At 35.6% G+C, this 57,671-nt stretch carries 54 protein-coding genes and 3 pseudogenes (2 of these 57 cut by a window edge); 5 read left to right on the top strand and 52 right to left on the bottom strand.

Going from position 1 to position 57,671, the window contains the following annotated elements; all coding sequences use genetic code 11:
• The 49 genes and pseudogenes from HMPREF2876_RS01595 to HMPREF2876_RS01355 all read right to left on the bottom strand — a co-directional run.
• Window positions 1-139 carry the 5' end (the start) of a GNAT family N-acetyltransferase gene (locus HMPREF2876_RS01595; protein ID WP_224783676.1) on the bottom strand. The gene continues 380 nt to the left of window position 1, outside the view, so the window shows 139 of its 519 coding nt (coding positions 1-139); it begins with the start codon at window positions 137-139; the stop codon falls past the left edge of the window.
• A gap of 762 nt (window positions 140-901) precedes the next feature.
• Window positions 902-2,209, bottom strand: coding sequence for an ISLre2 family transposase (locus tag HMPREF2876_RS01590; protein WP_024052214.1), 1,308 nt, complete (start codon window positions 2,207-2,209; stop codon window positions 902-904).
• Window positions 2,210-2,354: 145 nt separating this feature from the next.
• Window positions 2,355-2,681 carry a hypothetical protein gene (locus HMPREF2876_RS01585; RefSeq protein ID WP_024052215.1) on the bottom strand — a complete coding sequence of 109 codons (327 nt, stop codon included), beginning with the start codon at window positions 2,679-2,681 and terminating at the stop codon, window positions 2,355-2,357.
• Window positions 2,682-2,696: 15 nt separating this feature from the next.
• Window positions 2,697-2,948: a hypothetical protein gene (locus HMPREF2876_RS01580; RefSeq protein WP_024052216.1), complete on the bottom strand. Its 252-nt coding sequence runs from the start codon at window positions 2,946-2,948 to the stop codon at window positions 2,697-2,699.
• A 67-nt stretch (window positions 2,949-3,015) separates the two neighbouring features.
• On the bottom strand, window positions 3,016-3,834 hold the full coding sequence (locus HMPREF2876_RS01575) for a ParA family protein (protein WP_070584028.1): 819 nt from the start codon (window positions 3,832-3,834) through the stop codon (window positions 3,016-3,018).
• 192 nt (window positions 3,835-4,026) lie between these two features.
• Window positions 4,027-4,611, bottom strand: a complete 585-nt coding sequence (locus HMPREF2876_RS01570; protein WP_070584026.1) for a hypothetical protein — start codon at window positions 4,609-4,611, stop codon at window positions 4,027-4,029.
• A 23-nt stretch (window positions 4,612-4,634) separates the two neighbouring features.
• Complete coding sequence (locus HMPREF2876_RS01565; RefSeq protein ID WP_024052219.1) at window positions 4,635-5,963, bottom strand: glucosaminidase domain-containing protein; 1,329 nt, start codon at window positions 5,961-5,963, stop codon at window positions 4,635-4,637.
• Between the two features lie 15 nt (window positions 5,964-5,978).
• Window positions 5,979-6,257 (bottom strand): hypothetical protein, encoded by a 279-nt coding sequence (locus HMPREF2876_RS01560; protein WP_024052220.1) that lies wholly within the window; start codon window positions 6,255-6,257, stop codon window positions 5,979-5,981.
• A 19-nt stretch (window positions 6,258-6,276) separates the two neighbouring features.
• Window positions 6,277-6,834 carry a hypothetical protein gene (locus HMPREF2876_RS01555; RefSeq protein WP_024052221.1) on the bottom strand — a complete coding sequence of 186 codons (558 nt, stop codon included), beginning with the start codon at window positions 6,832-6,834 and terminating at the stop codon, window positions 6,277-6,279.
• Window positions 6,835-6,850: 16 nt separating this feature from the next.
• Window positions 6,851-8,800, bottom strand: a complete 1,950-nt coding sequence (locus HMPREF2876_RS01550; RefSeq protein ID WP_070584020.1) for a virulence factor — start codon at window positions 8,798-8,800, stop codon at window positions 6,851-6,853.
• Window positions 8,801-8,811: 11 nt separating this feature from the next.
• A complete protein-coding gene (locus tag HMPREF2876_RS01545) occupies window positions 8,812-9,462 on the bottom strand; it encodes a hypothetical protein (protein WP_024052223.1) in 651 nt (216 codons plus the stop codon).
• Window positions 9,462-9,770, bottom strand: a complete 309-nt coding sequence (locus HMPREF2876_RS01540; RefSeq protein ID WP_024052224.1) for a DUF5592 family protein — start codon at window positions 9,768-9,770, stop codon at window positions 9,462-9,464. The genes HMPREF2876_RS01545 and HMPREF2876_RS01540 overlap by 1 nt, the downstream gene beginning before the upstream one ends.
• 163 nt (window positions 9,771-9,933) lie before the next feature.
• Entirely contained in the window at window positions 9,934-10,215 is a 282-nt protein-coding gene (locus tag HMPREF2876_RS01535) for a BRCT domain-containing protein (RefSeq protein ID WP_070584018.1), read from the bottom strand.
• Between the two features lie 4 nt (window positions 10,216-10,219).
• Window positions 10,220-12,265 (bottom strand): pLS20_p028 family conjugation system transmembrane protein, encoded by a 2,046-nt coding sequence (locus HMPREF2876_RS01530; protein WP_070584016.1) that lies wholly within the window; start codon window positions 12,263-12,265, stop codon window positions 10,220-10,222.
• Window positions 12,266-12,383: 118 nt separating this feature from the next.
• Entirely contained in the window at window positions 12,384-12,866 is a 483-nt protein-coding gene (locus HMPREF2876_RS01525) for a lipoprotein (protein ID WP_070584014.1), read from the bottom strand.
• A 134-nt stretch (window positions 12,867-13,000) separates the two neighbouring features.
• On the bottom strand, window positions 13,001-16,150 hold the full coding sequence (locus HMPREF2876_RS01520; protein WP_024052228.1) for a VirD4-like conjugal transfer protein, CD1115 family: 3,150 nt from the start codon (window positions 16,148-16,150) through the stop codon (window positions 13,001-13,003).
• Window positions 16,134-16,397 (bottom strand): hypothetical protein, encoded by a 264-nt coding sequence (locus tag HMPREF2876_RS01515; RefSeq protein ID WP_003030093.1) that lies wholly within the window; start codon window positions 16,395-16,397, stop codon window positions 16,134-16,136. Before HMPREF2876_RS01515 ends, HMPREF2876_RS01520 begins: the two co-directional genes overlap by 17 nt.
• Before the next feature lie 261 nt (window positions 16,398-16,658).
• On the bottom strand, window positions 16,659-17,081 hold the full coding sequence (locus HMPREF2876_RS01510) for a single-stranded DNA-binding protein (protein WP_003030094.1): 423 nt from the start codon (window positions 17,079-17,081) through the stop codon (window positions 16,659-16,661).
• Window position 17,082: 1 nt separating this feature from the next.
• A complete protein-coding gene (locus HMPREF2876_RS01505; RefSeq protein WP_070584012.1) occupies window positions 17,083-19,638 on the bottom strand; it encodes an SEC10/PgrA surface exclusion domain-containing protein in 2,556 nt (851 codons plus the stop codon).
• A gap of 62 nt (window positions 19,639-19,700) precedes the next feature.
• Window positions 19,701-19,886: a helix-turn-helix domain-containing protein gene (locus tag HMPREF2876_RS01500; RefSeq protein ID WP_024052230.1), complete on the bottom strand. Its 186-nt coding sequence runs from the start codon at window positions 19,884-19,886 to the stop codon at window positions 19,701-19,703.
• Between the two features lie 149 nt (window positions 19,887-20,035).
• Complete coding sequence (locus HMPREF2876_RS01495; RefSeq protein ID WP_070584010.1) at window positions 20,036-23,833, bottom strand: SspB-related isopeptide-forming adhesin; 3,798 nt, start codon at window positions 23,831-23,833, stop codon at window positions 20,036-20,038.
• A 24-nt stretch (window positions 23,834-23,857) separates the two neighbouring features.
• Window positions 23,858-24,592 (bottom strand): peptidase, encoded by a 735-nt coding sequence (locus HMPREF2876_RS01490; protein ID WP_070584008.1) that lies wholly within the window; start codon window positions 24,590-24,592, stop codon window positions 23,858-23,860.
• Window positions 24,593-24,610: 18 nt separating this feature from the next.
• The gene (locus tag HMPREF2876_RS01485) at window positions 24,611-25,669 is read right to left on the bottom strand and encodes a hypothetical protein (protein ID WP_070584005.1); all 1,059 of its coding nucleotides are present in this window, start codon (window positions 25,667-25,669) and stop codon (window positions 24,611-24,613) included.
• Window positions 25,670-25,682: 13 nt separating this feature from the next.
• The gene (locus HMPREF2876_RS01480) at window positions 25,683-26,030 is read right to left on the bottom strand and encodes a TrbC/VirB2 family protein (protein ID WP_024052234.1); all 348 of its coding nucleotides are present in this window, start codon (window positions 26,028-26,030) and stop codon (window positions 25,683-25,685) included.
• A gap of 88 nt (window positions 26,031-26,118) precedes the next feature.
• Window positions 26,119-27,954, bottom strand: coding sequence for an AAA family ATPase (locus HMPREF2876_RS01475; RefSeq protein ID WP_024052235.1), 1,836 nt, complete (start codon window positions 27,952-27,954; stop codon window positions 26,119-26,121).
• Window positions 27,951-29,705, bottom strand: coding sequence for a type IA DNA topoisomerase (locus HMPREF2876_RS01470; protein WP_070584003.1), 1,755 nt, complete (start codon window positions 29,703-29,705; stop codon window positions 27,951-27,953). The genes HMPREF2876_RS01475 and HMPREF2876_RS01470 overlap by 4 nt, the downstream gene beginning before the upstream one ends.
• A gap of 364 nt (window positions 29,706-30,069) precedes the next feature.
• The gene (locus HMPREF2876_RS01465) at window positions 30,070-36,084 is read right to left on the bottom strand and encodes a PBECR4 domain-containing protein (RefSeq protein ID WP_261674192.1); all 6,015 of its coding nucleotides are present in this window, start codon (window positions 36,082-36,084) and stop codon (window positions 30,070-30,072) included.
• A 20-nt stretch (window positions 36,085-36,104) separates the two neighbouring features.
• Complete coding sequence (locus HMPREF2876_RS01460; protein WP_024052239.1) at window positions 36,105-36,365, bottom strand: hypothetical protein; 261 nt, start codon at window positions 36,363-36,365, stop codon at window positions 36,105-36,107.
• A 262-nt stretch (window positions 36,366-36,627) separates the two neighbouring features.
• Window positions 36,628-38,982, bottom strand: coding sequence for a MobP2 family relaxase (mobP2, locus tag HMPREF2876_RS01455; protein WP_070583998.1), 2,355 nt, complete (start codon window positions 38,980-38,982; stop codon window positions 36,628-36,630).
• Between the two features lie 11 nt (window positions 38,983-38,993).
• Window positions 38,994-39,452, bottom strand: a complete 459-nt coding sequence (locus HMPREF2876_RS01450) for a hypothetical protein (protein ID WP_070583996.1) — start codon at window positions 39,450-39,452, stop codon at window positions 38,994-38,996.
• A gap of 21 nt (window positions 39,453-39,473) precedes the next feature.
• Window positions 39,474-40,259 (bottom strand): DNA/RNA non-specific endonuclease, encoded by a 786-nt coding sequence (locus HMPREF2876_RS01445; protein WP_070583994.1) that lies wholly within the window; start codon window positions 40,257-40,259, stop codon window positions 39,474-39,476.
• 15 nt (window positions 40,260-40,274) lie between these two features.
• The gene (locus tag HMPREF2876_RS01440; protein ID WP_003030124.1) at window positions 40,275-40,607 is read right to left on the bottom strand and encodes a hypothetical protein; all 333 of its coding nucleotides are present in this window, start codon (window positions 40,605-40,607) and stop codon (window positions 40,275-40,277) included.
• Window positions 40,600-40,917 carry a hypothetical protein gene (locus HMPREF2876_RS01435; RefSeq protein WP_070583991.1) on the bottom strand — a complete coding sequence of 106 codons (318 nt, stop codon included), beginning with the start codon at window positions 40,915-40,917 and terminating at the stop codon, window positions 40,600-40,602. Before HMPREF2876_RS01435 ends, HMPREF2876_RS01440 begins: the two co-directional genes overlap by 8 nt.
• A 443-nt stretch (window positions 40,918-41,360) precedes the next feature.
• The gene (locus tag HMPREF2876_RS01430; RefSeq protein ID WP_070583989.1) at window positions 41,361-41,675 is read right to left on the bottom strand and encodes a hypothetical protein; all 315 of its coding nucleotides are present in this window, start codon (window positions 41,673-41,675) and stop codon (window positions 41,361-41,363) included.
• 176 nt (window positions 41,676-41,851) lie between these two features.
• A pseudogene (locus tag HMPREF2876_RS10795) lies at window positions 41,852-42,079 on the bottom strand (hypothetical protein); the annotation flags it as partial.
• Window positions 42,080-43,093, bottom strand: a complete 1,014-nt coding sequence (locus HMPREF2876_RS01420; protein ID WP_070583987.1) for a hypothetical protein — start codon at window positions 43,091-43,093, stop codon at window positions 42,080-42,082.
• Entirely contained in the window at window positions 43,090-43,299 is a 210-nt protein-coding gene (locus HMPREF2876_RS01415; RefSeq protein WP_024052247.1) for a hypothetical protein, read from the bottom strand. Before HMPREF2876_RS01415 ends, HMPREF2876_RS01420 begins: the two co-directional genes overlap by 4 nt.
• Window positions 43,292-43,717: a thioredoxin domain-containing protein gene (locus HMPREF2876_RS01410; RefSeq protein WP_024052248.1), complete on the bottom strand. Its 426-nt coding sequence runs from the start codon at window positions 43,715-43,717 to the stop codon at window positions 43,292-43,294. The genes HMPREF2876_RS01415 and HMPREF2876_RS01410 overlap by 8 nt, the downstream gene beginning before the upstream one ends.
• Window positions 43,704-44,135, bottom strand: a complete 432-nt coding sequence (locus tag HMPREF2876_RS01405; RefSeq protein WP_024052249.1) for a hypothetical protein — start codon at window positions 44,133-44,135, stop codon at window positions 43,704-43,706. Before HMPREF2876_RS01405 ends, HMPREF2876_RS01410 begins: the two co-directional genes overlap by 14 nt.
• 15 nt (window positions 44,136-44,150) lie before the next feature.
• Window positions 44,151-44,354, bottom strand: a complete 204-nt coding sequence (locus HMPREF2876_RS01400; RefSeq protein WP_003030137.1) for a hypothetical protein — start codon at window positions 44,352-44,354, stop codon at window positions 44,151-44,153.
• Window positions 44,351-44,902 carry a hypothetical protein gene (locus tag HMPREF2876_RS01395; RefSeq protein WP_070583985.1) on the bottom strand — a complete coding sequence of 184 codons (552 nt, stop codon included), beginning with the start codon at window positions 44,900-44,902 and terminating at the stop codon, window positions 44,351-44,353. The genes HMPREF2876_RS01400 and HMPREF2876_RS01395 overlap by 4 nt, the downstream gene beginning before the upstream one ends.
• Before the next feature lie 15 nt (window positions 44,903-44,917).
• The gene (locus HMPREF2876_RS01390) at window positions 44,918-46,042 is read right to left on the bottom strand and encodes a DNA cytosine methyltransferase (RefSeq protein WP_024052251.1); all 1,125 of its coding nucleotides are present in this window, start codon (window positions 46,040-46,042) and stop codon (window positions 44,918-44,920) included.
• A gap of 8 nt (window positions 46,043-46,050) precedes the next feature.
• Window positions 46,051-46,830: pseudogene (locus tag HMPREF2876_RS01385) on the bottom strand (DNA adenine methylase).
• Window positions 46,831-46,838: 8 nt separating this feature from the next.
• The gene (locus HMPREF2876_RS01380; protein WP_070583983.1) at window positions 46,839-47,027 is read right to left on the bottom strand and encodes a hypothetical protein; all 189 of its coding nucleotides are present in this window, start codon (window positions 47,025-47,027) and stop codon (window positions 46,839-46,841) included.
• Window positions 47,028-47,137: 110 nt separating this feature from the next.
• Window positions 47,138-48,634, bottom strand: coding sequence for a primase C-terminal domain-containing protein (locus tag HMPREF2876_RS01375; RefSeq protein WP_024052253.1), 1,497 nt, complete (start codon window positions 48,632-48,634; stop codon window positions 47,138-47,140).
• A 2-nt stretch (window positions 48,635-48,636) separates the two neighbouring features.
• On the bottom strand, window positions 48,637-49,134 hold the full coding sequence (locus HMPREF2876_RS01370) for a modification methylase Sau96I (RefSeq protein WP_070583981.1): 498 nt from the start codon (window positions 49,132-49,134) through the stop codon (window positions 48,637-48,639).
• A 218-nt stretch (window positions 49,135-49,352) separates the two neighbouring features.
• A complete protein-coding gene (locus HMPREF2876_RS01365) occupies window positions 49,353-49,607 on the bottom strand; it encodes a DUF1912 family protein (protein WP_070583979.1) in 255 nt (84 codons plus the stop codon).
• Window positions 49,608-49,617: 10 nt separating this feature from the next.
• The gene (locus tag HMPREF2876_RS01360; protein ID WP_024052095.1) at window positions 49,618-50,982 is read right to left on the bottom strand and encodes a DUF438 domain-containing protein; all 1,365 of its coding nucleotides are present in this window, start codon (window positions 50,980-50,982) and stop codon (window positions 49,618-49,620) included.
• Entirely contained in the window at window positions 50,982-51,215 is a 234-nt protein-coding gene (locus tag HMPREF2876_RS01355; RefSeq protein ID WP_003025778.1) for a DUF1858 domain-containing protein, read from the bottom strand. The genes HMPREF2876_RS01360 and HMPREF2876_RS01355 overlap by 1 nt, the downstream gene beginning before the upstream one ends.
• Window positions 51,216-51,527: 312 nt before the next feature.
• On the opposite strand from HMPREF2876_RS01355, the gene HMPREF2876_RS01350 reads away from it, so the two are divergent.
• On the top strand, window positions 51,528-52,460 hold the full coding sequence (locus HMPREF2876_RS01350) for a nitronate monooxygenase (RefSeq protein ID WP_070241556.1): 933 nt from the start codon (window positions 51,528-51,530) through the stop codon (window positions 52,458-52,460).
• Window positions 52,461-52,750: 290 nt separating this feature from the next.
• Here the strand turns inward: HMPREF2876_RS01350 and HMPREF2876_RS01345 are convergent.
• Both HMPREF2876_RS01345 and rlmD read right to left on the bottom strand, forming a co-directional pair.
• Window positions 52,751-53,181, bottom strand: a pseudogene (locus HMPREF2876_RS01345) (cytidine deaminase family protein).
• Window position 53,182: 1 nt separating this feature from the next.
• On the bottom strand, window positions 53,183-54,541 hold the full coding sequence (gene rlmD / locus HMPREF2876_RS01340; RefSeq protein ID WP_024052098.1) for a 23S rRNA (uracil(1939)-C(5))-methyltransferase RlmD: 1,359 nt from the start codon (window positions 54,539-54,541) through the stop codon (window positions 53,183-53,185).
• Between the two features lie 56 nt (window positions 54,542-54,597).
• Between rlmD and HMPREF2876_RS01335 the strand changes: the two genes are divergently transcribed.
• From HMPREF2876_RS01335 to HMPREF2876_RS01320, 4 genes are all read left to right on the top strand, one after another.
• Window positions 54,598-55,374 (top strand): aminoglycoside 3'-phosphotransferase, encoded by a 777-nt coding sequence (locus tag HMPREF2876_RS01335; RefSeq protein WP_070583976.1) that lies wholly within the window; start codon window positions 54,598-54,600, stop codon window positions 55,372-55,374.
• A gap of 63 nt (window positions 55,375-55,437) precedes the next feature.
• Window positions 55,438-56,223 (top strand): recombination regulator RecX, encoded by a 786-nt coding sequence (recX, locus tag HMPREF2876_RS01330; protein ID WP_042754014.1) that lies wholly within the window; start codon window positions 55,438-55,440, stop codon window positions 56,221-56,223.
• A 77-nt stretch (window positions 56,224-56,300) separates the two neighbouring features.
• Window positions 56,301-56,834, top strand: coding sequence for a nucleoside tri-diphosphate phosphatase (locus tag HMPREF2876_RS01325; RefSeq protein WP_024052101.1), 534 nt, complete (start codon window positions 56,301-56,303; stop codon window positions 56,832-56,834).
• 119 nt (window positions 56,835-56,953) lie between these two features.
• Window positions 56,954-57,271, top strand: coding sequence for a DUF960 domain-containing protein (locus HMPREF2876_RS01320; protein ID WP_024052102.1), 318 nt, complete (start codon window positions 56,954-56,956; stop codon window positions 57,269-57,271).
• A gap of 133 nt (window positions 57,272-57,404) precedes the next feature.
• Here HMPREF2876_RS01320 and HMPREF2876_RS01315 read toward each other — a convergent pair whose 3' ends face one another.
• Window positions 57,405-57,671 carry the 3' portion of a S1 RNA-binding domain-containing protein gene (locus HMPREF2876_RS01315; protein ID WP_024052103.1) on the bottom strand. 105 nt of this gene lie beyond the right edge of the window, so 267 of the gene's 372 nt are visible here — the last part of the coding sequence; the start codon falls outside the window, past its right edge — the gene reads right to left on this strand; the stop codon is at window positions 57,405-57,407.

Genomic DNA, 57,671 nt, shown 5'->3' with positions numbered 1-57,671 from the left:
GCATAATGTTTTCGAGATAATTTTCCTCTTCTTCCACGCTTTCTGCAGGTGGAAAACCAGCTGGCCAAGTTACTTCTGGCAAGCTTGCATAAGCAAAAATATCCTCAGCATCTGAGACTAGACGTTGGCGCAAATACAGCCGTTATGTCTCAATATCAGGAAGTTTATTGTCTTCAATTTGACCTAAAATATTTATCATAATCTCTCCCTGTTACGATTATAAAAATTCGTCCCTGCCATACATGACAGGGACGAATCACTCCGCGGTACCACCCAATTTCGGGCAGACGCCCGCAACTCTGGTCTTCTTGTTTATCTTTTATTACGTTGTTAGCTCGCTTAGACGTACGCCAGTGCAACCCGCAACTTGTGGCTTGTGGCTTAGTCCTAAAAGTAAACAAAAAAACACCATTATTTCAATTTTAGCCTTAGCAACCAGTTTTGACATTTGTGCGGATTTCTCAGCAGTGCCGCTTTCTGTGACAAATGGGATTCAAAACACCTCTAATGTATTTAGTTTAACATGTTTTCTAGAGAAAATCAATAATTTCTCTGCCCAAGAATGTGGTAAACTTTTGTAGAAAAAACAATATTTAAGTTAAAGGAGAGTTGATTTTTAGCAAATTTTTTAAAAAAAGACTGAACAATTACTTGCTCAGCCCTTGACAATGATTTAATTATCCTTTATCATAGTCATATATACTGAGTAAGCAAGTGTGGATTGCTAAACTCGGTGGTCGTATGTGTTGGACGCACGTACGACCTTTTTTTATTCGTTTAAATTAAGTTAATTTTAACATACTTTAACACACAAGACAAGTATTTTGAGCGATTTTTTAAAAAATTGCACACTCAAAAAGACCTAGTAATACTAGATTTTTTTAATATGTGCCAAATCTTCTTACCATCTTTTTTTCAAGCTGTAAAATTGATAATCCTTTTTGATATGATTCTGTCGAACCTTGATTGTTGCAGCAGTCAACTCTTCTGCTGCTTTATATTCCTGATACTCTTTTTGCCACTCACCAAAGAATAATTTTCTTAATTGACCGGATTTTGATAATAGAATCATATTAGTCATCGATTCCGCTCCTGTTTGACTCCATATCATTCCTCTCTTTTTCATCCGATAAGTAATCTTTCTATGCTGAGATTCCATAATGCCTATTGGTAAATACCGAAAGCCCCTCAATTCAAGCGGTTTTGTATATTGAAAATTTCTTAAGAACTTTTTAGAGAATTTTGAAAAATTTTCTTCTTCAGCGGAAGTCAATAGCGATTCTGTTGTATCCAATACTGTTCGTAACAATTTTTTATCATGCGTTTGAATAGATTGATATAGTTTATTCTTTAAATCATCCGGATAACCTTTATACATTTGGTCAATTTCTTTATAAACATGGAACTCATCCCAAAAGTGTTCATGACGTTTTATTCCTAATACTTTGGCAAATTCTTTAAATACATAAGGTGTATAACCGTGACCACCATCAGAATTTGTAATTAAAATTGTATTTTCGGTAATTTCAAAATTTTGATAAAGATAATCCAAGACCATCTCTCTAGCATGTCGATTACTGATTGACATAATACTCTTTTTATTTTCCAATTTCCAACGATTCTTTTCAATTTTTTTACTACCTGTATGAATCACAAAATGAGCAAAGTCTCTATAACCAGCTTTGTTTTCTTCGTCTAAAATTCGTAAGAATACCCCGTCTCCTTCCACAAAAATAATATCAGCTTTAATTTTATCTTTCTTTTTCACTTCTTCCTGATAATATTGGTATTCTTCGTACTGGTTTCTCAATTGATACGCAAACTTTACTGTCTTAATGACTGTTGGTTTTGTAATTTTAACATGATACATCATTTGCACAACTTTAACAACATGGTCATAAGACATCATTGTAGATAATTCTGCAATTTGATAAATCAGTTCTTTAGAATAACGACTGTTTTTATCTAACCCCAGCCATTCATCAACCGGTGAATACCACTCTGATCCACGTTTCCATTTCCTCCTACTGAAGCAGAACTCACCAAATGTAAACGCAACAGTCCTTTCAGCTGAACGAATACAAGTATAACCTCTTGCTTTCATTACAGGGATCATTGATTCATCATATTTTTTAATGTTCCGATAAAAGTCTTTCTCAGTTCCTACTATAAATTTGTCTTTCAACTTACGTTCATCTATTACTTTCACAAACCTTCTCCCTCATGAAAATGATTTATGAAAATTGTAATTTTTTTCTTATAGCTCTTCAAATTTATTTTTTTTCTGACAAAAAAAGCTGCTCAAACGAACAACTTTTTACAATTAAATTTTACTTTTCATTTATCTTTCTATTTTATTTCTTTTTATATCTACGAATTTTACTTTGGCAAGATTCTACAAACGGAAATAAAAGTCCTGCCATTACAATAGACAACGGAAGTCCGATAAAAATAAATTGAATAATGTCTGCAACAAATGAAAAACCATTATTCAAATAAACGAATAGAGAGATAATTATAATAGGAATAACTGCTGCTGGAAAAAATTTTAAAGCAAGTAAACCTACAATTAGTAACACAAGCATTGAAAATCCAAACTGATTATAAAATATTTGAAGTCCTGCAATGGCAATTGCCGCAAATATCAAATACCACAAACGCTTAAAACTAAATATAAACATGCGTTTTTCTCCTTTTTATGATTGAATACGCTGCCACTCCTGATTGATCATTTCTTCTAAATAAGCAGAAGCAGACTTATAAGAATAGTAGTCAACAATGTCATCTAACTTACTCCTGATAGAAGGGGTCATAGCAAATGTAACCTGCTTCTTTTTTTCATATCCTACTGGAGAAAGCTGTTTCTTAGGTAAGGGTTGAACAGGAGCTGTTTGAGGCTCCTCATTAAACATTTTCATAAAATCAGCTTGATTTTCTTTCTTCGCCATTTCAAAAACTCCTTATGTAATTTCTTATTTATTTTCTTATTTATCTTATTATATCACAAATAATGTATTATTCAATTGGGAGAGTAAAGATTTTATCAAACAACTCCCAAGTATTTTTGAAAAATTGGCGATAAGAGGGCGTTTGATGAGTCTCTTCTAATGAAGTCAAGGGTTGTCTAGTTGTTTTTGTTTTACCAAATAAACTCCGTCCTTCAAAATAGCCTAGAAATTGCTTATCTCTTTTCATCATCGCTTCAAAAGCTCGCTTGAACGCCTGAGAATCACTTGTATTTTTGACTACCTTATTTCCAACTTTAATCAATCTTGTATTGACAAAGCTTTGATTGGTCATAGGATTGATAAAGTCTTTTGTTAATTGAGCAATTTGTCGTTCTTCTAGTTTTAATTTTTCAATAGCATCTTCATCTATGTCCGCAATAGCTAATACCACGTCTGACACAGCAATCGCATTATTGGTGAAAATGCTGAAATCATTATGCGTATCAATTAAAATATAATCATAATTTGCTTCAATAAAATCTAATTGACTGTAATACCAGGATAGTAGGTAGCCTCTTCCTTTTCCTGCTTCTACTTCTTTTGTCAATTCATTAAGATGATCGTATCCTGCAATAATAGATAAATGATCAGTTAATCGAAGAGGAACTGGAACAACATCTGAGAATAAAGCTTTTACAGTAGAAATTTCTGGAATTGGTTCTTCGTAATAGTCAATAAAACGCTTTGTCAAATTGCAAGAATCATCTAAATCTATGAGTAAAACTCGTTTGTTTTTCTTGACAGCCAAATAAAATGCGCCATTAAATGTTATAGTTGTTTTTCCAACTCCACCCTTTTTTATATTTGTTGTATAAATCTTTGTCATTTTTCTTCTCCTATATATCTTTATACACACTTTGTTATTTAACAACTTGTTTTTGTTATTAAGTATTATATTAAATAACTTTATATTTATTATATCACATTCAACTACTTTGTCAAGAAAAAATACATAAAAAATTAAATAACTTTTTATGTATTTACTTAAAATTCTTATCATTTATCTTTATAAACTATTTTACCCGTAAGTTCCTCCAATACGTCCACCGATATAAGATGTTAATTGTATCTGCTTAACAGTTGTATTAAAATTTGCGATAAAGTAGCATTTCTCTTCTCCTTCTTTAACTAAAGGAATAATGACTTGAACAACATCATCATTATCCGATTTCATGACCTCTAACTGAGAAGACTGATATTGATACCGATTTACTAATATAGCCATCGCAAAAGTTTGAATCATTCCACCTTGACTCATAGCTAAATGATTCTCATAGGTTGCCTTCACTTCTGATAAACTCTTAGCTTTGATAATAGCATCTACTGCAGCATTAACAGATTCAATCACTGATTGTTTTGCTTCTTGAGAGGCTTCTGTATAAGGATGCTCTAGCTTTAATTTTGCTTTACGATAATTGCGTTGATCGGGTGTTTCCTCCTCTAATGTCGAAGAATTCTTCGTCTTAGAGGAAGAGCTAGATTGTGTTGTTTTCGGCTCTTTTCGTGAAGAATGAGAGACTTGTACAATTCGTAGCCCTGCAAAGAAAAGAAGTAATAAAACTAATATCACCCAAACCCAATGTTCTTTTGATTTTTCTAACATAAACTTCCTCTTCTTTTTATACATTATTTTGTCAATTTTGGCGCTTTGTTATCCGGATATGCAAACGTCCATTGTTCTGCCTTTTGTGTTTCTGGGCGGACAATTCGATAATTCCATGTATAAGCCTTATGATAAGAATCCCAACCGCTTATTGGGGTATTCTGCTCACAAATCAAGACCGATCCATCTTGGAAGACATGGCAGACAATTCCTGTATGCCCGTATTGGGGAATAGAGGAATTAGAAAAGATTGCACCTTTTTTTGGTTTTTTCTTGACCGAATTTCCAAATATCCTTGCCCAAGCACCTGCTTGATCAACCCCATTTCCTAAAACATTTCCAGAATGTCCGTACATGCTATTTGCCATACTGATCGTTAAATTTACACATTGACCATCTAAGGATGGACCACTGCCTGTTAAATTCCAGCCTTGCGTTCCTCCGTAGTTCATTCCAAGACTTTTAGGATCAATAATGTAAGGCTTTAAGCTAGCTGGTAGATTGTCTGGCTGATAACCCCAAGCGGTTGCATCAGCTGGGACTGTTCCCGTTCCGTCAGCTACACTTCCACTGTCTGAAGAATCTTCACAGGGATTTTCTTCTTCAGCTGAAAAAATAGAGGTTGATGACGAATTAGATGTATTGGTAGAGGATTCAGTTAAGTTTACAGGTTTTTGCCCGTATTTTGAAATGGCTTTTTCATCTAACCATTTGTATTTACTTCCTAAATTCTGATAAATTTGATTAAGAGTTGTCTTATAATTTGGATCAGTCGCCCAGCCACCATCTGCAATTGCATTTAATGTCCCAACTCCATCTGTGTTATTGATAGCTGCCTTGTAAAGGCTTTGACGACTCATGAACTCTGCTTTTCCAACAATTCCAACATCAAAATCTTTAAACCAAGTATAACCACCACCAGTATTATCTCCAACAGTCGTTCCTGAACCACTACCTGAAACAGCATTAGAGCCAAATAATTCAATAGTCTTGGGATAAGTTGCCGCTGAAGTCCATTTGACACCGCCCATATTGTGCGCTGAAGCGAAAGAAGGCACATTCATAGAAAAAGAAGTTTCAGCCATTGTTTGAGCAATGGAAGCCGAAGGTAAGAAGCCCCCAACTCTCCATGATTCTATATAAGCATTCTCATGTTCCTTTACAAAAGAATCAATAGAGGCATTTCCTGAACTTGTTGGACTGGAAGTAATGGTTGTTTCAGTAGTAGAACAGTCATCCTGCTTACTGGATATAGCTCCCAAAATACTTGTCAGCAGCATCAGAAAGACCACAATAGATGTAATGATAGAGCCAAGAAAAAGAACAATTTTAAAATTGAACCACTTTTTCAATTCCTCACCTCTGTTCTACCAAAGCCCTAAGATTGTTCTTAAAATAGCGTAAAAAACAAGAAAAAGAATGACTCCGATTCCAATCTTCTTTAACCCTTGTACAAAGACTTTGTCTCGTTCTCGTTGGGCTGCTAATCGTTCGGGATCAGACTCTCCTTCGGAAGCAAAATAATCTCTCACTTCCTTTGATCTTTCTTTCCGAACAGCTACATAGTGATCAATCGCTCTTTTTCTACGAGCAAAGAAACCCAGTTTTTCTGATTTGTCCTCTTGTATATTTTTAGGCATTTTCATTTATCCCTTCTATTATTTTTTAAAACAATCCTTCTTTTCTCAAACTTGCATATTCCTTTAAAAAGCTATACAATTCCTCAGGCTCAATTTGAAATTCTTTTAACCAGGGACCGGATTGTGAGATGTGAAGCTCTTTTTGTTCATCTAAAAATTGCATGGGGACTAATAAGATAATCGGGTCTTGCAATTCTAAACCACATTCTTTTTCTAAAAAAGCCACAATAAAATCTTGCTCCCCTTTAGTCCTAAACTGCCAATATGTCGAGCTGCCATTTTTATTTTTGTGCAACGAACTATATTTCACATCAATTGTCAATCCATCGAACCAAAAGTCATAGACCGGATTATTTTTCTTGAAATACTTATTCGCATCTACTGCATCTGGAACATACTTCTGAAATAATTCTTCAGCCATACCACCAAGCTTAGCGGTTCGTGAACCGTATTGAATCTTATCTTGGATTTTTAGACAACCACTTTGTAATAATTTTAGATGAGCCACGTGAATAGGAAGACCAGAACGTTCAACTGCTTTATGAAAGTCTCCACATTCCATATAAATATCAACAATATCCATTTCATTTCCTCATTTGTTATTGAATCCCACCATAGCGTTGAACTTCTGACTGAAGCAACTGCTGGTTGAATACCAGGTTCCCAACTCCTGCAATATTCATGAATAATTGTCCCTTACTAAGTCGGGGGAGCGTTTCTAATTCCGACTGATTCATAGAGCTCGTTAAAGCATTGGCAAGTAATGGTACGCTTGTTTCATCTGTTTGTGCAAAGACACGGTATTGCATCAGCTCAAAAATGCGTTTTACAGCAATTACATACGGATCTTTATGATTTCCAGAACCTGCTTCAAAAAGAATACCTTGTAATGAATTTACGGAAAGGACAACTCCTGCAAAGTTCTCTCCCATCGAATCAATGACATCTGCTAATAATTTAACACTTGTTTCATAGCGTGGATTGATGAGAGTTTGTGCCTCACTAATATTAACGATATAGTGTTCTAAATCCATTTCAGATAACTTAGGATTTTCTTTTAAGAGCCGCTTGCAGCGTTTACCATTATTGACAATGTCCGCTGATACAAGAGACAAAACAGAAAAGATTTGAACATTTAATAAGTTCGGCATATTTTTCAATCCTGATAAATCAAACGTTACAACTTGCTCAGTTGAAATATCCTGAAACTCCGTTATGCCTTCAAACATGGAAGTGTTAGATGTCATTATCTCATTAAACGTATTATAAATGCGTTTGACGGATTTCAGTTCTTCTTCATCTTTTTGTCTCTTTTGAGTTAATCGGCGTTTGTAGTCATCCAAATAGAGAAGAAAATCGGATAGAATTGGATAATCTTCATTCTCTAACTGCGTAGCTCTTAGTTCGTCTTTATGTATAGTTGGATTCACAAACCATAAGTTTTCTGCAATGTAAAACTCATTTAAAATTTTTCCGAAAGTAATGAGATCATCTCCTGTGACTTGATCGTTCAATAACTTCAGGATATTTTTCAACTTTTCAATATGCAGTTTATAGGATTGTTGTTCATCCACTTCTGTCCCCTCTGCATTGGTAGCAGTCGGGAAAATCTGGAAAATGTTAATACGATTGACTTCTCCTGATAAATCTAAAATTAAGCCATGTTGTTTTTGAGTTAATTCTGTAAACGTCCCATTCGCATCAAAATTTCGGATATAATTGCCTTTTGCATACAAGCCGTCTGTATGCTTCAATAAAAAGGATTTTTGCCCCATTTTAGGATTTCCGGACAGAATCATAAAGGAACGAGTCCGCTTTTCATTTCTCTCAAGAAAGTTAAAGTTGACAGCTCCTTTCGTAGGAGTCCAGCCTAGATAAAAACCTCTTTGGTCTTCTAACTTGGTATGGTTGAAGAAGTAACCACCAGCTAAATCGTGGGCTCTAACGGATCTCCCTTTTCGATTATTTGGCAAGTCAACTTGATATTTAGCAGGAATAAAGGGAGAATGATATTCAAAGTCTAATTCTCCTGATAAAATCGTTGATTTATAATTTGAGGTTTTATCTTTAATTTCCTCTACTTTTTTAAAGAGTTCTTCCTTTGTAGTAGCTGAAGCAAAGACACGAACATACATTCCTAACATCGCTATATTTTTCTTAGTAATCTCACGATTCAGCTGTTGTAAATCTCGGATTTCATCTAATTCTTGCTGGTTATCTGTTAGTTTGCTATTCCCCGTGATTCGAGTTGACTTTTCTTCAATCGAATCCGTTATATCTTTTTTAAGCTCTGTATTGTTTTCTCGATAAAGAGAAAGAAAAGAACGAGTTCCAGAAATTTGCATTAAATCTGTCAACCAAAATTGATCTAAATCCTCTGAAGGATATTCGTAATAATGAAGGACAGTATGACAACCATCTCCACTTACCCAATAGCGGTCATGCTTTTTGAAGTCAATATTTCCTTGAGGTTGCACTTGACTGATAAATTCCAAGTCATAGCCATCAGCTTGTAACTTTCGTTGTTTCCGTTTTGAAATCTTTGGCATGAAAATCCTCCTTACAATTTTTCATTCATATTGTTATATTGTGTAATAATTTGAACCTTTTTCAGGTGAGTGATCTCCTGAGGCACAAAATCATTATTTCCGTAGCTTTTGGCTTTACGAACTAACTCATCTAATTCACTAGTTGTTGAAGCAAATAGCCACAAAATAAACTCTGTGTTATAGATTTCTTTTTGAATACTTTCTTCTACCTGAATTTGTTCCTGTAGTAGTTTTTCTCGATCTTCTAATTGTAAGTAGCGCTTAGAATTCGGAGATAACTGACTCTTTTCTTGCCTTACCTTACTGAGCCAGTGACGTTGATGCATCCGTTGTGCATCAGTATTGGTAGGAAGAGTCGTTACTTCAAATTGAATATCTGTATTAAACTCAGATAACCACTTTTCAAAATTTTGGATGGTTCGATTTACTTCAATATAACTTAAAGAGCCTAAGTCTTTTCCAGGTATTTCCATAAATTGAAGATAACCAAAGTCCACTAGTTTAATGTACTCCTGTGGATTCTTCATAATCGCTTTAACATCTAGCAAATCAATACAAGAATGAATATCAAAATATTCTTGTTTGTATTCTTTTTTACTTCTATGCGCCCCTCCTAACGGTTGCTTTTCTTGAATAGACGCTGCTTGTCGTTGAATCGCCATTATCTTTCTCCTGTTCTTTTTTGGTAATCTAAACTAATATATCGTCTTCTCCGCCGGCGGAAGAATAGATAAAGTGTATTCCAATTTTTCTTGCCGCCATTAGCTGGAAACACAAGATACAAAGACAGCAGCATACTTAATACAATAAATAGAATCATTTGAAACCATTGTTCAGTAGGAAAAATTTTGGTCGCATATCGTAAAGCAATGATTCCTGATAAGCCAACAAAACTAATGTCTGCCATAAACAAACCAATCATTTTCATTCGAGCTTTAATGTCTCTGGGGATACCATATTTTTCATTCATAGTTCTTTTTCCTTTCTAACTATTCCATCATGATAAGAGCAGTATAAAGGATAATGATTTTTTTGTTTTTAATGGGACATTTCAGAATCAGTTTATCCTATCACTTAATAAATTAGATAATTAGTTATTTAATTTATTAAACATTTCAGCGAAAAAAGAAGCCTCATAATTGAGACTTCTTAACGATCTGAAAGAATTCTTCTTCAGATAAAAGCGTAATAGTTTGTCCTTCTGCAATTCGAGAAAGAGCAGCCTCATGCTTTTTGGAACGCTTATCTATTTGAAAGAGATCCAACTGCTTATGACCAACGATGAGAATATCGGTTTGATCTGATATAAACCCTTGTACCGTAGCTCCCTGCTCCTTTAAGAAAAGAATAACTTCTTCTCTTGTCATCGGTCTTAAACTCCCTGTAATCACAATCTTTTTATCAGAAAGCTTCATGTTATCACCTATCTTCCTCATCTTCTATTTCAGCTCCCTTTATATGACTCTGTCCTTGCATATATTGACCGGCTTGTTGAGCTTGTTGTTGCATTCGATTCATTTGATAAAGGGATTGATTCAAATTATTTCTAGCTGAAGAAGGTGAATTTTGTTTAGAAGATGGTGTTTTTGGAGCTTGGGAAGCAACTGGATTAGTTGGATCACTAACTCCACCGTCTGCCATGGAAGGATCCTCAAAAAGTGGTTCTCCGCCATACATGCCTGAAGGATTCAAGGTATATTCAGGTTCGTTATTATCACCAGATCTAAAACGAGCTTGATCCGGAATATCATCATTCTTCAAAGCATTGTAAGTTGAATATAATCCTGTTTGGGCTTTATCATCCAGGTTATCCATGACACCTCCAGCATAATCCGCTGCTTTTTGCCCCATCACTTCCGCTAAATCAACCGCATTACTGATCCCACCTTTTACGGTATTTCCTATTCCTTGGTCTTTGACTGCATTAAAAATACCTTGAATACCTCCACCTGTTGTAGCAAGGCTATTTCCAACATGTTTACTTGCGTTCTTAACTGCTCCAGGTGTTTTCATTGCCATATTTCCAGCGCCTTGTGCCAATGCGAAACCACCTTTACCAATCGCACCAGCACCTGTCGCAAAGGCATTCCCCATCATCATTGCACCGAGCAGTTGTTGAGCTGTCTCGCTATGTCCTGTTGAGACACCTAGCCAACGTTCAATCATGGTCACTCCCTGCATAGCTGCCAAGAAGACACCAATATAAACAATGCTTGCAGCCAGACATTGTTCCCACATGTTCAATCCATCGTAGAATCCACCGGAAAGTTTTGTGATAGCGGTCACGGATAAAGTTGGTAAATCTCGACAAATTTCTAAGGTCATTCGCATAATAACCACTTCAAATATAATACCAGCAAATGCCCCTCCTATCGTTCGTAGGAGTTCCTTGTACTTCTTGCTAGAAGAAAGGGAAGTATAGCCTTGAATTGGGGAAATAACAGCTTCCATGATAATATCAAAGACCGATTTGACAAACTTGATAGACATACTCATCAGCAAAACAATCAAAATAATATACTGCATAAACATGCCAATCCAGTTGACTTTATAGCGAAGATATACTGCTTCAAAAGCATTTAATCCATCAACAATTCTATGTGTCGTGATAGTTTCCACACCATCATGATTAGAATTTAACTTATGTAAAAAGAGACCTTTAATTCCTGCTTTTTTCTTTTCCCAATATTTAAGTTGTTCCTCATTAGATGCTCCGTATTTTGCAGCAAAATCAATTTTAGTCGCAAAATCTGGTGTATCTCGCTTGTCCTTACTATCTGTAATCTTATTTAGTGCTGTAGATCCTGCTTTGACGGGTTTAATATAACCATAATCATCCATTGGGAATAATTCTGTATTAAAATCATGATCAACTAAAACTTTTAAATCTACCACATTATTTTTCATAGGTTGAATAGCAAGAGAGGAATATTCTGTCCCCTTATCTCCCGAAATCGTTTGAATCGTTTGAGCATCTTGTGCTAGAGCAGTCGCAATCGTTGTAAGAGATAGAGGCATAACCGAGGTAACAAAAGTAACCAACAGAAAATTAACAATCACATTCTTGTACTTTGTCGGCTTTGTGAAGACACCTGTGATAGCACTTGCCACTAAAAGCAATGTGAAAATCGTGACTCCTACAATTTGAAACCAATAAAAGAATTGTCCGATAATGGTTTTCTGATCACCTAAATAGCCAAAGAGACCAAAGAGCTTAAACATATTGTTAAAAACATGTTCTAAGCTAGCGGTTATTTGGTATAAGGCTTTTCCAATTCCTCCTGGAATAGCCATAAAATAAGTCAGGAAAGCTGGAGTCGGATCTAGATAATTTCCCCAGTAATTATAGAATTGAGCAAATTTAGTAGCATTATCTCCAGTAATATTTCCATTTGTGGGTCCATTCATATCAAAAAAATCTTTACTTAGATCTTTTACTAAATCTGAATATGTTTGATAATTCAATAAAGATACCTTCTTTCTTTAAAAGTATCTTTACTTTAAAGGATAATAGTTTTCTTTGTGTTAATGGGACATTTCAGAAAAAGAGCAAAAGAAAAAGTCTCAATTGAGACTTTTTACTCTATTCAGATTCACCACTAAAATCATAATAACCACCTTCAGCTGCATAATCTCTTCGCAATTCAATTACACGAATTTTCTTACCCCCAGCTGATAAAGCAATTTGATAGGTTGCTTCTGCCTGTTTCTTAGTAGGATGTTTTTCTCTGCTAATAATAATTGTGAAATTTTCAGTATCTTTTAATTCAGATTTTAAGCTAGTAACCACGCCTTTAGTTGCTGGCGGAAGATCTTTTTCAGGAATTACAGAAAAATAAGTTTTATCACCTTTGCTGTTAGTAATACTATTTTCTTTCTTATCAAAAATTAACTGATCCCCACCAGCTATAAAAGGATATTCATATCCTGATAATTTAGAATACCCAGTATATTTATCCTTCAGAATATTTGGTACACCATTTTTATTTACTTTAGACCCACAAGCAGCTAATACCACTAACATGACGATTAAAGTAAGCAGGCTAAACAACGATTTCTTCTTCATGTGTTTTTCTCCCTCTATAATTCCTATACATGTTCATTATAACAGAATGATTGAGTTATTTCAATAGTTAAATATCTTTTTATGTATTATATTATATAATTATTTACACAATTTACTATATAAGATAGACAAGGCTAAGAAACATCATCCACAAATAAATCTGAATAATCATTGTTGTAGTCTTCATCTCCAAAAATCGTTTCTTGAGCTAAAGCATGATAGAGTTCTTCTTCAGTTGAATAGACTTTTTGAGTGATAGTCGGTTTCTTTCTATAGCGAGTAGCTAGTTTTGGATTGACTTCACCAGCACCAATTCGACTGTTCAAGCGTTCTCGCCAATCAATTAGATTATTTAAAGCTGTTGAAGCATCTACGGCAATTTCTTGCAGATCTAACCCTCGATGAGGACAATCAACTGGAATATCAGCTAGTTTCAAGCTACGGTCAAATTCTTCCTGAAGGAACATATAACGATAAGGAAAAGCAGTTTTATCATGTGCAAAAATAGGATCTGCAGTTGTTTTATAACCAGTCTTATCCCGATTTTTGATATACCGGAAAATAACAACTTCTCCTTCTTGCAACTTAGCCAGTTGCGTAGGTGTAAGAAGAGGTTGGTTCTCAGTTCGATAGGAAACATTTGGATTTGCCTCATCAATGATATTGGCAGACTTACTGCGAATCGTAATCGTTCGTGTTCCCAAATCTTGGCTAAAGGCTTTATTGGTATCACTAGAGCTCGTTTTAATATACATGTGAATAGCACAGTTATTCTTAATCGTTTCTGCCACTTCTTTTCCGTAAACATCAACTAACTGTTCTAAGTTTTGAATCCACATATAATACAAAATATTTTGACCCAAACCAATGGAGATTTTAGTTGCCATTGCAGGAATGGCTGGAAGGTTAGTAAACTCGTCTAGGACATGCAAAATCCGGTTGACACATTTTCCGCCATTTGAAAGAGCCAGCTCATAATTGACATTGAATAGTTGACCCAAAAACATAGAAACCAGTGCATTGTATTCTGATCGATGAGGAGGGGTGACGAGATAAATCACCTTTGGCTGATCCGAATAAATAAGTTCAATATCTTCTTTTTCTAACAAAGTGCCATCTGGCTTATCAATGGAGACAATTGCTACATGATCTAAAACTTTCTTCTTGCTATAGCGATCCAGTTGAATGATTTTGCCACGTTTTTGGTATACTTTTTCAGCTGCAAGAGTGAAGCGTTGGTTTCTAACCCAAACATTCGTATTGTTTTCATAATCAAAGTCAATAATGATTTGAAATTCATCTGGTAATTTTGGCTCAATCACAAAATTCAAATATCCGTGACCATCTACAAGAGCTGTTTGTTCTTTGACATGAACAATTTCTTGCGTCTTCAATCCCCATTTTTTGATACTTAGAATCGTCACTTTAGCAGTTTGATAGGCAAATGTATTTTCTAAGCTCTCACTTGTACTAGAACGGAATTTGATGGATAAACGACGTGGAAAACCAACTGAAGCCATATCAATGGAATTTTTGGAAGTCATCTTTGCCACATTATCTTGCAAGAAGAGATTCAATCCCGTAATCATGCTAGAGTAAATATTTCCTCTTGTTTCATCTCCACCAAAAGCAGAGGCTCGAAATTCATTGTCTGCCATTGCTCTGAATTTAGAGAATTGTTTTCGATTAACCATTCTCAGATTATCAAAATAAACTGTAATCTTAGACTTTTTGGTAACTAAATCCCCTTGTTCTGGATTTTCTACAATTTCATTTTGAGAATTGACAAAAACTTCTTCAGAACCTAATTCATTCAGGAATTTTGCGACATTTGGAATAGTGATTGTGTCCCAGGCATCTGCTTCTCCATTTTGAGCTGTTTCATGAGCCCGATCCATTAACGCCATTGTCAAAGCGTTGAAGAGCGACACAGAGGATTTTCGGAAATATTCTGCATTGCCTTGCTCTCCACCCTTTGTTTTAGGATAAATCATTTGAGCGGTCGCATTCACACGAGTTTGAGCCATTTCATAATAGCCTTTTTTAGCGGCTTCTACAGCTAATGCTAGAGGATTAAAGCTCATGGAAAAGTCCATTTCTTGATAATTTAAAACTTCAACCGCATAGCCTCGTTTACGCATCGTTTTATAAGAAGACTGATAGTGTTCCCCTTTAGGATCCCCAATAATCATTGAAGGCTGGATTTCCGCTCGACTATTGATGTCAATGGTTGGTGCAATCACTCCCTCCCCTTTACCGGAACGAGTCATCCCAATACCTAGAGTACTAATGGTATCATCTTCAATATAATAGTCGCCTGAAGGAATGGAAAGCAGTCCTAAAATCTTTTCCGCATTCGTCAGATAACGACTAAACCGTCTATTTTGGTATATCATTTGTGTTCGCAATGTCCACCCGGCCAGATTATTTCTTGTTTCATGTAAAACTGGAAAACCACCGTTTCCTGGATATGTCTTTTGTTTATTCGGGATCTTCTTATACTGTTTATAAACTTCTTTTTCAGTCGCAAAGCGATCATCCCCTTTTTCATTCCCATTATAATCCCGATATTGCTCAAAGTTGATCCAGGCAGACTTCCAAGCAAGTAATTCGCCAATCAGAAATAAAGGAATTGCTAAGATAGGAGCAAGCGTATAAACCCGAATATTGAACAGATTTCTCACTAACAAACTATTCATATCAAAGCTCGCTTCCAAACTTCTGCTTGAAATGAGTAAATATAAATAGTGTAGTCCCGCTCGAATAACCGTCACAAAGTAATTTGTCAAGACAAGGGCAATCAAGCTAAAACCCAATCCCATGAGAATCATGCTACGATAATTCTTGAAATACAGAATGGGTTTCATTTCTTTGTTAAATCGTTTCCGCTCTTGCTTTACAAAAGGTAAATGATAAAACAAACGGAAAATCAGATTACCAGCAACTAGAAAAATAAATGACAACAAATATAAAACACTCTGCTTGATAGTCCCCCATAAATTCTTTTTTAAAGCATTCTGAACTTGCTTCCAGGAGATTTTCTTCTGACCTTTCCAAATCTTCTCCTGTTCTTTTTTCCATTTTTTGAAGCGATTTTTTATCTCCTCTCGATGTTCAAATACATTCTTTATTCTTTGAAGCCCTCGACCCCAAAAAGGGATAACTAAGCGAAAACCTTTATAAAAAACATAGATTCCTACACTTATGAACAAAAGAAAATTCACTAGATTCACTTTTGCCAGTTGAATGAGAGTATAGACTATCATTTCAAGCACACTCAACATAACTTACCTCCTCACTTTCATCTAATGCTCTCTTAATTTTTTGACCATAAACGGCTGTAAAGAGAAAAATTCTAAATTGTAAACTAGGAGATGCTTGATTATATCGCCGTAAGTAGCTAGAAAATTCTTTCTTCATATCCTGAAGAAAAATGGCACTACAATATTTCTTCTTCTGTTTCAAATAATTATCTATTTGAATAGAATCGGCTAGTAATTCATCAGAATTGACTTCAGCTTTCATCATCATTCCGTTTCCTTTCTACTATTTTCTTTCTATTTTAAAAAATAAAAAATTTTTTTGTGTTAATGGGACAAATCAAAAATTACATATAATACTAAATAGCTTTATATGTGATTTGACATTCCATTTTAAGCATTTTTCGTGAATCATTCTTCATAAAAATTATAAACAAAGCCTTAGAATGCCTATCTCAGCACCTCATTTATACAAAAATAACACACAAGAATTTATTCCTGTGTGTTAAAAACTTTTTTAGTTTGGAAATGATTAGAATGGGCTATCTACGTCCATTGGAATTGGATCATCTGGAATATGAGAAGCTTTGCCAGCTTGAACCTGTTTACGTTGCATAGCTGCTTCTTTACTTTCCAAGAAGGTAATTCCATTTTGAAGCGATGGAGCAATGTATTGGTAAGTTCGATTTTGTCCTTGATCGTTTTTGTAAGTATTTTGAACAATTTCTCCTTTCAGTAAAATTGGAGAACCTACTGAAAGACTATCATACATTACATCAGCCTGTTTCCCATAAACTTGAACATGAAAGAAACTTGGAATCGGTTTACCATCTTTATCCAATTGACTAGAATGACAGACAAAATCAAATTTAAAAAATGAAGTACCTTTAGCTGTTTTACCATAAGCACCATTTGGAATGCTTGATACTCGCCCATAAGCAATAAACTCTTGCATATTATTCTACCTCTTTTCTTTTATGACCTGCAAAACTAAGAACTGAGAGAACAGCTCCTCCGATAATTCCTAACCAAGAGGTAACTTCCCCTGTAGAAGGCAACTGTTTAGCAGAAACAGTATTATAGTTGACCGTTACTCGTTTATGATTGGTTTTGGTTGGAGTGAGTGTTGGTGTAACAGCTTGTTTCTTTCCGTCCACATAACTTGTAATTTTACCTGTTTCGTCCACAACCGGAATTGCTTGTCCGCCTGCTTGTTCAATCGCTGCTTTTTGTGCTGCTAATTTTGCCAAGCGTTCTGCTTCCAATTGAGCCTGATATGTTTTTACAAGCTTAGCGTGTTGAGCAACTACTTCTGTTTGAGTTGCTTTTAACACTTGCAATTTTGCTTCTTCTTTCTCAAGCAAACCTTTCTTTTCTGCTAAAGTTTGTTTAGCTGTCAATAAGTTTTGTTTTGCTTGTGCTAAACGTGCAGGTGCATCTTTCAATTGACGCACTTTTTCTTGAGCCACTATCAAACGTGCTTTAGCTTGAACCAACTCATTCTCACGTTGGCTAACCAATGCCTGTGCTTTAGCCAAATCAGCTTTCTTAGTAGCTAATTTGTTTTGTTCAGTAGAAAGACTACCTTTAAGTTCGTCGAGCTCTGTCTGTTGTTGAGTCAATTCAGCTTTTGCTTGTGCTAAAGCTGCTTGTTTAGCTTTCACGTCCGCATTCAATTGAGCAACGGCTTCTTGGGCTACTTTATTTTCAGCTTCATCCGCTTTTAAAGTCGCTTGTGCTTGATCCAATTGAGTTTGAGCTGCAGGAGTTTTCAGTCCTATAGCTTTAATAGCGTCACATTGTGCCGTTGCTTCTGTTAAATGAGCAGTAGCTTTATTATAATCAGCTTCAGCTTTCGACTTATCTGCTTGGGCACGATCATCATCTTGTTTTACAACATCATAAGTACTTTGAGCTTCTTTTTGAGTATTCAATAATTCTTGGCTATCAAATGGATTAGCTAATGCTGTACGATTAAAGGTACTGTTTGTTAGTGCTTTATCATGTACAAACAAGAAATTAACAACCTGCCAAAAATCATCTTTGTAAGAAGTTCCTACCCCAAGATAAGAAGTTTTAGCTTCTGGGGCAAACAACCCTGCCATACTTGAGGCATGTAGGAATTCATTATTCTCATTAATTTCATAATCTTCAGAAGCATTGAACATCATATTCACAACAGCATTATATATCAGGCGCTTCAACTCCGTTTTTGTTACAAACTGTTTCGCACTATAAATACCACTACCACCATTCAAACCAATATTTTCATCTGTTTCTGAAGAAGTAATATTGTATTGTGCTAGAAGTTTATTAAGATGTTCAGTGTCATGACCTTTCACGCCATTTGTTTTAGAAGTTGAAACATGGTCGTTAATAATTTTAGTTACATCTTTTGTCACTTCAACCTTTGATGTACCAAAAGCTGCATGAATTTGATTTAATAAATCTGCTGCAAAGAGGGACAATTCTTCTCTCGTTGCTTCTGAAAGATTGTTCAAATCTAATTTCTCTTCACTATCATTTTTATTCGCTTTAAAGCGATTTTGTTTCGCTAATACTTTTCCAAGAGCTACTAATTTATCCGTCATAGCTTTCTCTTCAGCTGGAGAAACTGTGGCGATTTTTTGAGCATAGTCTCTTAAAGCGGCAATATATTCTTGAGTCAATTTGATTTGGTTGATAGCTTCAACATCTTGATTAGCTTTTGTCAAATCGGCTGTTGCTTTTTCTAAAGCTTCTGCCGTTTTGTTTGCCATAGCAACCTTTTGATCTACATCAGCTTTGGAAGTAGTTACCGCCTTTTGAGATTGAGTTACTACTTTTTCTGCTTCAGCTAAATCGGAAGTACGTTTCTGGTCATCTTGTTTTGCTTTAGCCAAATCTGTCTGAGCCTTAGCAACTGCTTCTTTATCAGCGTTTACTTTTGCTTGCGTTTGTTCAGCTTTAGCAAGAATTTCTTTAGTACCCGTACCATCTAAAATGGCTTGTTTTTCGGCTACTTTCTTTTCTACTTGAGTTACTTCTGCTTGTTTTTTAGTAACTGTCTCTTGTGCTTTAGCGACCGTTTCTGTTTGTTTAGTCACTTCACTTTGAGCTGTTTGTTGGGCTGTTTGACTAGCAGATACAGCATTTTCAGCTTGACTTACCTGATTAGTCGTTTCCTTAACAGAAGTTTCTGCTTTAGCCACATTTTTTGGAGTCGCTTCTTGAGCGACTTTCTCAGCTTGAGCGACATTCGTTGTTTCTGTTTTGACCGTATTTTCAGCAGTCCTCACATCTTTTTGTGCTTGATTAGTTGATTTTGATTGTGCTTCGACTGCTGCAGTTGCGGTATCTACAGTTGCTTGAGATTGAGTTACTTCTTCTTTAGTTACAACTGCTTTCGTTTGAGCAGCTTCTGTACCTTTAATTTCTTTTGGTTGCATGTCTTCTGCATATACCACTTGTCCTGCACCTACCACGGCAACAGTCGCAACTGTTGTCATCAACGTTTTACTAACTTTATTCATAATATCTTATGACTCCTTTTAAATGATTTATAATTACATTATAAGACATACGTCTTATAATGTCAAGTGTCTTGCTCAGAATTTTTGATGACTTTTATCAACTTTTCTGCTGTATCTAAAGTCATATTCCCGATTTTTCGCTGACCATTCATAAATTTTTGAATCGCAGTCACATCAATACCAGATTCTTTTGCAATACTATAGGCAGTACGCCCACTTTTTAATAATTCTTCAATTTCTTTTTTCATGCTTATAAAATGACTCCTATTGTGATGGATAACTTTATTATACGATACAAAAATAATGAATTCAACCGATACCAAAAAGAAAAGCTAGGCAAAACGCCTAGCTTGCTCCACCTGTCTGATCAAAGCTAAGAGTTTATCAGATTTTCTTTTTAATTTTCTTTATGTTTTTTCAGTCCGAACAATCCAAATCCTGCAAGCATACTCAAACCAAGTGCTACTAAACCTATTGAACTACGTTCTCCTGTTTGTGGTAAAGCTGGGGCTGGTGTTTTTGGAGCTGGAGTTGGTTTCTTAGGTTGTGGTTTTTCTGGTTCAGGTGTAGTTGTTTTAACCGTATTAGAAACAATTTCATGACCATTTACCACATTTTTGTAGGTGTTTTCAAATGTACCTGAAGCAATCCGCTTCATTTGAATCGCAGCATCTACATCAAATTCAGACGCATTATCTACTTTATCTAAGAAGTCTTGCTTCATAGAAATCTCGACAATTCCTTTGGCTTTGTCATACTTCAATTCTGCATATTGTGACAAGTCTGTACCTGCCTTAATCACTGAACCATCTTTCAATTTGATGTCAACCCCTGCAAGAGCTTTATATTCGCCAGTAAATTCATCACCTTTTTGGTCAAAATCATCAAAGAATCGATATTCTTTGAGTACTTCACCACGATTAGCAGGCAACTTAGCTCCATCTAAATAGTAATAGAATTTATCACCCAGCTTAATCAATTTACCATCCAGATTTTGACCATTACCTAATTTATTGTAAACTCGTTTTTGGACTTTCAGCTCTGGTACATGATTGACTACTACATTTGAATAGTAGCCGTTACCAAATTGCACTTGGAAGGTTTGATTCGTGTATTTACCTGTAAAGCCTTTTTTGTTTTGCATTGGAGTATGGAAGAATAAGTCCATACCTGTTTGAACGTAGGCTTTGTAAAACTCTTCTGGTTTTTCCGCAACCCACATGTAAAATGCTCCTTTTGGAGAAATACCTGAACGATCAATCATATCATTTAAAGCTTTAGAGAGTGTCTTACAATCTAAAACATGATACATCTTCAATCCATTCACAGCTTTACCTTCAGCATCTTTCACTTGGAATCGACTTTCGAGCGGTGTTACTGCATCATCTTGGTAGTCCTCAATGTATGCAAAGCCTTTCGCAATCGCTTCTTTACCAGATTTATCACCCTTATTTGGACGATTCGCCCACTTAGAAATGTAGTAGTTGATTCCTTCAGGAAGCATTTCTTTGCCATCTACCAATGTTCCAGCAGCATTGTAATTGTGCTTTTCTGGTTTTAGTGGATCACGATTTGGATTTTTTGGATCGTTTGGTTTATTTGGATCTGGTTTTCCTGGTGTATGAATCAGGACTTTATTTGACTTGCGCACATAACCATTTGAACCACCACCGTTCACGACCATTTCAAAGACGTTTTCATAATCTGCAGCATCATTTTGAGGACGACCCCAAACAGATAAATCAGCTAATTTGTACTCTTTAGCTAAATCTTTATTAACCGAGGTAAGAGTAGCTGTGGTTGCCTTAAATGTCAACAAGTTTTCCTTCTCGCTATAAGCGACCTCATAACCTTTATTCGCTTCTTTTGTCTTTTCCAAATCCACTTTAAATCCTTGTGGTAAGTGGTCATTAAAAACTAATTGATTGATTGGCTTGCGACCTGCAGGTAACGTTTCTGTCTGCAAAACAAACCGATTTAGTGAATTCTTAGCCACATACTGACCATTGATGTTTACCTTATCCGCATTTTCAACTGCTTTTTGTACTTGCGGACGAGTAGATAATTTATAATCATGCACATGCACTGTTGGAACAACAGGCGGTGTTGGCATCTTTTCATTTGGTTTATAAGTTGGAGCTGGAACACCATTCACTGTTACCAAATTCAATTTAGCTTTTGGAGTTGGAGCTTCTTTTAATTTTTCTGGTGTGAAGTTCTTACGTTCTTTTGGTTTTTTATATTGAGGGCGAGTTGGAACACCAGTTGCTGCAAGTTCACTTGTTACCGTAAACCAAATAGATGGTGTAAAACGACCTTCACCCTTACGATCACCTAATTTATCCCAAGATGTAACTGTAATGCCATATTCTGGGTTAGTACCCTTCAAGGCTAAAGCACCCGCAAGATACCAATAATAAGGACTGGTAGTACTATCAATAATGTTATGTTGGTTTAATCCGAAATGATTACCATTTGAATTATCTTTCTCATTTGAATAAACCAACCCGTTATCGTGCTTAACAATTGAAGAACCTGAAATCTGAATGAAACGAGCAGTATCTGATGGACGAGCTGTCTCTACGTGATTCTTATAAGCATTCAAACTTGATAGAGACAAAAGACCTTTTGCTTCATTAGGATTATCTTTATTATCTTCAAAGTTAATAAGATTTCCATCTGCATCATAGAATCGAGTTCTTAAACTAAGGTCTAACTTATAATCTTTATCAGTATCTTTATAACGAGCTGCTACTTCAATACCCTTGGCTGGATTTTTAGAAAAACCAAAGACCACATCATCTTGGATATTTTCAGAGGTAGGCTTAACGGTAACATCTAGCTCCATCTTAGAGATAGCTCTACCTTTATACGACGAGCTTTTTAGATTTGTATAAGTAACCGTAACTGTTTTACCAACTTTAGAGTTGACTGCACCAAACTGATTACCTTCTCCCCCAAAGACAAAACCTGCCTTAGCTTTATACAATTCAAAATTTGAAGTTAAACGACTTGGGTCTGTACTAAGTTTTAAATCTTTTGCATCTGGTAAAGAGAAGTATGTTACATATTGTTGTAATTGATCCTCCCCAAGACCCATAATTCTTGTAATATCTTTGAATGCTTCATGCAAACCTTTAGCACTAATGTAACTATCAGCACCTTTTACATCAATATGAGCGTCAGCTTCATTTTTAAAAACAAGACCTTGTGAAACGACTTCACTCAAATAACCATCTTTTTTCTTATTCTTTTCTGCTTCTGCTTTTTCTTTTGCAACACGAGCATCTTCTGCTTTATTGTGCTCAGCAACATTTTTATTGAAATCATCAATAGCAGCATTTTCTGCTTCTACTTTTGCTTTGCCTTCTGCGTTACGCTTCCGAACACCTTCATTATAAGCTTTCGTATCCGCAATATCCTTGTCTTCCTGACGTTTTTCCGCAATATAAGTGTCAGTTGACTTCTGATTATCCGCTTTTACTTTTTCAACTTCTTTAGTATAAGCGTCATAAGAATCTTTGGTCGCTTCCACTTTGATTGCTTTTGTACTTTCAGATACTTTCGCATCCTTAAATTCTGCCTTTACTTTATCTTTTGCCGTTGAAACAGCTTGATTGACATCTTGACCTGCTTTCTCAGCTTTGTCGTGTGCTTCTTTCAAGGCTTTGTTATCCGCAACAATCTGATCATTTTGTTTCTTCGTTGCTTCTACTGCTTTTGCATGGTCAGCTTTTGCTTTTACATAATCTTCTGTTGTTTTTTCAACAGCTGCTTTTTGTTTTGCTTGATCTGCCGCAATTTCAGCTTGCGCTTTTTGTGTTTCAGCAAGCGTATTCGTTGTCCCCTTATCAACGGGAGCGTCTTGCACCACTTCCACACCTTCTTTTTTAGCTGCTTGAGCTGCCTGATTCACTTGACTATTATCAACCTGTACAGTTACATTTCCTTGTGCTCGACCAGCTTGATTCAACTGATTTTGTTGTTCAGCTGTTTTGACTGGTTGGCTATCTGGCAAATTAGTAGCTGTATTTGCGGGTGCAACCGTTGTAGGCTCTGTTTTAGCGACTTCATCTGCTTGTACACCATTAGTTGTCGCAACAGCCAAAGCAGCAAGTCCTAAAATAACTCCGCAAGTACCATAAGCCTTGATTTTGCGAATAGAGCCATACGTTTTTGTTTCATTTGATTTCATTTTTTGATTTCTCCTTAAATTTTATTAAAATAATTTTTTTAATTTTGTTCCTACTGCAAGCAAAGATAGACCAATCAATGATAGCAGAGAACTAATGAAAGCTTTCTCACCTGTTTTAGGTAATGTCTTTAATTCACCTGAAGCGGTTGTTACGGAAACCGTTTGATCCGGATTAACTGTTGCTCCAATGGAAGCAGCTGAAACAATAGAAGTTGTACCGTCTGCATTTGCAATAATCGGATTACTATTTTGGACTCCGACAATTGTAACTCCTAAATTTGTCGTGACTGGTTTGTTTGGTGCTACATCTTGCACCACTTGACCTGTAGCAGTTGAGGTTGTTCCAATTTGGCTTTTACCAGCTTGATTTGCTTCATCCGTTGTTTTGGGTTTTTCTTCATCCTTCTTATCTTCTGAAGAAGGTGTGCTTGGGTTCGGAGCTGGTTCAACAGGCTTTTCTGGTTCTGTTGAAGGTTCCGTAGAAGGATTTGTCGGATTTGAAGGAACAACCGGATCACTTGGTTTTGTACCAGGATTTTCCGGAGTCGGTTCAGCTGGCTTTTCTGGTTCTGTTGAAGGTTCACTTGGAGTTTCTGGAACTGGAAGACTTGGCTCTGCTGGTGTTTCAGGCTTTGGAGTCACCTCAGTAGAAGCACTTGGATCTACTGGAACGACTGGTGCATCCGCCAAGACCATTCCGGCATTTGCCAATACAATCGTTGAAATACTTAGCATTGTTAATAGTTTATTTTTCTTCATTTAGATTTTCCTTTTCTTTTATTTTATATAAGTTGTTTCTATTGGCTCTTTAGTGATGACAAAGCCATAGGGGCTGGATTTCTTTTCTTTGGCAACGAGTGTTAATCGAACGCTTTTGATTCCATTATTTTGCTTTGAGGCAAGAACATAGGTTGCCGTATATTCACCAGCTTCATAGCTGATTTTTTCCAGAATAACAGATTGCAAGGTTCCTTCTTTTGGAACTGTATATTTTGCATTTCCTTTATCCAAAAAATCAGTTAATAACTGTTTGTTATTAGAATAGTAACTTGGTATAAAGTAACGACTAAAAACATCCAACCGATGTTCTTGTTTTTGTAATTGAGTCGTTTTTTCTAACTCTTGATGCAAAAACTGAACTTGTCGAGTCATTTGACTTTGATTAGTTAATATCCAAATGTTAATCCCTAAAGATAAACAAAGTAATAGGCTAGTTATTCCCAAAGTAAGATAAATTTTTTTCATAGGATGAGAGGATTGCTTTTGTTGATGAAACTCATCTCTTTGAATAGAAACCTCAGGGCTACGAATGCTTCCTTTACTATGGACTTCTTCTTTACTTGGAAACAGTGGAAGAGAAGTCTCGCTAACATCTAAACTAGCTCGATAGCTAGGAAAAACTTGATTGATAAAATAATCTCTTTTTTCATCATAGCTATATGTAGAGAAGTCAGGTGTTGTCAAAATAGATTCCATTAAAGGTTGCAACAAATTTTGATAACTGGCATCTATCAAAAGAGGTTGGACAAATACTTCTCCTTTCGTTGTAATTCCTCCACCTTCTCTTCGACAAACAGAAACTTTTTCAATCAGAAATGATTCATATTCTCGCTTCATTTCTTGAAAAAGAACTTCTGCTTGTAAAAAGGTGAGGTAAGGAAGGGTTTCATCAAAATGAAATTGACCTTCAGCTAGAATATTCTCATCTAGCTCCTCTATTAAAGAATTTAGCTTTTCATCTTCTGCTGGAGAGTTGTTAGGAGTCCAGGTAACTTGCACAAATAATTCATCTTTTATGGGACATTTCCTTGCTTTATTTAGAAGTTTAAATGCCATAACTACCTACTTTCTAACTTTTAACAAAGTTATAAAACCACTCTACAATACTTGGACCAGTAGATACAACGATGATACCTATAGCAATGGCTAACCAGTGCTTTTTAATAGCTGCTTTTATTTCTCGTCCTCCTAAGCTATAGACAAGACCAGTAAAAACAAGTCCCAGTCCAAATAGAAAAATGCTAATACCTTGTATTTTAGTGATTCCTTGTTGTGCAAGGTTTTTACTTTTTTCAAACGGATCTGCTGCATACACAATATGAGCAGATACACTTGTTAAGAAAAGAGCAAGGGAGGAGAAATAGATTTTACTTTTATTTCTCACCTTAGTTAGTTGTGTTGTCAAATATGATTTCATGATTTTCCTCCTTTATTCTCATTTGACTTCCTTATTTTAAGGGATAATAATTTTTTTGTTTTTAATGGGACAAATCAGAAAAATTTTTTCAGTTGAATAAATAGTTTGACTGATTTAAAACATTAAATTGCAATTGACGTGGGTCTTTTCGGGGATTACTTTCTTCTTTTTCTCCTTCTACTTGAATATGAACAACGTACTGATGGGCTTTTATATTCGGAAGTTTTAAAATAATATCTGAAATAGGAGCTTGAATTTTTCTTTTCAATAATCGTTCAAGTGGACGAGCACCATTTTTAGAATCTGTTCCGATATCTACTAAATAATCCAGAACAGCTGGGTCATAAGATAAGAACAATCCCTTTTTATTCGTTCGCTCCTCGATTTCTTTCATATTTTTCTCCACGATTTCTTCTAAATCTTCTCTTTCGAGTAAATTGAAAATCACTTTGTATTCAATCCGATTTAAAAATTCAGGGCGAAATTCTGTTTTGAGTTCAATTTCCATACTAGCTTCAAATTGAATTTGTTCCCGTTCTGTTAAATGACGAAGACTGCCTTTCATAGCAGCTTTTGTCAAAAGCTTTTCTTGACCAATATTCGTTGTCATAATCACAATAGTATTTTTGAAACTGACTAATCTTCCGGTCGCATCCGTTAATCGACCATCATCAATCACCTGAAGAAGAAGATCATAGATGTCTGGATGAGCTTTTTCAATTTCATCAAGCAAAATGACGGAATAAGGTTTTCTTTTGACTCCTTCTGTTAAAAGTCCCTTACTCCTACGATTTCTATCTCCAATCAATTTAGTGACATCACCTTTTTGAGAGTATTCTGACATATCAAATCGAATCAACGCTTCTTCATCATCAAATAATCCTTCAGCCAGAGCTTTTGACAATTCTGTTTTCCCAACTCCAGTTGTTCCTAAGAAAAGAAGAGATCCAATTGGCTTGTTTTCGTCTTGCATTCCAGCTTGACTAATTTTAATCACTTCTACAACAGTTTTGATAGCTTCATCTTGTCCTTTTACTCGCTGATGAAGCTTTTCTTCTAAAGAATCTAAGCGTTCTTTGTTTCCCTTTAAAACAGTAGTTACTGGAATACCAGTTTGCTTCTTCAGCACTTCTGCTATTTCCTGTTCTGTAACAAATTCTTGTCCCTTTGAAGAAACTATAGTAGCAGCCTCATCAATCAAATCAAAAGCTTTATCAGGAAGAAAGCGATCGGGAATATAACGGGTAGATAGTTTCACGGCTTGACAAACAGCTTCATGACTGATTGAAACATTATGATAGTCTTCATAAATTTCTTTTGCTTGCCCCACAATTTCAATCGCTTGTGCAATTGTTGGCTCTTTAATGAGAATTGGTTGGGTTCTGCGTTCCAAAGCACGATCTTGTTCAATATACTCATGAAATTCATCTAATGTAGTAGCACCAATCAACTGAATCTCTCCACGAGACAAAGAAGGTTTCAAAACATTTCCTGCATCTAGTGATTCTCCATTCTGACTCCCAGCACCGACCACTGTATGAAATTCATCAATAAAGAGTAGATTTTGACCAGGAGTTTTCTTTAATTCATCAATGATGTTTTTCAGTTTTGTGATAAAACTTCCTTCGCTCTCATTCATTAAACTAGACAATTCAAGGGAACGGACAGTTAAGCCTTTTAATGTTTCGGGAACACGATTTTGTAAGATTTCCAAAGCTAATCCTTCTAAAATTGCTGTTTTCCCAACTCCAGGTTCACCAATCAAAATAGGATTATTCTTCGTTCGTCTGCAAAGAGAGATAATAACAGCTTGAATTTCTTCTTCTCTTCCGTACACTTGATAATCCTTTGGCTTTTGACTAATTTTTTGAGATAAATTCTCTGTAAATTGGTCTAAAAAAGGAGTCTTTGATGCCTGATTCAACTGCTCTCACCTCTTTCCTCAGTAGCTACAATCTGCTTCTTCAATTTTTCTTTAATCGCATCCACAAATTCTCGTGGGTTAATTTTTCCTTCACCAATTTGAGATAAGAAATTTTCCCATCCCCCTGTTGTTTCTGGATTAGAAAATTCATTATCATATAAAAAGTTAATTAGGAGATAAGCTTTATTCGTTGGTGTAAATTGACCTGTTTTCTTATCTTTTGTGACATACCCCCTATCTTGAATCGTCTGAATAATAGCTGCCTTTGTAGCTGGAGTTCCAATACCATATTTTGAAAAAATAGAACCAATCAACTGACTTTCTGTAATGCGTTTAGTTGGTTTTGTCACTTCTTCACAAACGGAAATGATACTAGGAACTTTTTGATCCACTTGATAATGAGGCAAGAAGACATCTTTTCGAATAGTTTGATTCGCCCACTCTCCCCAACCTAAACGAACCATCCTTCTTCCACGTGTCACAAATTCTAAACCTTGATTTTTCAATTGAACAGTTGTTGTTTCATAACGACAATCTTCCGCAAACATTAGAATAGTTCTTCTTGTGACTGCCTCATAAATCAATCGTTCTTGAGCTGTTAAAGAAAGTAGATCAGGAATTTTTTCAGTTGGAATCAGCGCATAGTGACTGTTTTCCCCAATTTTTTCAGGATTTACATAGTTTTTTCTTGCTTCAGGGTGTGCCACCTCAAAAGGGCATTGCAATACGTGTTGATAAGCAGTTATATTACTTGATAGATAATCAAATTCTTCTTGAGTGATATAGCGACTATCCGTTCGAGGATAAGACAAATATTTTTTAAGATAAAGCCTCTCTACTAACTGCTCTGTCATAGAAGCATCAAACTTCCAACGCTTAGCAGCATACCCCTGCAAGTCAGACAAGCAAAATAGAGGAGGGGCTGCCTTTACATGTTCTTCTGATTCAATTGAAGAAACTGTAGAAATCTCTGACAAGTTTCTAGCTATTTTAAATACTTCTTCGCTATCATAGTAAGGTTCAGAGTTTGAAAAGACGATACCCGTTTGCTTATCTTCTAGCTGTAATTTCCAATAAGTCTGTGGAACGAAATTTCTTATGCTAATATCGTTTTCACATAAAATCCGAACTGTAGGTGTTTGAACACGACCAACTGAAAAAAGATTTTCTTTCTTTCGTAAGACTTTTCCTGAATGTTGAAGGGACAAGGTTACAAAAGGGGATAAGTTCATCCCTACTAACCAATCACTTTGCGCACGGGCTTCTGCTTCTAAATAATAGTTATAAGTCTCTGTTGGATCTCTTAAATTTTGAAAAGAGCGTTGTAAACCTTTTGTGGTCATAGAGTGAACCCACAATCGTTTCCAAATTTTTTCTTTTCCTCCTGGAATATGAGACAGAATAGAATAAGCAATCCGTTCTCCTTCACGATCAGAATCTGTTCCAATAAGAACACGATCTGATTTTTTAACTTCTTGATAGATAACATTAAAACGATTCTTGCTTTTCTTGTCGTCTTTTAAGTGCTGTTTAAAAGATACATCTAGTAAAGGGAGTTTTTCTAAATCCCAGTTGTTATTTGGAGGTTCATATTCAAATAAGTGTCCTTCTGCTGCAACGATATGAATTTCTCCTTCAAGGTAAGGACTCTGTTGAACAATCCATGTCATTCCTTTTTTGCGACCTTCTCCTAATGCAGCTGCATAGGTTGCCGCCTGATCATCTTTTTCTGCTAATAAAACGGTAATCATTGTTTCTCCTTTGGATTGAATGAAAGGCTAAATTTACAGCCATATTAAGTGACGATTCCATCATTATAGTAGTAGCGCTCATGGTCTAGTTCATCTCAAACTCGTGACCCACTGCCATAACGCTGCAATGATAAGAAGGAGGAGACAGTATAGAAAATAAAATATACCTAAATACTCCATGAATTTCTCCGATTCTTCCTCTTCCTTAGCTAACTTAATATTTTTTCTTTTAAGTTTATCCTCTATATCCATTTTGGCTCCTTTCATTTTTTAACATTAGTTTAAAGGATAATGATTTTTTTGTTTTTAATGGGACAAACCAGAAAAAATAAAAAAGATACTCCAAAAAAGGAGTACCTATTTTTTACATTTTTAAACTTTTGTTTGGAAATCGAGAGCCGAAATTCTGTCCTCTATTTTTATTCAACTGATAAGGTTTTGTGTGTTTCTCAACACTTTTTATAACGCATGAAACAGTCTTGTGAATACGAGTCATGGATTGATTTAACTCTTTATCATTCAAATCCTTCAATTGATTCGTCCAATGCGACATATACCGAATGGCTTCTTCACTGGTATCTAGCCCAAAATGCTTAGAAACCAAGTAACTGGTCATTTCTGCTTCCAACTCTTTTCTTCCAGATGAAAGAAAGACCTCTTTTTTTCCTTCATGAAAATTGTGCAGCGTAGCATGAGCTAACTCATGAATCGTTGTACCAATTTTCTCTCCGATTGAATTATCAGGATTTAATAAGATTTTCTGGTCATTTGGATAAAAAGCACCTTTAGCATTTCCTAAAACATGATGCTCATCTGTTGAAATAGCAACTCCAAGCTTTTGAGCATAGTCTTGAAGTCCTAGTAGAACTTCTTTTGTTTTAACTTTGTCTGTTTCAAAGTTGTAATGACGATTCGGCATCGCTTTAGGATAAGCTTCTGGTTTTAGATTTGTTTGGCTTAGTTCAAATACTTTATACAAGGTGAATTTCCCTTGTCCCTTCAACAAATCTCGTACCTGAAATCGAACAACCTTCAGTTTTCCTTCAGCAATCAATTGTTTTTCTTCTAAAGAAGCTTCTTTTTTCTTCTTAAATTTTGGATGCCCTTTACCATTGATTACCTGTTTCCCATTCTCATCAAAAACCGGAATCATCTCTTCCATTACTGGACGAAAAAGAGTGATTTGTGCATGTTCTCCAGCTTTGACAGACAAGGTTTGTTTAGTTACCTCTTGACTGTTACCTGTCCTCTTATTAGTAAAAGTATTAGTTGTTTGAACAACATCATCAGAACTGATTCCTAATGTTTCTCCTAACGCTTTCCATTGATTAAAGGTTGCTACAGCATTTGCTCCCGGCCATTGTGCTTGAACTAAGGCAGCATTTCTAGGAGATAGAGTTGGAAATTTACTCATAAAATCCATATAATGAGCTAACTCTTCTGGTGATTGAGTAAACTCACGAATCTTTTGAAAAGCTATTTCACTTAGTTCATAAGCAGAAGCCTTCGCATAATCAAATGGAACATCTGAAGAAAATTCTTCAACTTGACTCTTTTGTTGATTCTCACCAAACTGGTTTTCTTTCAAGAAAGCATCTACTTCTTCTTGTGAATAGAGACCTTTAGAAACTTCTTCTGAAAGAATCTGTTCAACTAAGCCTTCTAAATTATCCTCAATTTGGAAGTCATTTCCCCAGTCACTACCATAAGCTAGATAGCCAAGTATTTGATTATCTTTTAAAACAGCTAAACTCCAAGGAGCTGGCTGTTCTGTTAAAGATTCAACAGCAGTTGAACTATGAACAGCTAATTCTAATTGATAGTCATCTCCAAATGCTTCCTGATGAGTATAGAGCACGCCCCCATTTGTCAGAGATGAGCCAATCAAATCACCTTCTCTTGATAATTTCTCCTGAAGTTCAGGAATTGAAGCTAATAAAGCCTCTTTTTGGGTTTGTTTTGTAATCTCTTCAACACGTCTTGCCAAGCCATCTTTTAATTCTTGCTTGGGAGAGATTGCGGAGACTTCTTGACCCATTTCAGCGTCTTCTGATACCGATTCAATAACATTCAAAGATCTGTCTAAGTCTTTCCCTAATTCCTGATTAAGACTTTGATTTTCCAGCTGAAAAAGTTGTTCATTTTGTAGCTCGATTCTCTCAAGAATTTCTTCGTATTGTCTATTTTTTAAGACTGACAACATTTCCTTGCCATCATCCTTAACATAATCGTCATTGATAGCCAGTTGCTCTATTTGACCATTACGTTCACGGTAAATACCAAGAATTGTCTTTTCAGTCAACTCTTGTACATTGGTTGCCAATTCTCCTTTTAATTTCATCAAAGAAGCTGGTATCTTCTCGTTTCCTGTATCTTTGAACAACAGAAGAAAATCTTCATCCTTTGATTTAATGGCTTCGCTCATGTTCAGATTATGCAGTTTTTCAACACTAGTTAAATCATCTAAAACAAATGATTGTGGTTCTAAAATATCCTGCAGCATGGGAAGAACCTGCAATTTATCTTTAATTGCATTACTGATTAACACTCCATCATAAGAACCATAACCAGACGCAAAATCTTCCAAAAAGTCTGCAGCTCCTTTTCCTTCTTCAAAAGGTCTAATTCCTGATAGATGAATAAAGTTTTCTTTTTGGAAAGTAACTTCTAAGATATTTTCAATTCCTCTATCTGCATAGATAAAAATAATCTTACTATCTGCAAGTTCATCTAAATACCAGCGTGCTGTAGATTGAATAGATGGTGCATATTGATTTAACCGCTTCAAATCTACTGGTGTTATTGGATGATAGTTTCCTATTCTTTTTTGCACTTCCACATAATTTGTGGTAAAATGTAAGTAAGGATAGGATGATGTAGGGCGGCTGGTAACAGACCGTTCAAAGGTACTTGTTTCAAGTACGGGTGAGGTGCTACCTTCAGCTTCGGGCTGTAAAGAACCCGTGCCACCATTGGTCCTATCAACCATTTGCTCTTGAGCTTGCTCAGGAGCTTTTTTGATGCTTTCAGTTACTTGGATAGATGATTGATCGCCAAAATAATTTTGATCAATCTCTTTTGCAATGGTTAGGTATTTAGGAGATAAATAATTTTCACATTCCTCTGATAATCTAGTGGTCGGATCCCCTAAATCAAATCGAATATCTTTTACAAGTTCGTTGTTATTCTCATCTAATAAAGCAAAGTAAGTTTTATCATAGCCATTTTGCAAGGCGACTGATTCTGTACGGCGACGAATCATTTCAGGATAGAAATCTTTTACAAACTCCTGATAAAGGACAATATCACCTTCATGATACTTATTCGATAGAACCTGATTTTCCGAGAAAGCAAAAGCAACTTGTAATTGCGGTTTCACCTCAACATGTTCTTTAATAATATGTTCCCGCTGAAGAGACTGACGATTCAGCAAGTCCTCTACTTTATTCTTCTCATCTTCTGTTTTTGGCTGATACTTCCAATTAGAAGAGATTTGGAAGTTTCCTTCCTCAGTCATCTCTAATGCAACTCTTCTCAGACCTTTCACAAAATAAGTATCCGGTCGTTTTTGCCATTGATTGACAAGTCCTTCATCAATTAGAGATTGAGCTGCAGACTGAATAGTCACACCTTCTGCTTTATTTTGAGCAGCTTCTAATCGTTCCAGTTCCTGACGATAACGTTTAATGGTCTCTTTAGTAAACATTGATTCTCCACGATCAGCTTTTTCGATTTCTTCTCTAATTTTAGGAATATTTGGTACACTCATTTCAAGACCATTTCCCTGACGGTTAAGTCCTTTTTCTTTGAGTTCTTTTTGGTATTGCAACTTTTCTACTCTCTCTTCTTGCTTTTTAATTTCATCCATTGTAGAAAAGACCTTATTTTCCAATTGCTCTTGTTTTTTAAAGAATGCAGCTCCATTTCGCTTATCATTCATTGGCTGACCGTTTGTTAAGTTTTGATGTTCTTGAGCCGCTTGAATTGAGTTATCCAATTCTCCTTTTAAACGATTTAATTTTCGTTGAGCTTGAGCCAAACGGCTATTGTCTTTCTGATCCTTTTCTTGTGTAATATTTTTCAATGAGTCTTCATTTAGCAGCCCCTCCTCTTGAGCAATGTCCTTTTCTGGGGAAATCACTTCTACAGATCTATCTTTTAATTTATCTAGAATTTGTTCATATACATCTACTGAAATTTCAGTTTGTCCAGTAGAATGTTCAAGATATTCTAACAAGTGATAAGGAACTAGCTGATAAAAATAGTTATTATTTGGTGTATCTATCTGATTTGCAGGATAGCTAAGAATATTCCATGTATCTCGCCCTAAGCTGTTTAGTGGCTCACTAATAGACTTACCCCAATTCTCTGCTGTTAGACTATCTATCCGTTTGTTAAGATTGTAAGCACTGATTGCGACCTCTTCTGAGAAAATAGTAGAGGTGTCAGAACGTCCTAGTTCTTTTTGAATCCCTTTTAATAACTGGTACATTTGATTTTGTTCGGGTGTGCCTTTTTCTTTGAAACGCTCAATATTCGTTTCGTTAATACTTTCAAAGAAAGAACGATGCTCTTTTAGTGCATCTAACGCTTCCGGTCTCAGTTGCTGCATTGGGTAGCTCCAACCTGTATAGTTGACTAAAGTATAGAAGTAAACCTCGTCAGATAAATGAATACTTAATTGTCCTCTCTGAATCTTATTTTGAACACTCTCTGTTAATGTTTTAATATTGCCAGTCAAACTACCATAACTAATTTGATTAGCGTAACTACGATCTGCTTCTTGAGCTAATTCAAGATAGGCAGCTGGTAGATTGTAGTCTTTCAAATCCTCGGCTATTGTGTTCCTTTCATTACCAATATCAAAACGAAGATTGTCTGTTAAACGATTCCCTTTTTCATCTAGTAAAGCAAAGTAGGTTTTATCATACCCTTTCTTTAATGAAGATATTATAGTCCAGTCATTTTCTTCGTAAAGTACATTTACAAAATCTTTGTAGGAGATCCTTTCTCCTGAAGAAAATGTCTCCGAAATCTTACGATTTTCAGAAAAGTTAAATTCTACTTGAAGATGAGGAGGTGTTAATTTTTCTATTTCTTTTTGGCTTGCACGATCTTGTAGTAACCCTTCAGTAAAAGCTATCAAAGGTTCTATTTCCTCTTTCATTAAAATTCCTTTAGAAGTCACTACTTTTACTTTATCAGAAGTCAATTCTTTTTGTTTAAAAACGGCTAGTTCTTCAGGATAATAGCCATGATAATGATAATCTTCATTCTCTCTATCAAAACTATAAACATGATAGATTGCTGTTCCAGAAGTGGTTGGTCGGGTGAGATAATCATTCCAATCCGCTTTGTCCCGATTTCGATATAAGATTGGCGGAATATCAATTTGAATAGGAATTTCTTTCTTTAGAAAATTCGTAATAAAATTGTGACCTGCAGTATCATTATCCACTGCTAAAGTAATCATATCAGAACGTTTTCCATCTTTGAAGAATCCGTTCTGAGCTGCAATATTGACACCATCTGCCAATTGTTCACGTGACCAATTAAGCGGTCGTCCTGATAACTCTGATTGTAATTGACCCAAATGAAAGCCTACTGTTGATTCTTTTAAACCATCCATAGCCACTAAGCGTACATCATTCAAATGATCTTTATTTGCTTGATAGTAGCTCATTAAATCAATTGAACTTTCTGCAAAAACAAGGCGTTTAGGATTTCCTACATCAACACTAAATCCTTGCATGCTATCTGAATTTTGAATAATTTGCTTCAAACGACCACGTTCAGGATGTTGAACTCGATTTTCTACAATCCCTTGCAAACTAGCACCAACTAGCTTCCCGTCTAAATCTTTATACTTAAAGACAATGACAGGTTCAAAATAATCTCCCTTTTTTCTAGTAGCTTCTGCCATTTTTCCAGAAGTTAAAAAGAAATTGATTGTTTCATCAGAAAGACCTCTTTCATTTTTTAAATAGTTTCTAGCAATTTCAAAGTCAGGATGCTCATATTTTTCCATAAGATAACGGAACGGTTCTTGTTTCTCTTGCTTTCCACTATAATCAAATGTTTTAAAGACACCATCATTTAAATAATCAATTGCTTGATTAAAATTGATTTCTTTTATTGTTTCAACCAAAGCAATCACATCACCGCCCTGATCTCTAGAAAACCATTTCCAAACATTTTTGTTTGGAGTAATGACTAAGCTATCATGTTCTTTCCAACGATAATCACGACCAGCTCTTTCTAATTCCATTCCTAATTGTTCCGCAACATCCAAAATATCACGTGAACGAGCTAAATCTACCCTTTCTTTTCGACTTTTACTACCATAATTTGCTGATTTCGAGGTTGTTTCGTTTACCATATTTAAACTCCTTTCTCTTTTTAAAAGCATTCATATTCTAAGCAAGGTTCTGCTTCTTCTGGCTGAAGAAATAGTTCTTTTGGTAATTGAACTAACTCACCTTTACCAAGAGATTGAAACAGCTCAGGATTATCTTGATAACTAATAACCATCTCTAAATCCTTATTTTTACCCAAGCCTTCATAGAGGACTTGATAAGTTGATGGATTAATAGAACGAATCAACCAATCTTCATCAAAATCAAATTTTTCAATTTGAACATCTGGAAAATATAGTTTCATAATGAAAACTCCTTTCAATTTTACTTTTAGTGTAAGAGATAATTAAAATTCTTGTTTTAATGGGACATTTCAGAGTTAAAAATCGCCACAAAAAAAGCCTTCAATATAAACTTGAAAGCCCTTTTTTATTGATTCAATTAACAAGTGACGTTAATAGGTTCTCCAGTTTGCCAATCGTATGGTATAATAAAGTTTGGGAGTTGCTCTCTAACAACATGACGTACTAATATATTTTTGTTAGTGCGTTTTTTATTTTTGGACTTTATATTTGTTGCGCTTGCTCTTCTCTTTCAGCACGTTCATCGGCTCTTACTTTTTCCATAAAGGCTCGCATATTTCCTTTTTCCGCATTTTTTAAAGCAAGAGTCAAACCACGCATAAAATCTTTTGATATTTTTAAAGGTGCTTGACTTTGTTGCAAACTCAATTGTCTTATCTGCTGCTTTTCTTGCATACTTTTAGAAACAGCTTGAGCGATTTTACTTTGTTTCTCACTTTCAGATTCAGGTAATAATTTCCGATATAATTTTTTTAATTCAGAAAAATGAATGGCGTTTTCTTTTTTTAAGTTTTTTATTTGACTATCATCTTTAGTCTCAGCAATAATTTGGTTATTGTTGTAAATACTATGTTTCACCTGAAAAATAGTCACATGCGTCTTTAGTTCATCTATATAGCCCTCTTTTGTCATCTCCTGCCCTTTTAATAGGGAAAGGATACTTTTATCTTCAAGAGACGAAACAGCTCTTATTTCAGCATTTAAACGGTTTATAGGGACTTGGATTTTTTCAGCCGAAGCTTTTGAAATTGAAAATTGGACACTATCTTCAAATTTTTGAGATAGTTTTTCTTTTTCTGCAAGCTCCCCCTTTTTTAGTTTAAAATTCGGAGTCAGTTGAAATTCGATATGTTTTAGTCGCTCTTCTATCTCTATTTTTTTAAAAGTAACAAAAGTTTGGTCATTTTTTAAAGGGTTCATCTGCTCTAATAAACGTTTTTGAATTAACAAAGTTGCCTGCTGCTCTTTTAACAAACTTAATTTTAAAGCATAGCGGAAAGTTCCTAATTCCTGACGCTCTTTCTCTGTTCGATTTGCTTTATTTTTAGCAGCATCCACTAGCTCTTTTAATTCATCTGAAGATAACAAAGATAACTGTTTCAAATTCATTCTTTTATTCAGAACATCTTCTTGTACTTGACTAATGTCGTAAGCTTTAGTTGGAACAAAAGTTGGCTTCTCAGCTTTGTTTCCATTAACTTCAGGTTTTAAAATTATAATGGGTATAGCTTCTTCAGGGACAAGATAGCCCATTTTCTCCCAAACATCAGCTAAGTGTACAAACGTAGCATCTGGACACTGTTGTCGAATCCTTTCTTGATTTCCTTTAGAAAAGTCTTCTATATTATTTTTAGGTTCGACATTGGCAATTCTAGGCACCTCTTGCTTAAATTTTTGTAGAATCTGATTTCCTAAACGCTCTCTCAATTCATGTTCTCTTCGATGAATCAATTTTTCAATCTCATACCCTTTAGACTGTCCTTGGATGCGAACAGCTTTTCCGTTCACGTATCGCAGCTTTTCGTAAGTTTGATTTTTTTCAGCTGAATAAACTCCTTCGTACATTTCTAAAAATTCTCTTGTTTCCGTAAGAAATTTCTGATAATCTTCTTTCCCTTCGTTTTCAAAGTAGGAGTCAAGATATTTGTTTATAAAGAATTTACTGACTGCAAAATCTTTCGCATTAGAAGCATACCGCCATTGTTTTTCAAAAGGCAAATGATTATAAGCCTGCTCCAAAAAATTTTTTTCAGCTGAAAGCGTCACTTGATTATTTTTAAAAACATTTTTTAAAAGATCAGATTTGAGATTAGCCAAAACTTGTTCTTTTCTGACAATCATATTACGAGTCTGTTCATTGATTAGTCCATGAAATACATCACTTTTTAGCTGCTTAATAGTTTTTTGAGAAAAGTTACCTCGATATTCCATTCGACCACGTGGACGATAAAAAATCTTTTCCCGATTTGAATTGATTTCAGAAAGTCCAATATGAACATGAATATTATCTGTATTGAGGTGAATATTTCCCCACCAAAAAGCTGAATCTGAAAGTCCTTCTTTTTGAATGACTTTTGGCATAGCTTCACGGATAACATTTTTAATTGCTTGTTGATCAACATGACCAGTTGCTTTATCATACAACCCTTCTTGAGACAAAAATTCATTATCAAACGAGATGACTCCTTGCCAAAGCAATGACCCATTTTGATAAGCTTCTTCTAAATTTCTTTTTAATTGATCCACACGTTTTGTTTGAAGATAATTAGCATCTTGATTAAAGACAGCAGTCCATTCCTGATTTTGTTGTTCAGTCGCATAAGAACGATTCATATAATCAATGTATTCTTTAAAATTTAAATTTTGTTCAGGAACAGCTTTTTTGATTTCTTTAATTTGTTCTTCTGTCAAATCTTCAATCACTTGCTTGTGATTTTCTAAAGATAAATCATTCTCTAATTCAACAGCTTCATCTCGATTTGTATAGTCAACATACTGAGCATTTGCCTCAGTATATTGCAGCATAAAAGTGATGTTTGGACTCGTTATTTCACTCACTTAAAACCTCCTTAATGAGAATGTTTAATAGTTTGACCTCGTGCAATGTCTTCCTGAATCACATCCTGAATTCGAGCTAATAATTCGTGTTGTTTAGAATCTAATTTTGAATAAATTGATTCTAAATCCTGCACATCCCATTCCTCACCCTTTGTGATTAAATGGAAATTAGTTAATTCAAGATAAAGTAATTGATCCATCAGCTTCTTCAACTGTTTAATTGCTCTTTGACTTTCATCTGGAGAATTTTCAACATCTTGTTTCAATTGAGCCATTCGTTCAAAATAACTCATTTCGTTTCCTGTTTCAATGAATAATTGATAAAAGGTTTCCAGTAGAATTGTAAATGTCGCAGAAACTGTCTGTTTGTGAGAAAGAAATTTATTTTCTTCTCTTCCCAAATAAGCAACAACTTCCCCAAACTTCTGCAAATTTTTTTCGTTACAATAAATAGATAATCTCGATTTCATTTGTTTTATCGTACTCCTTTTTTATTTTATTTGTGATGTTCCTGTTAAATAATTTATTTCATAATTTGGTTGAACATTGAAGATATAAATATCAAATGAGATAGTTTGGTCTTCAATACTTTGCGCTTCTATCCGAACTCCTCGACAGACTAATTCAACATTTTTAAAAAGCGGGGTCACTCGATAACGTACATGATGACCTGTTGTCTTAATATACTGAGCAATGATATTTTCATAATAAACCATCGAATTTTTTTCAGCCGAAAAGTTAGCATTCAATGCTCTTGTTCCAGTAAATAAATTTTTAACATTCGCATTTTCGCCACTCAATTCAAAAGCAATTAGGTGTGATCGATTATATAAATAATCCTTTTTTCCGTTAAAAATAATTTTTTTATTTTTCCAACCAGAAGGATAAACAAAAGAAATGTCTTCTCTTTTTCCTTGCGGCATAAGTTCTCTTCCTAACATAGCATTCGCTTCACCAACTCGTCCTAAAAAATCTAAATCTGAATAATGTTCCCAAGCACCTTTTTCTAAACTCAATTCCTGAGAAGTAAATTGAGCTTTTTTATTAATAGATATCACTTGTTGTCCGTCAAAAACTTTTTTCTTCAAAGCAGTATTTTGTTTTTGATACTGGTCTTTGATGGCAAAATTTTTTTCTTCAGGTGAATCAGTAAAAGCCAGTTGCTCTTTAATATCATGTTTGGTAAAAACGGTAGTTAATTGCTCACGATTTTGGGGCTGAATTAAAAAAATTACAATAAAAATGAGAGCAATTACTGCAAATTTATTTTTCTTCATCTATACTCCTTTCGATTATTTTTCTGTTTCAAGAGCATCTAAATCATCTATAAATCGTAGCCAATCTGTCGTCAATTTTTCGACAACTTCTTGTTTCGCATCCAAACTAATTTGACGAATTTCATTTTTCAATAATTGATCTAAGATTTCTTTTTGTTGAAATTTAATTTCTGATAAAGTTTTCGCAAATTGATTCTGATACAAATTCAATCCATCATTGTTTACGATGTTTTGAAGTTGGTCAAGCATGAATTGATTAAAGCTAGAAAACTCATATTTTTCGCAAATCAATTCAAGTTGAGAAAATATTAAATTAGGTACAGTCCGAATTTTGATTTCTCTAGTCATCACTTTCTACCTCACCCTCATATTCTAGCCAACGAGAAATATGATTGGCGTATTGATCCATTTTATCTTCAAATGTTTTCAGTTGCTCTTCTTGTTTTTGAACCTGCGCTAAAATAAAATCATTAGTCAATTTTATATTTTCTAAATGACTCAAATATAAACTTTCTGAATGATTAAATTGTCCTTTCGCAATTTTTTCACGACAGACAGAAAGTAGAAACTGATTGAACGATTTTGCCTTTGATTCTTTCGCTAAAACTTTCAAATAATTCACTTCGTTTTTTGATAAACCTCGGATTAAAATATCCATAATTTTATACTCCCTCTATCTTTTTATTTTTATTATTTTGAAAGAAAAATTATATTCTAATTGATACAAAACAGTGCCCTTCTTTTTTCTTTTGACGAGGCAAAAGCCAAAAGAAGCAAAAAAGAAAACCTCAAACTCGCAACATCACGAAAACAAGTTTTCTATTTTTGCGGTTTTCCGTCACCAAAACATTCCAGCAGGGCTAATGCCCTCCTGGTGTTTCAGCCTTGGAAAAAGAGCATAAGGGAAACTGTCCCCACGTTCCGTGTGGAGTTGATAGTATCAACGTTTCCGGTGATATCAATTTTCTCGGTTTCACCTACTTTTACATACACTAATAAATACATTTACTTACACTGTGTGTTGATATCACACACCAAATACATACATTTACATACCTTTCTATTCTGGAAAAATAAATCATCATATCATTTATTCAAGAGTTAATTCTGATGATTTTCAGCTGAGAAGTCTTGCGTTTTTGCTTCATTTTGTTTTGCTTCTTCACGAGCTTTTTTAGCTGCTAAACGTTGTTCTTTTTCCTCTTCTTTTACAAGTGTTAATTCAGATTTTAACTTAGATAAAACTTCTTCATACGACAAATTTTTATCTTTTTTGAATTGGATTTGCGTATAAATTTTTCCAATTTCTTTTTGAAGAGTTTCTTCCGCAAGTTTCTGTTCTGCTTCCAAAGCGATAACTTTTGCCTTGGCTTCTTCAAGCTCTGATTTAATTTTATTGATATTCTTTTTTGCCATTTTAGCACTCCTTTATATTCTATTTTATTTAGTATAAGAGATATTCTTTTTTTAGTTTTTAATGGGACAAATCAGAAAAAACTAATTTATTAAATTCTTTTACCTGACAAAAATAAAAATTATTTTAAGAAAAAAAGACGCTCCCCAATGAAATTATTAGGGAGAACACCTTCATTTTATTTTGTTCCTATTGTAGAAAAAGCAGTTCTTCGACTGAGTTTGAATTTAATCAATTTATGACCAAAATCTTCTTTTATTCCAAAAGAAAAAACTCTAAAAATAGGATAATAAATTGTATCCGAATCGATAAAAGACCGTTCATTTTCTTTCTCGAATTGGACTGCTTTATAGCTAATAGCTGTTGTCACTTTTCTATTTAAAAAACTCAATTCTACGACATTTTGTTATTTCATCTCTACAGTCTCTATCGGGCTTGAAAATTCAAATGTACCATCTTTGATAGCCGCCTTTTTCTTTTCTAGCGAAGTTGTTTTTTCTTTTAAAATATCTATATTTTGGTTAGCTGTTTCAATAGAACGATTCTTCGTTTCTGTATCAGAATCAATCTGTTCAATGTCTTTTTGATTCTTGGTTAAGTCATCACCTGATAAATATTTTGCTTCTGTTAGCAAGCTTTCTTTAGAAGACTCATTATCTTTGATGAGTTCTTTTAGTTTTTTTATTGATTGAGTCAATTTCTTCATCTGCTCTTTTTGAAAACCAATTTCTTCTTCAATTTCTTGAAGAGCAAATTCTTCACGAGAAATATTTTTAACAGTTGCTATTTCCATTTTTTTGTTTTGTGGAGTGACAAAAAATTGAACCACATTTTCTGAAGATTTATCTTCTTGTTTGAAGCCTTTAAAATCATCATCTGATGAACTAGATGGCGTAGAAATATCTACATCAATTTGATTTGTAGTCACTCTATTATTTTTAATATCAATCGCAAAAGCTCCAAAACCTTTCGGAACATTTTTGATAATGACGGATATTTTTTTATCAGTAATTGGAATTACTTCCATACTTGTATCAGAAGATTTATGTTGTGCATATAGTTTCCAATTTAACCTTTTACTATCTATTCCACGTGCAATAGATGAAGTAGAATCCGTTGTTTCAAACTGAAGAACAATCACTCCTGTTTTTGGAGAATAGATTTGTTTAACTAAACTAATTTCTCCTGTTCCGTTTTCAAATACTCGCTTAGTCGCAAGTTGGTCTGTTGTAAAGGTTTGACGCTGCGGGGAAAAAATAGCGCCTAATAATAGACTACTCCAGACAGCTAACAGAAATGAAAAAGTAATCAATTTTCGCTTCACAACATTTTCTTGACACCATTCTTTTATTCTGTAAAAGAATTTAATAACTGCACTTTCTTGAAGTTGTTTAATCAATTGTTTTATTGTATCTATCATTTTTCTTGCCTCCACTGACGAAGATGAATTTTACTATCTGGATAAATGATTTTTAAAAGCATCATCAACACTAAAGAAGCTCTGTAGATTCGTTTTTCTTGTTCAAAGTTCCGAACAATTGTCACATAAAAAAGTGGAAAAAACCAAGCTGTCAGCAGAGCAGACATTGTGATAATATGCCCGATAAAATTAAATAAATTACTCACGGAATGCCTCCTTTATTGCCTGTTTATTAGCTGTGAAATCTCCCTTATTGTTCTTTTTAGCATACAAGTAAGACTTGATAACTCCTTTACGAATAGAGACTACGGTAGCTGCTTTATTTACGTCATATTGATGCACTAATTTTTGTCCCTCTTTTGTTTGAATATTGATATAAAACGTTGGATAATCACTCTTACTAGCAGCTTTAATCACTGCATTTTTAGCAGCTCGACAATAAGGACAAGTCTTTTTATAAAAGACAAGCTGAACATTTTGCTCAAGTACTACATCGTTGTATTGCTTTTGAGTTAAATGACTGTCATAAGGGGCATCAAACTGGAAACTGCTATAAATAGCCATACCAAACAATAAAACCAATCCAAATATTCCGATCATAAACATTAGTTTATCTTTCACCATAATCCCCTCCTTCTTCTTCAAGAAAATCAAATAAATTGCCTTGAATCATTTTAAATTGAGACAATTCTTTTATTTGGCTGTTTAATACTTGAAAAGTATTTTGCATTTTCTTTTGGAGCTTTGGATCAAAGGAATCAAAAATCTGAACAATTGGAAGCATTGGAAGATGGTCATTCTTTTCAGCTTTCAACAGACTAGATACAACATTGTCTGATTTAATAATATGATCTACTCGAATTAAAGCAGGAATACTTGTAATGACGTCTTGGTTTTGATAGAAGGTCAAACAAATATCTCCTTCAGCAATAAATTCATAATCAGAATGTTGGTCATCCATTTTAAAATAATTAGCATCTTCTTCTTGACCTACGCCTGTTAAATAATAGCCACGAAGAATTTTATATTTCTTTTCAGTCATTTCTACTCCTTCTTTCTAGCTGACTTTATGAAACCGAAACGGTGCATCATAATAGTTTGGCAAACAAGTAAACTTCTTAGTTGTCGAAATAGGCTCTTCTTTGTGGTAGTGCTTCTGAATATACTGACAAGCCAATCCTTGACTTTCAAAAACCAAAATCTTCTCTTCACTATCACGAACATAGTCCCCTAATAAAAAGCTAAAGATGATATATTTCATTTGTTTTCCTCCTTGTATATTTTTACCAATTCACTGTCTTCAGCCAATCTAGCCTTATCAATACTCTCTACAATATAGATCCAAGTGATAGTAAGGAAATAGCTTATCATAATTAGAAAACAGTAGGAATGTGCGTATTTTTCTCTCAATTCTGGAGCTGTAGAAATAAAATGAATTTTATCATCTACTGTACCGAAACCAACTTTAGATGTATAAGTAACATAAGTGCTTGACAAGAAATTGCCTTTTAAAGGAGAAGAATACCAACTAAGTTTGGTATAGGTTTCCAAATTGATAGGAATGGAAAATACATCTTTGTTTTTATCATACTGACTCAGAGTAATTGTATAAACTGTTTTTTCATTTTTGGTTTCAATATGTTGAGTTTTGCTTTTCAGTTGGACAATTCGATAAGTATTATTATTTTGAATTTTATTAGCAGCAAAAATATCTATTAGATAATAACTAATGATACCAAGCACAATGAATAGAATTGTGCTTCTCACAAAAGCGGACACCAATAGATTTCTATTTATTTTTAATTTCATTTTTATTTCTCCTTATCATTCAAATTTTTTTGAAATTGCTTCAATCACATTTACCGTCACGCTGTTTCCTGCTTGTTTGTATAGTTGACTGTTTGAATTGACCTCTTGCGCCTTATCAAAAGCCCAATCAGGGAATCCTTGTAACCTCCAGCACTCACGAGGTGTTAGCTTGCGAATACGATAGCCATCGGTTATTCCAAAACTTCCAGCTCGAACAGTGCTACCTCCCCCACTTGATGTTAATGTTCCAACCTCATCTTTTGTGATTTTGTTGTAAAAGTCTACAACTTTGACCAAGTTATTCTCTTGCCAGCTATTGCTGGATAAAGTAGGTGCTATGCTGTGCTGAGCACCTTTATTAAATCCCCTTGCCTTTTGAATAATCTTTGGCTCTTGCCCTCTTCCTTGCATGGTTGAAAGAGTTGGCGCGAGACCTCCTGGTATCGCCACTTTCAAAGGGTCTTTTTGAGTAGTGGTGCTACATAGCGTTGGGGCAAGTGAATCTATTGAGACAACATCGCCGCTTTGCGATTTGCCTTTTTTGCGAATATTTCCTACTTTTTTGATTTTTTGTTGTTTGCAATCAGTCGTTTTGTCATTTCCGCCGAGAGGAAATATTGCTCTGATACTTCTTCCTCTAAGATGTCCGATAATAAACACACGTTCCCGATTTTGGGGGACTCCAAAATCTTTGCTGTTAAGCACTTGCCATTCCACATTGTACCCCAGTTCATCCAAGGCTCCGAGAATGGTCTCGAATGTAGCTCCTCCGTCGTGGTTGAGCAGTCCTTTGACGTTTTCAAGGAATAAATATTTAGGTCTGAGAATAGATGCGAACCTTGCAATTTCAAAGAACAAAGTTCCTCGTGTATCCTCAAAACCTCGCCTGTTTCCTGCAATGCTGAAAGCCTGGCACGGAAATCCTCCACAGATAACATCCACACTTCCGATTCTTCGAACAGACTCATTTGATACTCTTGTGATGTCATGTAGTTCTATTTCTCCTTCCATATTGTGTATAGCTTTATAGGATTTTCTGGCGAACTTGTCTATTTCGCAGAACCCTACGCATTCATGCCCGGCTGATTCCATCCCAAGGCGGAACCCGCCGATACCCGCAAATAAATCTAAAAATTTCATTTATCCTCCTAAAATAACTCCAACTGCTTTTTCGGTTGAAAATTCATCCAAAGAACTTCTGTACGTGACAAGCCATGTTCTGCAGTTGCCAGAAACTCTACTCTTTCCCAGTTTTTCAGCTGCTTATTGTATAAATCACTGTCATAACCACTAAGTAATATTTTAGCTTTCGATTGATTCAATATTTCTAATAACTCTTGATGATCCTGATCTTCCATCTCTACTGTATATTGTTTTCTTGTCCTCGTACTCAAAACATAAGGTGGATCAAGATACATACAGACATTCTCACGATTATATTCTGAAATTAAATCCAAAGCCGGCCGGTTCTCAATCTGTACTTGTTTTAAGCGGATAGCTGCTTCTTGGATAATTTCAGGAAGTTCATTCCAATGATTCACCGCATAAGCTCTTTCTCGACCGTTCACATCACGCTTCCAACCAGACTTTTCAAAATTGCGGAAGCCATGAGACATCAAAGAACGAATAATAAAATTAGCTGCTTTGTCAACTTCGTTGTGAGGCTTAGTCCCCAAGCCCTGTTATAAACAGTCCGACTATAAGGTGTCAGAAAGAGTTTTTCGCTTAGCTCTTTAGGAGTTGCTTGAATTACCTGAAAAAGATTGACAACATCATCATTCAAATCATTGACCGTTTCAATTGAACTTGAAGGTTTATTAAATAAAACTGCTACACTTCCAAAGAATGGTTCTAGGTAGCTCTTATGAGCTGGAAACAAGTCAATAATCTTTCCATTTACTTCCTGGATACCTTAGAATTGATTTCATAATCACTCTCAACCTTCCTTTTCATATAATTCAATAATGAATCTTATATCATTATTTAAAGCTACAAAATCCTCTTCAGTAGAACTAGTATGTAGCAATAATTCATATTGACTTTTACAAAGTTCTCCTAAGCTCTTATTTATGTTTATAAGCTGATAAAGATTTTGTTCTATCTTATTTCTTAGTTTTTCTAGCATAGAAATATTCTCCTACTAATAGATTATTATTTTTTTACATCTATTTTTCTGCTCACAAATCCCTCACGGTATCCTAGATATAATGTAATGGGAGTTTGCGGGTTTTCGATCTAGCCTACGTCAACCTCAAACAAAGAGACTTCTTGAACCTGTTTAAAAGCCATCTCTGCTCTTTGAAGTACCTGTTGGATAAATCCTAATCTTTCTTCAAAGAAAGTGGCTATATTGGCAAAATAAGCTTCCTGACGCTCTCTTTTAATCTGAATAACAGATAAAAGAACAGATTTGATAGAAGCAATTCGAATACCTCCACCTCGACCAGATTTTACTTTCAAAAAGATTTTTTGTTCTTTCTTCAAAACTTTCAATACTTTATCTAAACTTCTTTCTGGAATTGATAGTTCCTCTCGTATCGCTTTCTTTGTCGTCTGAAGAAATGGATCAGTATCTTCTTGTGACAGACTTTCTAAATAGTTCATGACATCACTTTTCCATTCATGCAGATGACTATTTTTTCTTGCTTGTCGAGGTTTCTTAAACTTCTTCCAACCTTGTCGAATAAAAAGATCACTAATTGTTAGTTTCTTATCCACCCAAGCTTTACAAAGCAAGAGAACAAAATCTCTACTAGCAGCTTCGTATTTTCCAGAATAAGCACTTTTGACAACCTTCAGACATTCGTCCTGAGAGAGTGGTTCGTCCAATCCTGAATTGAATTGTCCCAAAACTGTCTCACAATCGCCCTGAGAGACACCTGATGAATAGTTCGCAAGCGCTAAAGTGAATAAGACATTGTTTCTTCCCATCAGGGCTTTAGCTCCCTTGATATTTGATTCATTCATCAGCATTCTATACCAAGGCTCATCAATTTGTTTTTTGCCTTCCGTTCCTGTGATAACAGTTAGATTTGCTTTCCGTTTTGAGAAGCTAAATTCTGACTGTTTCATAGACCATTGAAGCCATTCTTCAAACGAATAGGTATAGTCTTCAAAAAAGAATTCTACGTTGTCTGTGCGAGGGATTCTAGCAATTCCAAAGTGATTGCAGGTTAAGTCAACTGGAAGGGTTTTTCTAAAATGATTTCTCAAGTTTTGAGAGATCTCTTTCGCAACTTTGATGACTTTGAAATTTGAATGAGCTGTCACATAAGCTGGCTCTTTCAATGCAAAGTAAGCTTGATAACCTTTGTCTGATTTTAAAATGAGCGTTGGCATAAATCCTAAATCCATTGCCGCATTCAGGATGTCTCCAGAGGACATTTCTTCAGCTGATGAAGTAATATCAAAGTCAATGTAAAAGGTGTTAATTTGTCTAAGATTCTCTTCATTGTGTCCTCGTGTAATTCGTCGTTTTTTGTCACTATAAGCTCCATATCGATAAACATTTGGTGTCCAATGAGTAAATCTATCTCGATTCTCTAGAATCGCTTCTAACGAGGTTAAAACGACTCCAGTAGCATGAACCATATCATCTTTAGAACGATAGCCAAAAATAGAACCTTTATTCTCTTCTTCAGGAGAAGTTTTAGGTCTTAATTGACTGTTCTTAAACTTATAATTTCTAATCCCATTTTTTAAGATGAGATGATAAATTGTCTCTAGTTGCATAATTATCCTTTCAGTTTTATACTTCCTGATAAATAATTTTTTGACTTTGCATAACCAGCTTTTAAATCTTGCTTATTATAGATTACTGCAGGATGAGTCTCTACATATTGACTACGTTTCCATTGATTACGCAATCGCTTATTTGAACGATTCATCTTTTTTTCGATTTCTGCAAAACGAAAGCCCAATTTAAGGTATGTTATAACATCTTCTTCAAAACTCTCTTTATCAGATTGCTTTCTAACTTTTGTTTCAAAAGTATTTTCTGTATCATCTGCTCTAATACTTATCTGATATTGAATGTAGAGGCTTCTCATCTCTTCTATTTTCTTTTGCCATTGTGAGCTATAGCGTTCACCTGAATACTTATTTACTAATTCTCTTACTGGACTTTTGAACTTTAGCTGAAATCGATCAAATTCTCCTAAATCAGCGAACGGGTCAATGAAGCCTAATGGTTCACTCTTTATCAACTGTTCATAAAAAATATTTTTTTCCATAGCTATCACTCTTCATTCATACTTTAATAAATATTTGGATAGTCAATACTGAAATAAGGTGACTTAATTTCTTAAAACTAGTAATAAGGGATTTTTATATTTCATCAACACTTCTCCTTTCCTACTTGTTTTAAACAAACAAAAATAGAGTTGAATAATCAACTCTCTAAGTTACTTTAATACTATAAATATTGATTTTTTTCTAATTCTACAAACTCTTACCACTTAGTCTGCCCAAAAAGTCCGTCTGGTAGGTCATGAAATCCCTTGCCCTCTTGATAGTTGGCAAATTTACCCAATAAAAACTGATAGGCATCCAGACGGCTCTCATAACGAATCGCAGCTTCTTTAGCACGTTCATCTTGGTCTTCTTCATAGACTTTCTGACTCTCTTGAAGAGCCATTTCGTTGATTGCTACTTGAGTTTTGACCCAAGCTTCAAAATCCTTTAAAAATTCCTGTTCGTACATCATCATATTCCTTCTAATCTACTCCTCGGTAGAAATCTTCTTCAATATCACGGAAAGGCTGAATATCTTGGACATATTCCAGCACACCTTGAAATTCTCCTGCTTCATCTCTCACTGCCGCATATGTCACATGAACAAATTTATCCCGCGACTCAGACTTGAACCACATAACAAACTTGTCTCGCTTGCCTTCACGCAATTCCTTAAAAATAAAGCGAACTTTCTCCAAAAACTTAGGCGGGTGGCACAGCTCGACATTGCGCCCCACTTGACCCGGCGTCCGTTTGAAAATCATCTCATCAGCTGGCACACTGTCATTGTAGTACTGGAAAATATCCTCCTTATTAACAAAGGTAATCTCCATTGGCAGATGATTGAGAATCAAATTAGCCTCTTCCACTGATAAATAGCCATGTCCAAACGGCTGTTGGTTCTGCCAATCAAAATTGTTTTCTGTCTTTTTCTTTTTTGGTTTAAAGGAAATGGTGACCTGTCCATCAGGCGTCTCAATGACTTGCTGAATAGTACCGTCTGACACAAACTCGTCACTGGCTGCCGCTTCGCTTCCAGTCTTCTCAGCAGTCTCTTTTTCTGCCTCCGTGAATGATTGACGATCTGGTACCCATTTCTCAGTCGGCTTGATAATGGCATAACCATAGGCACCACTTTCTTCTGCAATTTTCAACCAATCGTCCTGTGTGAAAGATTCCAGCAAAATCATAAGCAAGATGGACTCTTCCTTGAAAATCATCGCTTCAAACTCAGCTGCAAAATTTTCAAATGTTGCTCGAACTTGCTCGATACCTAGATTGGACAAATCTTCAGCAGCAGTCTTTGCTTCCTGAAAAAGCTCTCGAATCTGGTCGTCCACACCCCACATAACCTTGGGTGGTGAGTCATGACCGTATTTCTCCATAATCGGAAACATCAGCTCTTCCTTGCGCTGATAATGAATGTCAAATTGACCGACCAAGACCAGCTGGCGCATCAGTCCCCTTTCCAACTCTGTCTTCATTTCTGCATCATCTGTTTGAGCATAAGTATCAAGGAGACGCCGAACCCGCAAAAGAGCTGCTCTCAGAGCCAGATTTTCCTGCTTAAAAATTTGAACTGGATGTCCTGGATGATCTGTGTCAGCCACTTCTACATTTTTCACTGCTCCCTTAAAAAGATTCGCATGAACATTGCAAAGCGACATAACATCCTCAAAGGTTACACCCGTATCCGAGTTCATCAGTTCGTGCTCCATAAGACTGATCTCAATAGCCGAAACACCTGTAAAATGCTTGTTAAACTGCTCTTGAACCTCTTCTGCTGTTGCACCATGATGCAAATCCAGCAAAATGGATTTCAAAATCTCAATTCGTTCATCTGCCATCAGTCTAGCCCCACCACTTCATAGCCATTTGCTTCCAATGTCATGACAATTTTATCCATAGGGGTTCCTTCTAGCTTCGATCCTTGCTTTAACGACACCTTGCGACCAACCGTATTGCGCATGATTGGATTGGCAAGCGGTTTAAAACCAAGTTCCACCAAAATCTCCAACACTTCTGGGTGTTTGTCAACTACTTCTGCCACAGGAATGGATACATCAATGATATTGTCCATACTTCACCTCATGAACATTTTTCTATTATTATAACACAAAAAGTAGTTGCTTTCTAAGCAAAACCAAAACGCTCTTTATCTTTGCCTCATTCCATTTTTCTGAATCAATCATCATCTATAACTATTTTTAATATAGTATAAGTATTTGTTATAATAAAACGACTCTTTGTTTTTCACAAGTAAAACAATTGATAAATTCTCTTTTCAAAGCAAAATATTTCACAAACAAAAGAAAATTTATTAAATCACAATTTTGAAAACGTTTTTATAATCGTGATATACTAATTTCAAAAACAGGATGAAGGAGATAGTATGTCTATTACAACTTTACTAAACATCAAATATCCAATTTTTCAAGGTGCTATGGCGCAAATTTCTCACTATCAGTTGGCTGTTGCTGTTTCAGAAGCGGGTGGCTTGGGGATTATTGCTTCAGGTGGTATGACTGGCGACCAATTGCGCGAAGAAATTCGTGAATTGCGTAAACTCACAGACAAACCATTCGCTGTTAATGTGGTGCTGATGCTGAAAAATGTCGAAGAGCTTGTGAATGTTATCATCGAAGAAAAAGTTCCTATTGTGACAACTGGTGCTGGCACCCCTAAATTTATTCTGCCTGCTCTCAAAGAAGCAGGTATCAAGGTTATTCCGGTCATTGCCAGCGTGAAACATGCTAAAAAAATGCAAGAATTAGGTGTTGACGCTGTTATCGCTGAAGGATCTGAAGCGGGTGGTCATATCGGTAGCACCAATACCATGGCTTTGCTGCCACAAATTACTGATGCAGTTGATATTCCCGTGATTGGTGCAGGAGGTATTGCAGACGGTCGCGGGCTTGCTGCTGCTTTCGTTTTAGGCGCACAAGGAGTTCAACTCGGTACGGTATTTCTCGCATCAGAAGAATGCCCAATCGCTGAAAGTTATAAAGAAGCCGTTCTCAAGGCAAATGATACAGATACAGCTGTCACAGGCAGGAGGGCGGGTGCCCCCGTTCGTTGTATTCGAAACGAAATGACAGACCATTATATAGAACTTGAAAATAAAGGTACCAGCCGTGAGGAACTGGAAGAGATTACTATTGGAGCTCTCTCAAAAGCTGTATATGACGGAGACACAAAAAACGGCTCCATGATGTGCGGTCAAATTGCTGGTATGATAAAAGAAATCCGACCATGCAAAGAAATCATTGAAACAATCGTCTCAGATGCACAAAAAGCATTGAAAAACACAGAGATTTCCTTGTAAAATCGAAAAAACTTGTAGAAAATGATCTCTACAAGTTTTTCTATTGCTGAAGTAGTTGAAAATATTTGCGTTTCATTTTACTGCTCAACTTCTGTCGCCTATTTGTCATCTGCCTTAAACTAGGCTCACTCATGAACAAGTCATTCTAACCCATTTACCAAACGCTATAAAATATCAATAGCATTGCTACAGTATACCTTCTTTGCAATTTTTACATCCTGATTCTTTGAACTTTCGTTGTTAGAAAGTGCCTCGTATATTATTCTAACATACAGTAAAAGTGTTTCATATCATTTCCCGTCATTTTCAGTACGTTCTTGTCCCCACCAGTAAGGCATGAGTTCTCCCAAAGTAATCGTTTCTCGTTTTTCAAAATCTAGCATAAACTCTGGATGACGATTCTCAGGATTCAACTCCATTAAAAATTCTCTACACGCCCCACAAGGCATACCAGAACCTCCTCCATAAGGTGGTTTATCACGAAAAGCCAATACTCGTTTCATTTTTGTCTGTCCAGAACACTGATACATATTAAAAGCTGCTGCCCTTTCAGCGCAGAGATGAAAAACACCACAGGTTCCTTCAAAGCAAAAGCCGGTATAAATCTTTCCATCCTCTGCTTCAATAGCTGCTACAACATGATTAGCGTACACAAAGGGCGATACCTCATGCGGATCATAGAGCTTCTTGGCTTCTTCATACATTTTTCCCAAATATCCATTCTAATCCTCTTTCTTTACCAATTTCACTACAGCCTCGGTCCTGGCTGTGTGTGGAAACATATCCACAGATTGAATATAATGAACATCGTAGACCTTGCTCAATTGTATCAAATCTCTAGCTAGAGTAGAGACATTACAGGAGACATAAACCATTTTCTTTGGTGCATAACGAACAATCGTTCCAAGCAGCTTTTCATCTAAGCCAGTCCGTGGCGGATCCACAATCAAGGCATCTGCTCGGTAACCTTCCTTGTACCAACGAGGCATAATGCTTTCAGCAGTCCCAGCCTCATAATAAGCATTGTCAAAGCCCATCTTCTTGGCATTTCGCTTAGCATCCTCAATAGCTTCTGGTATAACATCCATGCCACGAAGAGACTTCACTTTTTTAGCAAAAGCAAAGCCAATCGTTCCCACACCACAATAAGCATCAATCAGACAATCCTCTGAATCGACATCCAGAGCCTTAACAGCTTCACTGTAAAGCACCTCTGTTTGCTCTGGATTAAGCTGGTAAAAAGCCCTAGGCGATAAGGAAAACTCGTAATCCAAAACACCTTCCTGAATGGTTTCTTTCCCCCAGATAATCTCCGTCCTATCTCCATAGATTTCACTTGATTTTGTCGTATGGTAATTGACCGCCACTGTTTCCAACTCTGGAAATTCTGCTGACAAATCACGAATGACTGGAGAAAAGTCCAACTTCTTTCCCGTGACAAAAATCATCTGTACCTGACCTGTTTTCCGAGCCCTGCGAATCATAACCGTCCGAATGCCGGCATTTTTTCGCTCATCATAGATAGGAAGATTGTACTTTCCCAAAAGGAGAGCCACTTTATTGATGATTTTCTGCGTTACCTTATCCTGAACCAAACAGTTTTTCAAAGAAATCAGATAATGAGAATTCTGCGCATAAAGACCCGCTTTTACATCTCCCTTAAATTTCCGTGTTTGAAACTGCAACTTCGCTCGATAATATTGAGGTTCTTGCATACCAATCGTTGGACGAATCTCATAGTTTTCATAACCTTGAGGCGCAAATTTTTTCAAAGCCTGCCGCAACAGATCCGTCTTAAACTCCAGTTGCTTATCATAATGCAAGTGCATAATCTGGCAGCCCCCGCATTTTTCATAAATCTCACAAGGAGGCTCTACTCGATACTTGGAGCGTTTGTTAATCGTCAACAGTTTCGCTTCAACAAAATTACGCTTAACCGTCGTGATTTGACAAAAAATATCCTCACCTTTTAAAGCACCTGGTACAAAGACCAATGTCTTTTTATAAAATCCAATCCCTTCCCCGTTGATTCCCATTTTTTTGATTTTCAAGGGGATTTTTTGTTTTACTTTCAGATTCATAAGCCTATTATACCATGCCAACACGATAATGTTGAGAATATGGTACAATAATCAGTATGAAAAAAGAAAAAGTAACTCTCACAATTTCTCAATTCCCAGAAGAATTACGAATATATACAGAGAAAGCCACTTTGTATGACAGTTCTTCCCACTCAGGCGCAACCGTGCTTTATCTAGACACAAGCTACTATCTTAAAATAGACCAAAAAGGAAAGCTAGCACGAGAGGCACAATGTGCTAAATGGTTTGACAAACAAGGGCTCGGTGTTCCTGTATTGACATACATCAGCCAAGACAGGGACTACTTGCTCACTAAAGAAGCATCCGGCATATCAGGATTGGAAGTGCTAGACCAACCAGAAGTCCTCTGCCAAACCATGGCAACAGCGCTAAGACAGCTCCATAACCTCCAACCAGTCCACTTTCCCACAAACTCACTTCTAAAGAACTATATTCAGCTAGCGGAAGAGAATTATCAAAAAGGGCTTTTCTATGAAAAAGCTCTCCTGCCACAATTTCAGATTCGCAGTAGAAAAGGAGCCTATCAGCTTATCCAAGAACAGGGACATCTTCTTACAAGAGATGCATTTATTCACGGTGACGCTTGTTTGCCCAACTTTATCTTAAAAGACGCTAAGACGTTCTCCTGTTTCATTGATGTTGGGCTATCTGGCTTTAGCGATCGCCACATTGACCTTTACTGGGCTATCTGGTCACTGAATTATAATCTAGGCAATCCAAAATATGGCGACCTATTTTTGGACTACTATGGTCGAGAAAATATCAACTCCGAGAAATTACGACTTATCGCAGCTTTTGAAGCATTTGGCTAATAGTCACACTTACTATCCCATTCATTAGCTCCAAATTTCACACAAGTTATCGAAAGAATGATTATGAAAATCACTAAAATTGAAAAGAAAAAGCGTCTCTATCTTTTAGAATTGGACGAAACTGACAAAATTTACATCACTGAAGATACTATCGTTCACTTTATGTTATCAAAAGGCATGAACATTAGTGAGCAAGAATTAAAAGAAATTCAGAACTACGCACAGTTTTCTTACGGAAAAAATCTAGCTTTATATTATCTTTCTTTCAAGCAAAGAACTGTCAAAGAAGTGCGGGATTATTTGACAAAACACGAGATTTCCTTAGATACTATCGAGAAAGTCCTAACGATTCTCATAAAAGATAATTGGATAGATGACAGACAATATGCTTATTCCTTTATTCATTCCAATCTTCTATCTGGTGATAAAGGTGCTTTTGTCCTCAAGCAAAAATTGGCTCAAAAAGGTATCACAGCTCCTATTATTGATGAAGAATTATGCAAATTTGATTTTACAGAAGTAAGCCAAAAAGTCGCTGCAAAACTACTCCGCAACTATCAAAGCAAACTACCAAGTAAGGCCCTGCAGGATAAAATTCTTCAATCTATGTTGAGCAAAGGCTTTTCCTATACCGAAGCTAAGGCAGCTTATCAAACCTTAGACATCAAAGAAGATGAGGAAATTCAGCAGAAATTACTGTACAAAGAATTAGACAAGCAATACCGCAAATATTCTAAAAAATATGACGAATATGAGTTAAAACAACGCCTCACCCAAGCACTCGCACGCAAAGGCTATGATTTCTCCGACATTGCAAGCGCTCTCAAAGAATATCTACAAAAAATGTAAGGTTTATTTATGTTTTTTCATGAAAATATGTTACAATAAAAGCGATAACCTGATAAATTGTAGAAAGTTGGTAGATGATGAAGCTTCCAAAAGAAGGCGACTTTATTACAATTCAAAGTTATAAGCATAATGGAAGTCTGCACCGCACTTGGCGCGACACCATGGTACTAAAAACAACAGAAAACGCCATTATTGGTGTCAACGACCATACCTTGGTCACAGAAAGTGACGGGCGGCGTTGGGTGACACGCGAGCCAGCTATTGTCTATTTTCATAAAAAATATTGGTTTAACATTATCGCTATGATTCGCGAAAATGGGATTTCCTACTATTGCAATCTAGCCAGTCCCTATTATCTTGATGCAGAAGCATTAAAATACATAGATTATGATTTAGATGTCAAAGTCTTCACCAATGGTGAAAAGCGATTGCTGGATGTAGATGAATACGAGCGCCACAAGCGGCAAATGAACTACTCCACTGATTTAGATTACATTCTCAAGGAGAATGTGAAAATCTTAGTAGACTGGATTAATAATGAGCGTGGACCTTTTTCACAAGCCTATGTCAATATTTGGTACAAACGTTATGTAGAACTAAAGAATCGCTAAAGTTGCCAAGGGACCTCTGGTCCTTTTTGATTTTCAAAGAACAATTTCTTGCAATTCAAGCTTATTTTATGTATCATATAGAAAATACTTTGATGAATTAGCACAGAAAGGAAGGAACAATGGCTTTTACAAATACACGTGGACGTTATGCCAGCTTTGGCGTTGTAACAAGTTTGCCAGATGACATTATTGATTCTTTCTGGTACATCATTGATAATTTTTTAAAAGGTGTGTTTGAATTAGATGAGCTTCTTCGATTTGAACTCATCAACCGTCAAGGAAAATTAACATTTCGATTTTCCGAAACAAGTCTGTCAACTACTGTCTCTTTTGATTTTAATGACGCTTTCGATCCATTTTTTCCGAGAGAAATCTTTGTAACGGACAACAAGGGAAAAGAAACCATTATGCTGCCAGATGAATATGCTTTAATGTGATAGTGACCTGAACAAAGAATACAGAATTGATATCCACCTGAAAATGTATGAGAATAAATAACCCCCCTCAATAAGGTACTCACAACAATCTCTTATTGAGGGGGTCTTTTATGTGAAAATATCACAATTCTTGTCATTTGGTTTCTTCTTTTGATTGATTCAGAAAATCCATTGCTTCCTTTGTCCAAGTCGACAAACTTTTGGCGAGCGGTGCAAAACCAATCTTGTAACGGTCATTTGAAAAGCGATGGCGTTTAGGCAAATGATGCTTCTCTTCTTCCAGAGTTCTCATTGACAAACTAGCCTTACCCGAAAATTCATCATAGTCCATCACCTGCACCAATACTTGATCGTCGACATGCAGAATTTCATGGATATTTTCGATATATCCTGTCCGAAT

The sequence above is a fragment of the Streptococcus sp. HMSC073A12 genome (genome assembly GCF_001812815.1).
GTDB lineage: Bacteria > Bacillota > Bacilli > Lactobacillales > Streptococcaceae > Streptococcus > Streptococcus vaginalis.
This window is presented reverse-complemented; position numbering and strand designations above follow the sequence as displayed.

Coding starts and splice junctions, on each gene's coding strand:
- HMPREF2876_RS01585 (WP_024052215.1), bottom strand. CDS start 2,681: ATGTTTATATTTAGTTTTAAGCGTTTGTGGTATTTGATATTTGCGGCA.
- HMPREF2876_RS01580 (WP_024052216.1), bottom strand. CDS start 2,948: ATGGCGAAGAAAGAAAATCAAGCTGATTTTATGAAAATGTTTAATGAG.
- HMPREF2876_RS01575 (WP_070584028.1), bottom strand. CDS start 3,834: ATGACAAAGATTTATACAACAAATATAAAAAAGGGTGGAGTTGGAAAA.
- HMPREF2876_RS01570 (WP_070584026.1), bottom strand. CDS start 4,611: ATGTTAGAAAAATCAAAAGAACATTGGGTTTGGGTGATATTAGTTTTA.
- HMPREF2876_RS01560 (WP_024052220.1), bottom strand. CDS start 6,257: ATGAAAATGCCTAAAAATATACAAGAGGACAAATCAGAAAAACTGGGT.
- HMPREF2876_RS01555 (WP_024052221.1), bottom strand. CDS start 6,834: ATGGATATTGTTGATATTTATATGGAATGTGGAGACTTTCATAAAGCA.
- HMPREF2876_RS01550 (WP_070584020.1), bottom strand. CDS start 8,800: ATGCCAAAGATTTCAAAACGGAAACAACGAAAGTTACAAGCTGATGGC.
- HMPREF2876_RS01545 (WP_024052223.1), bottom strand. CDS start 9,462: ATGGCGATTCAACGACAAGCAGCGTCTATTCAAGAAAAGCAACCGTTA.
- HMPREF2876_RS01540 (WP_024052224.1), bottom strand. CDS start 9,770: ATGAATGAAAAATATGGTATCCCCAGAGACATTAAAGCTCGAATGAAA.
- HMPREF2876_RS01535 (WP_070584018.1), bottom strand. CDS start 10,215: ATGAAGCTTTCTGATAAAAAGATTGTGATTACAGGGAGTTTAAGACCG.
- HMPREF2876_RS01525 (WP_070584014.1), bottom strand. CDS start 12,866: ATGAAGAAGAAATCGTTGTTTAGCCTGCTTACTTTAATCGTCATGTTA.
- HMPREF2876_RS01520 (WP_024052228.1), bottom strand. CDS start 16,150: ATGTTGAGTGTGCTTGAAATGATAGTCTATACTCTCATTCAACTGGCA.
- HMPREF2876_RS01515 (WP_003030093.1), bottom strand. CDS start 16,397: ATGATGATGAAAGCTGAAGTCAATTCTGATGAATTACTAGCCGATTCT.
- HMPREF2876_RS01510 (WP_003030094.1), bottom strand. CDS start 17,081: ATGCAAGAGTTTATTGCTTATGGGCGAGTATCAAGCATTCCAAATGGT.
- HMPREF2876_RS01505 (WP_070584012.1), bottom strand. CDS start 19,638: ATGAATAAAGTTAGTAAAACGTTGATGACAACAGTTGCGACTGTTGCC.
- HMPREF2876_RS01500 (WP_024052230.1), bottom strand. CDS start 19,886: ATGAAAAAAGAAATTGAAGAATTATTAAAAAGTGGGCGTACTGCCTAT.
- HMPREF2876_RS01495 (WP_070584010.1), bottom strand. CDS start 23,833: ATGAAATCAAATGAAACAAAAACGTATGGCTCTATTCGCAAAATCAAG.
- HMPREF2876_RS01490 (WP_070584008.1), bottom strand. CDS start 24,592: ATGAAGAAAAATAAACTATTAACAATGCTAAGTATTTCAACGATTGTA.
- HMPREF2876_RS01485 (WP_070584005.1), bottom strand. CDS start 25,669: ATGGCATTTAAACTTCTAAATAAAGCAAGGAAATGTCCCATAAAAGAT.
- HMPREF2876_RS01480 (WP_024052234.1), bottom strand. CDS start 26,030: ATGAAATCATATTTGACAACACAACTAACTAAGGTGAGAAATAAAAGT.
- HMPREF2876_RS01470 (WP_070584003.1), bottom strand. CDS start 29,705: ATGATTACCGTTTTATTAGCAGAAAAAGATGATCAGGCGGCAACCTAT.
- HMPREF2876_RS01465 (WP_261674192.1), bottom strand. CDS start 36,084: ATGGTAAACGAAACAACCTCGAAATCAGCAAATTATGGTAGTAAAAGT.
- HMPREF2876_RS01460 (WP_024052239.1), bottom strand. CDS start 36,365: ATGAAACTATATTTTCCAGATGTTCAAATTGAAAAATTTGATTTTGAT.
- HMPREF2876_RS01450 (WP_070583996.1), bottom strand. CDS start 39,452: ATGAAATCGAGATTATCTATTTATTGTAACGAAAAAAATTTGCAGAAG.
- HMPREF2876_RS01445 (WP_070583994.1), bottom strand. CDS start 40,259: ATGAAGAAAAATAAATTTGCAGTAATTGCTCTCATTTTTATTGTAATT.
- HMPREF2876_RS01440 (WP_003030124.1), bottom strand. CDS start 40,607: ATGACTAGAGAAATCAAAATTCGGACTGTACCTAATTTAATATTTTCT.
- HMPREF2876_RS01435 (WP_070583991.1), bottom strand. CDS start 40,917: ATGGATATTTTAATCCGAGGTTTATCAAAAAACGAAGTGAATTATTTG.
- HMPREF2876_RS01430 (WP_070583989.1), bottom strand. CDS start 41,675: ATGGCAAAAAAGAATATCAATAAAATTAAATCAGAGCTTGAAGAAGCC.
- HMPREF2876_RS01420 (WP_070583987.1), bottom strand. CDS start 43,093: ATGATAGATACAATAAAACAATTGATTAAACAACTTCAAGAAAGTGCA.
- HMPREF2876_RS01410 (WP_024052248.1), bottom strand. CDS start 43,717: ATGGTGAAAGATAAACTAATGTTTATGATCGGAATATTTGGATTGGTT.
- HMPREF2876_RS01405 (WP_024052249.1), bottom strand. CDS start 44,135: ATGACTGAAAAGAAATATAAAATTCTTCGTGGCTATTATTTAACAGGC.
- HMPREF2876_RS01400 (WP_003030137.1), bottom strand. CDS start 44,354: ATGAAATATATCATCTTTAGCTTTTTATTAGGGGACTATGTTCGTGAT.
- HMPREF2876_RS01395 (WP_070583985.1), bottom strand. CDS start 44,902: ATGAAATTAAAAATAAATAGAAATCTATTGGTGTCCGCTTTTGTGAGA.
- HMPREF2876_RS01390 (WP_024052251.1), bottom strand. CDS start 46,042: ATGAAATTTTTAGATTTATTTGCGGGTATCGGCGGGTTCCGCCTTGGG.
- HMPREF2876_RS01380 (WP_070583983.1), bottom strand. CDS start 47,027: ATGCTAGAAAAACTAAGAAATAAGATAGAACAAAATCTTTATCAGCTT.
- HMPREF2876_RS01375 (WP_024052253.1), bottom strand. CDS start 48,634: ATGCAACTAGAGACAATTTATCATCTCATCTTAAAAAATGGGATTAGA.
- HMPREF2876_RS01370 (WP_070583981.1), bottom strand. CDS start 49,134: ATGGAAAAAAATATTTTTTATGAACAGTTGATAAAGAGTGAACCATTA.
- HMPREF2876_RS01365 (WP_070583979.1), bottom strand. CDS start 49,607: ATGATGTACGAACAGGAATTTTTAAAGGATTTTGAAGCTTGGGTCAAA.
- HMPREF2876_RS01360 (WP_024052095.1), bottom strand. CDS start 50,982: ATGGCAGATGAACGAATTGAGATTTTGAAATCCATTTTGCTGGATTTG.
- HMPREF2876_RS01355 (WP_003025778.1), bottom strand. CDS start 51,215: ATGGACAATATCATTGATGTATCCATTCCTGTGGCAGAAGTAGTTGAC.
- HMPREF2876_RS01350 (WP_070241556.1), top strand. CDS start 51,528: ATGTCTATTACAACTTTACTAAACATCAAATATCCAATTTTTCAAGGT.
- rlmD (WP_024052098.1), bottom strand. CDS start 54,541: ATGAATCTGAAAGTAAAACAAAAAATCCCCTTGAAAATCAAAAAAATG.
- HMPREF2876_RS01335 (WP_070583976.1), top strand. CDS start 54,598: ATGAAAAAAGAAAAAGTAACTCTCACAATTTCTCAATTCCCAGAAGAA.
- recX (WP_042754014.1), top strand. CDS start 55,438: ATGAAAATCACTAAAATTGAAAAGAAAAAGCGTCTCTATCTTTTAGAA.
- HMPREF2876_RS01325 (WP_024052101.1), top strand. CDS start 56,301: ATGAAGCTTCCAAAAGAAGGCGACTTTATTACAATTCAAAGTTATAAG.
- HMPREF2876_RS01320 (WP_024052102.1), top strand. CDS start 56,954: ATGGCTTTTACAAATACACGTGGACGTTATGCCAGCTTTGGCGTTGTA.